Source organism: Aquimarina sp. MAR_2010_214 (assembly GCF_002846555.1).
Lineage (GTDB): Bacteria > Bacteroidota > Bacteroidia > Flavobacteriales > Flavobacteriaceae > Aquimarina.
Genome location: NZ_PJMS01000001.1, coordinates 4,608,529 through 4,666,199 on the forward strand (window position 1 = coordinate 4,608,529; position 57,671 = coordinate 4,666,199).

Annotated in this window: 50 protein-coding genes (2 of these 50 only partly in view); 14 read left to right on the forward strand and 36 right to left on the reverse strand. The window is 33.5% G+C overall.

Features of this window, described 5'->3' with window-relative positions; all coding sequences use genetic code 11:
• The 3 genes from ATE84_RS19625 to ATE84_RS19635 all read left to right on the forward strand — a co-directional run.
• On the forward strand, positions 1–60 hold the 3' portion of the coding sequence (locus ATE84_RS19625) for a rhodanese-like domain-containing protein (RefSeq protein ID WP_101449579.1). It extends 1,356 nt beyond the left edge of the window; only the last 60 of its 1,416 coding nucleotides appear in the window; the start codon falls outside the window, past its left edge; the stop codon is at positions 58–60.
• Positions 61–198: 138 nt separating this feature from the next.
• On the forward strand, positions 199–555 hold the full coding sequence (locus tag ATE84_RS19630; protein WP_101449580.1) for a rhodanese-like domain-containing protein: 357 nt from the start codon (positions 199–201) through the stop codon (positions 553–555).
• A gap of 126 nt (positions 556–681) precedes the next feature.
• Positions 682–1,944, forward strand: coding sequence for an FAD/NAD(P)-binding oxidoreductase (locus tag ATE84_RS19635; protein ID WP_101449581.1), 1,263 nt, complete (start codon positions 682–684; stop codon positions 1,942–1,944).
• Positions 1,945–1,954: 10 nt separating this feature from the next.
• Here the strand turns inward: ATE84_RS19635 and ATE84_RS19640 are convergent, their stop codons facing one another.
• Complete coding sequence (locus ATE84_RS19640; RefSeq protein ID WP_101449582.1) at positions 1,955–2,131, reverse strand: ion channel; 177 nt, start codon at positions 2,129–2,131, stop codon at positions 1,955–1,957.
• Between the two features lie 24 nt (positions 2,132–2,155).
• On the opposite strand from ATE84_RS19640, the gene ATE84_RS19645 reads away from it, so the two are divergent.
• The 4 genes from ATE84_RS19645 to ATE84_RS19660 all read left to right on the forward strand — a co-directional run bounded on the left by ATE84_RS19645 (position 2,156) and on the right by ATE84_RS19660 (position 5,198).
• The gene (locus tag ATE84_RS19645) at positions 2,156–2,521 is read left to right on the forward strand and encodes a hypothetical protein (protein WP_101449583.1); all 366 of its coding nucleotides are present in this window, start codon (positions 2,156–2,158) and stop codon (positions 2,519–2,521) included.
• A gap of 59 nt (positions 2,522–2,580) precedes the next feature.
• Positions 2,581–3,294 carry a hypothetical protein gene (locus ATE84_RS19650; protein ID WP_101449584.1) on the forward strand — a complete coding sequence of 238 codons (714 nt, stop codon included), beginning with the start codon at positions 2,581–2,583 and terminating at the stop codon, positions 3,292–3,294.
• A gap of 176 nt (positions 3,295–3,470) precedes the next feature.
• Entirely contained in the window at positions 3,471–4,229 is a 759-nt protein-coding gene (locus tag ATE84_RS19655; RefSeq protein WP_101449585.1) for an SDR family NAD(P)-dependent oxidoreductase, read from the forward strand.
• A 54-nt stretch (positions 4,230–4,283) separates the two neighbouring features.
• Entirely contained in the window at positions 4,284–5,198 is a 915-nt protein-coding gene (locus ATE84_RS19660; RefSeq protein ID WP_101449586.1) for an AraC family transcriptional regulator, read from the forward strand.
• 221 nt (positions 5,199–5,419) lie between these two features.
• Here the strand turns inward: ATE84_RS19660 and ATE84_RS19665 are convergent, their stop codons facing one another.
• The 6 genes from ATE84_RS19665 to ATE84_RS19690 all read right to left on the reverse strand — a co-directional run bounded on the left by ATE84_RS19665 (position 5,420) and on the right by ATE84_RS19690 (position 12,920).
• The gene (locus ATE84_RS19665) at positions 5,420–5,854 is read right to left on the reverse strand and encodes a hypothetical protein (protein ID WP_101449587.1); all 435 of its coding nucleotides are present in this window, start codon (positions 5,852–5,854) and stop codon (positions 5,420–5,422) included.
• A 151-nt stretch (positions 5,855–6,005) separates the two neighbouring features.
• Positions 6,006–7,763 (reverse strand): YfiR/HmsC family protein, encoded by a 1,758-nt coding sequence (locus tag ATE84_RS19670; RefSeq protein WP_158237306.1) that lies wholly within the window; start codon positions 7,761–7,763, stop codon positions 6,006–6,008.
• Positions 7,764–7,831: 68 nt separating this feature from the next.
• On the reverse strand, positions 7,832–10,540 hold the full coding sequence (locus tag ATE84_RS19675) for a TonB-dependent receptor domain-containing protein (protein WP_101449589.1): 2,709 nt from the start codon (positions 10,538–10,540) through the stop codon (positions 7,832–7,834).
• A gap of 133 nt (positions 10,541–10,673) precedes the next feature.
• Positions 10,674–11,108, reverse strand: a complete 435-nt coding sequence (locus ATE84_RS19680) for a response regulator (protein WP_101449590.1) — start codon at positions 11,106–11,108, stop codon at positions 10,674–10,676.
• 2 nt (positions 11,109–11,110) lie between these two features.
• Positions 11,111–11,503 (reverse strand): response regulator, encoded by a 393-nt coding sequence (locus ATE84_RS19685; protein WP_199176897.1) that lies wholly within the window; start codon positions 11,501–11,503, stop codon positions 11,111–11,113.
• A 280-nt stretch (positions 11,504–11,783) separates the two neighbouring features.
• Positions 11,784–12,920 (reverse strand): T9SS type A sorting domain-containing protein, encoded by a 1,137-nt coding sequence (locus ATE84_RS19690; RefSeq protein WP_101449592.1) that lies wholly within the window; start codon positions 12,918–12,920, stop codon positions 11,784–11,786.
• Positions 12,921–13,653: 733 nt separating this feature from the next.
• Between ATE84_RS19690 and ATE84_RS19695 the strand changes: the two genes are divergently transcribed.
• From ATE84_RS19695 to ATE84_RS19715, 5 genes are all read left to right on the forward strand, one after another.
• Positions 13,654–14,667: a metal-dependent hydrolase gene (locus ATE84_RS19695; protein ID WP_101449593.1), complete on the forward strand. Its 1,014-nt coding sequence runs from the start codon at positions 13,654–13,656 to the stop codon at positions 14,665–14,667.
• Between the two features lie 127 nt (positions 14,668–14,794).
• The gene (locus tag ATE84_RS19700) at positions 14,795–15,280 is read left to right on the forward strand and encodes an acetyl-CoA carboxylase biotin carboxyl carrier protein subunit (protein WP_101449594.1); all 486 of its coding nucleotides are present in this window, start codon (positions 14,795–14,797) and stop codon (positions 15,278–15,280) included.
• 47 nt (positions 15,281–15,327) lie between these two features.
• A complete protein-coding gene (gene accC, locus ATE84_RS19705; RefSeq protein WP_101449595.1) occupies positions 15,328–16,770 on the forward strand; it encodes an acetyl-CoA carboxylase biotin carboxylase subunit in 1,443 nt (480 codons plus the stop codon).
• Between the two features lie 5 nt (positions 16,771–16,775).
• Positions 16,776–18,317, forward strand: a complete 1,542-nt coding sequence (locus tag ATE84_RS19710; RefSeq protein WP_101449596.1) for an acyl-CoA carboxylase subunit beta — start codon at positions 16,776–16,778, stop codon at positions 18,315–18,317.
• Positions 18,318–18,454: 137 nt separating this feature from the next.
• On the forward strand, positions 18,455–18,811 hold the full coding sequence (locus tag ATE84_RS19715) for a hypothetical protein (protein ID WP_101449597.1): 357 nt from the start codon (positions 18,455–18,457) through the stop codon (positions 18,809–18,811).
• Positions 18,812–19,068: 257 nt separating this feature from the next.
• Here ATE84_RS19715 and argH read toward each other — a convergent pair whose 3' ends face one another.
• From argH to ATE84_RS19855, 29 genes are all read right to left on the reverse strand, one after another.
• On the reverse strand, positions 19,069–20,346 hold the full coding sequence (gene argH, locus ATE84_RS19720) for an argininosuccinate lyase (RefSeq protein ID WP_101449598.1): 1,278 nt from the start codon (positions 20,344–20,346) through the stop codon (positions 19,069–19,071).
• Positions 20,347–20,371: 25 nt separating this feature from the next.
• The gene (locus tag ATE84_RS19725) at positions 20,372–21,433 is read right to left on the reverse strand and encodes a M20 family metallo-hydrolase (protein WP_199176898.1); all 1,062 of its coding nucleotides are present in this window, start codon (positions 21,431–21,433) and stop codon (positions 20,372–20,374) included.
• Positions 21,434–21,439: 6 nt separating this feature from the next.
• On the reverse strand, positions 21,440–22,219 hold the full coding sequence (argB, locus tag ATE84_RS19730) for an acetylglutamate kinase (RefSeq protein ID WP_101449600.1): 780 nt from the start codon (positions 22,217–22,219) through the stop codon (positions 21,440–21,442).
• 4 nt (positions 22,220–22,223) lie between these two features.
• Positions 22,224–23,171 (reverse strand): N-acetylornithine carbamoyltransferase, encoded by a 948-nt coding sequence (locus ATE84_RS19735; protein WP_101451113.1) that lies wholly within the window; start codon positions 23,169–23,171, stop codon positions 22,224–22,226.
• A 9-nt stretch (positions 23,172–23,180) separates the two neighbouring features.
• Complete coding sequence (locus tag ATE84_RS19740; protein WP_101449601.1) at positions 23,181–24,323, reverse strand: aspartate aminotransferase family protein; 1,143 nt, start codon at positions 24,321–24,323, stop codon at positions 23,181–23,183.
• Positions 24,324–24,332: 9 nt separating this feature from the next.
• A complete protein-coding gene (proC, locus tag ATE84_RS19745) occupies positions 24,333–25,127 on the reverse strand; it encodes a pyrroline-5-carboxylate reductase (protein WP_101449602.1) in 795 nt (264 codons plus the stop codon).
• A 41-nt stretch (positions 25,128–25,168) separates the two neighbouring features.
• Positions 25,169–26,146: an N-acetyl-gamma-glutamyl-phosphate reductase gene (argC, locus tag ATE84_RS19750; protein ID WP_101449603.1), complete on the reverse strand. Its 978-nt coding sequence runs from the start codon at positions 26,144–26,146 to the stop codon at positions 25,169–25,171.
• Positions 26,143–27,333, reverse strand: a complete 1,191-nt coding sequence (locus tag ATE84_RS19755; protein WP_101449604.1) for an argininosuccinate synthase — start codon at positions 27,331–27,333, stop codon at positions 26,143–26,145. Before ATE84_RS19755 ends, argC begins: the two co-directional genes overlap by 4 nt.
• Positions 27,321–27,962 (reverse strand): GNAT family N-acetyltransferase, encoded by a 642-nt coding sequence (locus ATE84_RS19760; RefSeq protein ID WP_101449605.1) that lies wholly within the window; start codon positions 27,960–27,962, stop codon positions 27,321–27,323. Before ATE84_RS19760 ends, ATE84_RS19755 begins: the two co-directional genes overlap by 13 nt.
• Positions 27,963–28,850: 888 nt before the next feature.
• Positions 28,851–29,570: a hypothetical protein gene (locus ATE84_RS19765; protein WP_101449606.1), complete on the reverse strand. Its 720-nt coding sequence runs from the start codon at positions 29,568–29,570 to the stop codon at positions 28,851–28,853.
• Between the two features lie 266 nt (positions 29,571–29,836).
• The gene (locus tag ATE84_RS19770; RefSeq protein ID WP_101449607.1) at positions 29,837–30,403 is read right to left on the reverse strand and encodes an outer membrane beta-barrel protein; all 567 of its coding nucleotides are present in this window, start codon (positions 30,401–30,403) and stop codon (positions 29,837–29,839) included.
• Positions 30,404–30,584: 181 nt separating this feature from the next.
• The gene (gene ilvA / locus ATE84_RS19775) at positions 30,585–31,850 is read right to left on the reverse strand and encodes a threonine ammonia-lyase IlvA (RefSeq protein ID WP_101449608.1); all 1,266 of its coding nucleotides are present in this window, start codon (positions 31,848–31,850) and stop codon (positions 30,585–30,587) included.
• A gap of 139 nt (positions 31,851–31,989) precedes the next feature.
• Positions 31,990–33,465, reverse strand: coding sequence for a ketol-acid reductoisomerase (gene ilvC / locus ATE84_RS19780; protein WP_101449609.1), 1,476 nt, complete (start codon positions 33,463–33,465; stop codon positions 31,990–31,992).
• Between the two features lie 192 nt (positions 33,466–33,657).
• On the reverse strand, positions 33,658–34,191 hold the full coding sequence (gene ilvN, locus ATE84_RS19785; RefSeq protein ID WP_101449610.1) for an acetolactate synthase small subunit: 534 nt from the start codon (positions 34,189–34,191) through the stop codon (positions 33,658–33,660).
• A 58-nt stretch (positions 34,192–34,249) separates the two neighbouring features.
• Positions 34,250–35,983, reverse strand: a complete 1,734-nt coding sequence (gene ilvB / locus ATE84_RS19790; protein WP_199176899.1) for a biosynthetic-type acetolactate synthase large subunit — start codon at positions 35,981–35,983, stop codon at positions 34,250–34,252.
• A 172-nt stretch (positions 35,984–36,155) separates the two neighbouring features.
• Positions 36,156–37,832, reverse strand: coding sequence for a dihydroxy-acid dehydratase (ilvD, locus tag ATE84_RS19795; RefSeq protein WP_101449611.1), 1,677 nt, complete (start codon positions 37,830–37,832; stop codon positions 36,156–36,158).
• Between the two features lie 799 nt (positions 37,833–38,631).
• Positions 38,632–42,453 carry a GEVED domain-containing protein gene (locus ATE84_RS19800; protein WP_101449612.1) on the reverse strand — a complete coding sequence of 1,274 codons (3,822 nt, stop codon included), beginning with the start codon at positions 42,451–42,453 and terminating at the stop codon, positions 38,632–38,634.
• A gap of 343 nt (positions 42,454–42,796) precedes the next feature.
• Complete coding sequence (locus ATE84_RS26820) at positions 42,797–42,859, reverse strand: hypothetical protein (RefSeq protein WP_369828568.1); 63 nt, start codon at positions 42,857–42,859, stop codon at positions 42,797–42,799.
• 8 nt (positions 42,860–42,867) lie between these two features.
• Positions 42,868–43,119 carry a hypothetical protein gene (locus ATE84_RS19805; protein ID WP_143273674.1) on the reverse strand — a complete coding sequence of 84 codons (252 nt, stop codon included), beginning with the start codon at positions 43,117–43,119 and terminating at the stop codon, positions 42,868–42,870.
• A gap of 641 nt (positions 43,120–43,760) precedes the next feature.
• Positions 43,761–44,411, reverse strand: a complete 651-nt coding sequence (locus tag ATE84_RS19810; protein ID WP_101449614.1) for a response regulator transcription factor — start codon at positions 44,409–44,411, stop codon at positions 43,761–43,763.
• Between the two features lie 423 nt (positions 44,412–44,834).
• On the reverse strand, positions 44,835–45,605 hold the full coding sequence (locus ATE84_RS19815; protein WP_101449615.1) for a sensor histidine kinase: 771 nt from the start codon (positions 45,603–45,605) through the stop codon (positions 44,835–44,837).
• The gene (locus ATE84_RS19820; protein WP_101449616.1) at positions 45,578–46,273 is read right to left on the reverse strand and encodes a hypothetical protein; all 696 of its coding nucleotides are present in this window, start codon (positions 46,271–46,273) and stop codon (positions 45,578–45,580) included. The genes ATE84_RS19815 and ATE84_RS19820 overlap by 28 nt, the downstream gene beginning before the upstream one ends.
• Complete coding sequence (locus tag ATE84_RS19825; RefSeq protein ID WP_101449617.1) at positions 46,273–46,689, reverse strand: hypothetical protein; 417 nt, start codon at positions 46,687–46,689, stop codon at positions 46,273–46,275. The genes ATE84_RS19820 and ATE84_RS19825 overlap by 1 nt, the downstream gene beginning before the upstream one ends.
• 625 nt (positions 46,690–47,314) lie before the next feature.
• The gene (locus ATE84_RS19830; RefSeq protein ID WP_233195852.1) at positions 47,315–50,857 is read right to left on the reverse strand and encodes a CHAT domain-containing tetratricopeptide repeat protein; all 3,543 of its coding nucleotides are present in this window, start codon (positions 50,855–50,857) and stop codon (positions 47,315–47,317) included.
• 861 nt (positions 50,858–51,718) lie between these two features.
• Positions 51,719–52,576 carry a biotin-dependent carboxyltransferase family protein gene (locus ATE84_RS19835; protein ID WP_101449619.1) on the reverse strand — a complete coding sequence of 286 codons (858 nt, stop codon included), beginning with the start codon at positions 52,574–52,576 and terminating at the stop codon, positions 51,719–51,721.
• Positions 52,573–53,298 (reverse strand): 5-oxoprolinase subunit PxpB, encoded by a 726-nt coding sequence (gene pxpB / locus ATE84_RS19840; RefSeq protein ID WP_101449620.1) that lies wholly within the window; start codon positions 53,296–53,298, stop codon positions 52,573–52,575. Before pxpB ends, ATE84_RS19835 begins: the two co-directional genes overlap by 4 nt.
• A 10-nt stretch (positions 53,299–53,308) precedes the next feature.
• Entirely contained in the window at positions 53,309–54,034 is a 726-nt protein-coding gene (gene pxpA / locus ATE84_RS19845; RefSeq protein ID WP_101449621.1) for a 5-oxoprolinase subunit PxpA, read from the reverse strand.
• A gap of 26 nt (positions 54,035–54,060) precedes the next feature.
• Entirely contained in the window at positions 54,061–55,266 is a 1,206-nt protein-coding gene (locus tag ATE84_RS19850; protein ID WP_101449622.1) for an Nramp family divalent metal transporter, read from the reverse strand.
• Positions 55,267–56,397: a DUF2891 domain-containing protein gene (locus ATE84_RS19855; RefSeq protein WP_101449623.1), complete on the reverse strand. Its 1,131-nt coding sequence runs from the start codon at positions 56,395–56,397 to the stop codon at positions 55,267–55,269.
• Between the two features lie 435 nt (positions 56,398–56,832).
• On the opposite strand from ATE84_RS19855, the gene ATE84_RS19860 reads away from it, so the two are divergent.
• Both ATE84_RS19860 and ATE84_RS19865 read left to right on the forward strand, forming a co-directional pair.
• The gene (locus tag ATE84_RS19860) at positions 56,833–57,627 is read left to right on the forward strand and encodes a hypothetical protein (protein WP_101449624.1); all 795 of its coding nucleotides are present in this window, start codon (positions 56,833–56,835) and stop codon (positions 57,625–57,627) included.
• Position 57,628: 1 nt separating this feature from the next.
• A protein-coding gene (locus ATE84_RS19865) for a hypothetical protein (protein ID WP_101449625.1) crosses the window boundary here: on the forward strand, positions 57,629–57,671 show its beginning. The gene runs 425 nt beyond the window's last position; the window shows 43 of its 468 coding nt (coding positions 1–43); the start codon lies at positions 57,629–57,631; its stop codon lies off the right edge, out of view.

Sequence of the window (57,671 nt, forward strand, 5' to 3'; positions counted from 1 at the left end):
GAGATCGCAAAAACTGATATTCCAAAATCAGAGTATATCTGTCCAACTACAATGTTATAAATGTATAAAAACAAAAAAATACCTGAATTTCAAATAAATAGGTTCAGGTGTTTGTTTTTAATGTATTGTCAAAATTCAGGCTACTACGATTACATAAAACAATACTATTGTAGAATAATCCTTTAATATAATCTCGCTATGATATCAATTTTCAAGACTCTCTTTAAAACATCAAACCAATCAACAAATGCCATCATCAGAATTGATGCTCTCGCTTTCAAAGAAGCTATCTCAGGAAAAAAAGATCTGCAATTAGTAGACGTAAGAACTTCCAATGAATATACTAACGGACATATTGATGGTGCTTTTAATATCGATTACTTCAAGCAAATGGTATTTAAATCATCATTTAATGCATTTAATAAAGAAGAACCTATATATGTATACTGCAGAAGCGGTAATCGAAGTCAGAAAGCAGCTGCAATGTTAGCCGAAATGGGGTTTACAAATATTGTTGATTTAAAAGGTGGTTTTATCGCGTGGAAAAGGCTTTAAAAGTAAAACCATAAAACATTGATTTACAAATAAAAAACTATTTATTCTTTGTTCTATGTAACCTAAGTTACCATAACTATAAAATTTAAAAAGTACTTTTAAAATACAAACATAAAGAAGGCATAAATGAAATCACATTATCAAATTCTCATTATAGGAGGTGGTACTGCAGGAATAATGACAGCTGCTCGTTTACTCAAAAAAGATAATCGTTTAGATATTGCAATAATAGAACCTGCAGATACACATTACTACCAACCAGCTTGGACTTTGGTAGGTGCCGGAACCTATAGGTATAAAAAAACTGCAAAACCTATGGCATCTGTAATACCAAAAAAGGTAGATTGGATTAAAGATTTTGCTTCTGCATTTGATCCAGAAAACAATTCGGTATCTACACAATCTAATGGAAATATAACCTATGATTATTTGGTAGTTGCGCCTGGGTTAGTGATGGAGCCTTCGATGATAGAAGGTCTTCAGGAAGCCTTAGACAAGGGAGTAGTTTGCAGTAATTATACAAACCCAAAGCACACATGGGAAGTGATTAAAAACTTCAAAGGAGGTAATGCTATTTTTACACAACCAACAACTCCTATTAAATGTGGTGGAGCTCCTCAAAAAATTGCTTATCTAGCCGCAGATTATTTCAAGAAAAAAGGTATTGACACTACATCAAATGTAATTTTTGCTACTCCGGGTTCTGTTATTTTTGGTGTTAAAACCATTCGGGACACTTTGATGAAAGTTATCGGTCGATACGGTATTCACTTCAAGCCTTTCTATGCTCCTCATAAAATAGATGCTGAAAATAAGTTTATTTATTTTAGGCATGTAGCTCCCGAAGAGAATAAATGTGTTATTAATGAAGATGCAACAATTGGTGAAGTTTCTACAGAAGATAGTATTATTAAGCTTCCGTTTGATATGTTACACATTGCTCCACCTCAAGCTGCACCAAAATTTATAAGAACTTCATCTTTGGTTAATGACGCCGGATGGCTCGATGTAGATCATCATTCACTACAACATAATAAATACCTCAACATATTTGGATTAGGGGATGTCGCTGCACTTCCTACAGCAAAAACCGGTGCTGCTATACGAAAACAAGCACCGGTTGTTGTTGATAATATCTTAAGATTACTTAAACACCAGGAAGCCAGTAACAAAGAGTATAATGGATACTCTTCTTGCCCTCTGGTTACAGGGTATGGTAAAATGACACTCGCAGAATTTGATTACGATGGTAATTTTACTCCAGATCCAAAATTAAAACGAATGTTTGTCTTTAATAGTGCTAAGGAGCATTGGAGGTTATATATGTTCAAAAAGGTAATGTTACCTTATCTATATTGGAAGAAAATGCTAAAAGGAAAAGATGTGTAAGCTGTGTTAACTAGTTCTTTTTATGGTGTAACTGGTTGATATATTTCCCAACAACAATAGCAGTTAGAATCACTAAATAAAATTGGCCCATCATCCCGACCAAAATAGCTGCTTTTTGTGATAAAGAGGTTACTGGTATAATTTCTCCATAACCAATAGTCATTAGAGTAATATAACTATAATACATCAGTCGTTCTGTAAACAGTTGTGATTGATCTACCAGAAAGAAAGAAAAATTCCTTGGGCAAAAGAGTTGGATAGTTTTCCTGTCAAGAATTTCACTATTACAACACTAAACGAAAAAATTCAATCACGTTTAATGCTTAGCTATTCAAGTGAAAAAGATTTACAATCGATGGGCATTTGGTATAATGCAAAGAAAAATCAATTTTCTATCAATCATACTCCAAAAGAAAACATCAAAACCAAAGACGGAAAGTTAGTGGATAACTATTGGGTTTTTAATGGTAATAGTAATATTACTTTTACAATGGAACCTTTTTTACAAATGCCTGAGAGATATCAAAAATTTAAAAAGTCTTTAAAAAAATTATTAATTGAAAATCAAAAGGAATAAAGCCAACAGCTAAAATTTTACACATAAAACCATAGTGTTTCATTAAACATTGTACCCAGATGAAATTATCTTTAAATAGAGGCATTACCATTCTGTTTGCTATAGTACTAGTATTACTGTGTAACTCGATGAATAGCTTAACCGGACCTTCTACAATTGAATCCGAAATTAAACCGATCTCAATTAACAAAAAAGGAGAGGTACTTTGTAAAACTCGTTTTACAAAAAACGAAATGGGAGCTTATAGTCCAATTAAAATTGAATATGGGTTCTGTATTATTTCAAAAGATACGATCATAGAAATCAAAACTAAAACCATTGACCCTACTCCTGAATCATCATATTATGAGCAAAAAGATTATTGGGATTCTATATTTAGATCTGAAACAAGTCAACAACAATTGAATGACATAAAAGAAGTAATTCTAAAAAATAAATATAGTTTTCCCTCAACTAATATTAATTCCTATAAAGTTAATAAAATACTATCTGTTTCTGATTTTGAAACAACTAAAAACGTATCGCTCAAAAAAAATAAACAGAAGGGGTTATTTGGTGCTTCGAGTACAGAATATTATAATGAAAAAAAAGTTCACTTATTATATGACTTTGGAAGTATAATACTTTTTAATAACACCAATAACATTGATTATGAAGAACTTGAATTAGGTTCCGATTTCGATTATTACAACCCATGGATTGATGATATGGGTAAAGAAATCAATATAGGGTTTGAAGTCAATATAATCACTGGTATCTTGATTATTGAATAGCATATAAAATTACGAAAACACAATATTCTGTATACCAAAATAGCGCTCTCTTATTTTTTAATCCTGAAATGTAAAATGCACAAACTTAGATTAGGATAAGACAACCATAGATTTGGAAAAGTAAAGGTTGCCGTATAAACTCAACTTTGCATTGTAATTCAAAAAACAATAACATTATGAGTCAAAAAACAGCAATCATTACAGGAGCAAGTCGTGGTTTAGGAAAAGATATGGCACTCAATCTGGCTAAAGATGGTGTGAATATTATTTTTTCCTATCATAAAAATGTAAAAAAAGCAACAGAGGTTATTGAAGAAATAGAAACTCTTGGACAAAAAGCAGTTGCTTTTCCCTTTGATGCCAATAACTACAAGAGTGGGCAAGAGTTTATTACCAAAGCTATGGCGTATTTAAAACAAGAAAACGGTAATTCAAACTTTGATTTTTTAATTAATAATGCAGGTACAGGAATTTTTAGCCTTATACCTGATACAACTGAGGAGCAATTCAATGAAATGATGAATATTCATCTAAAAAGCGTGTATTTCTTAACACAAGCTGCATTACCATACATAAATAAATCCGGACGAATTATCAATATTTCCAGTGGTTTAGCTCGTTTTAGTTTACCTGGCATGTCAACCTATGCAATGATGAAAGGTGGTATAGAAATCTTTACCCGATATTTGGCAAAAGAATTGGGAGAGCGTAAAATTACAGCCAACGTCATTGCTCCTGGCGCCATAGCAACTGATTTTGGTGGAGGAATGAACCGTGACAATACAGAAAAAAGAACTACGATCTCCAGTATCACCGCATTAGGACGTGTTGGTGAAGCCGAGGATATTGGCGGTACCGTTGCCTTTTTGTGTTCTGACAAAGCGGGTTGGATAAATGGACAACGGATCGAAGTTTCTGGTGGAATGCTAGTATAAAATTTTAAGAACTGGGCTTAATTTAGCCCCGTTCTTTTTCTTAAATTTATCATGATGAAAGAAATGCAACGTTTTAAAAAGATTAGTGATTATCATAAATTTGCAAGTATAAATGCTCCAGAACATCCTCTAATTAGTTTAGTGGATTATACCAAGGTGCAGTATCCATCAAATATTGATGATTTGAAATGGGTACAAGACTATTATACCATTGGACTAAAACGTAACATTGCTTACAAATTTTTTTATGGTCAGCAAGAATATGATTTTGATGAAGGATTAATGACTTTTATTGCTCCAAATCAGGTAATGAGTTTGACAAGTAATCCCAATATTAAGCATAAACCCTCTGGTTGGTTGCTATTGATTCATCCCGATTTTTTATGGAATACACCTTTGACTAAGCTAATAAAACAATACGGTTTTTTTGAATATTCTATTAATGAAGCTCTTTTTCTTTCTGAAAAAGAGGAAAAAATGATGGTGGATATCCTGAAAAACATTCAGCATGAATATCAATCCAACATTGATCAGTTTAGTCAGAAAATCATTATTTCGCAGCTGGAATTATTACTCAATTATGCCGAACGTTTTTATGAACGACAATTTATCACTCGCAAGATTTCGAACCATCAAACATTAAACCAATTAGAAGCAGTTTTAACGGATTATTTTAAGGAAGAAAGTTTAACTGAAAAAGGGTTGCCAACAGTTAGATGGGTAGCCAATCATTTGAATCTTTCTCCAAATTACTTGAGTAGTATGCTCAAATCTCTAACCGGACAAAGCACCCAACAACATATTCACAATAAATTGATTGAAAAAGCCAAAGAACAACTTTCTACCTCTCCTCTCTCGGTAAGTGAAGTTGCATACAACTTAGGTTTTGAGCACCCTGCTTCATTCACTAAGCTTTTCAAAAATAAAACCGAAATGTCTCCGGTTGAATTTAGAAAGACATTTAATTGAATATACAATACTAATGATATATTTATAATTCATTATGCATTGGTGACTACCAATTAGAATTGTTTCTGCTCTTACACTGATTTGATTCCGTAACAGAATTATACATAAGCTGATGGAAACTGATTCATATTGATATCTAAATAAGCAGGCCTTATTCTACGCATAGAATAAGGCCTGCTAAACTCAACTCACTAACTAAACTAATAAAATAACTAAACTTGTTACTCCATCATTTTTTTGGACAGCTCTTGTAACTGTGCTGATTTTTTCTGCATATAATCGCTTAGTTTTTTTACATCATCTGCAGAAAGGTTTCCCATTACCTCCTGAGCTTTTTTTCCTAGTTCTGCACCTTGTTCTCCAAGAGAAGCAAAAGCTGTCATATCCTTGCTTTCTACTGCTTTCTTATACTCTTCGATATATGCTTCATAAGAATTTACATACTCCTGGACTTTTTTATCACTAAAATTAGGAACTCCATTAGCAGATTGTGAAGACGTCTTTTCTTCTGTCTTTTCTTCTGTCTTTTCTTCTGTCTTTTCTTCTGTCTTTTCTACTTTATCTTCAGAAACCGAAGTATCTGATTTTGTTTCACTCTTACATGATACTGCTAGTATTGCGACTACTAATGATAGATTTAAAATTACTTTTTTCATGATTTATTTATGTGTTAATTATTTATAGATTTTCTTATTCATATTGACACTACAAATTTGAAGTATTTGGTAAGGTTGCCAAACACCTTTTTCAGTGAAAAAAGAATACCCTGAAAACAGGGTATTAAAGTAACAGGTCTATATAGTTTTATTAGAAAGGAATAGTGAAGTAAAAAGTACTTCCTTTTTTTTCTTTGGATGTAAGCCAGATTTTACCTCCGTGAGCTTCTACAATTTTTTTACAATGAGCCAAACCAATACCTGTGCCTTCATACTCATCTCTTGAATGTAACCGTTGGAAAATTGCAAAGATTCGTTCCTGATGCTTTTCTGGTATCCCAATACCATTATCCTGTATAGAGAATTGCCAGAAACCTTTTGATGCATCTTTGGGATCATTTTTTTCAACACATGTAATATCGATTTTAGGAATAGTATCTGGGGTGCTAAATTTAATACCATTACTAATAAGGTTTTGAAACAATAATCGAAGTTCTATTTCAGATCCTTTAATTACAGGTAGATTCTTTATGTTAATTTTTGCCCCTGTTTTGTCGAGAATAACCTTTAAATCCTTTTTTAATTCTTGTATAATGATATTACAATCAACATTATCATACTCCTTACTTCTTCCTAATCTAGAATATTCTAATAGTGCATCGATTAGTTTTTTCATTCGTATGCTTGCTTCTTTAATGAAAGTCATACTCTCTTTTCCTGCCTCATCGAAGTTTTCTTCATAATCTTCGGCTAATAAGCCTATAAAACTTGATATTGTATTAAGAGGTTCTTGAAGATCGTGACTTGCTATGTATGCAAATTGTTCTAACTCTTTATTTTTTGACTCCAGCTCTAAAGACTGGTTATAAATCTCAAGGTTTTTATGCTTTAATTCTTTATTATATTTTTTCTTAACTAGATAATTTCTATAAATAAAGATGCTAACTACAAGAATAAGGAGTATCAGGGCAATGAGTAATAGATTTACTTTTTTATGAGCAATAAGTTCTGTGGCTTGCTGATTTAAAACACTTTCCTGTTCTTTTATCTTTTCTTTTTGCTCAATCAGAAAATCATTTTGCATACTAATTTTCTGATTACCTTGTATGATTTTTTCTTCCTGAATTTTTATAAAAGCAACTTGTTCCTGTATATTTTTCTCAAGTTCTCTTTCGATTACAACCTTTTCTTCATATTTTTTTTGCTGTATTTCACTCTCAGTATAAAGGCTTTCTATCTTTTTATTTCTTCGATTAATTTCTCCTTCTTTACTATCTATTTTTTCTAATTGATCTGTTATTTTTTCTTCTTGAGATTGTATTTGTTCTTCTTTATCTTTTAATATAGCTTCTTGCTTATCTTTATCTTCTTGTACCTTATTTAAGGTTCTTTCTGTTTTTCGATATAAACGTTTCCATTTTTCTGAAGAAGTGATGGCATATTTTCTTAACGTAGAAGCAATAGTAAACCCTTCTTCTTCTATCCGACTTTCATTAATCTCATATTCAAAAGAATCCCCTACATTAACCATATTAATCATAGAGGCATTGAAGTTATAATCCTCTCCAACCAGCATTATATTTTTTCCCGAAATCTTACTGAGTATATAATGCATATCATAGTTATATTTATGATTTACATATAGTAACTGAACATCTTTTACATTCTTAACAAACTGAAAACGAACAATTTCAACAGGTTTACCATGGATTTTACGCTTTAAAGACATTGCCTTTAGATCTAGTATTGTTCGATCGGGACCAAGTACCCCTATTTTGAAATTTTGGTGCTCTTCTATAGTTGGCCAAACTATCTGTTGTGCAAAATTAAAAACAAATATGGCGCGCTGTAACCTTTTAACTTCTTCATTACTTGTTTCCTGAGCTTTTATTTTTAATGAAAAACTCATAGTAATAATACATAAGAATATAGTAATAAAATTAGTACACACTGGCGATATATATTGACGCCCATACATCATAATCTAAGTAATAATCTTAAATAATAATTAGACCCATTAACACCAAATTGTTGTACTCGCCTGCTATACATAAAGTTGCCATCTTCTGTATTAACAGAATGCTTATGCCTATCAGGGTAGACATTAAAAACATTATTTCCTCCCAGAGTACACTTGATATAATCATTAATTTGATATGATACTGCAATATCTGTTACGAGTTTAGGAGAAAACACCTGATCTCTGGATTCTATATTTCCCGTAAAATCATTTACAACCCAATTTAGAGAATCTCCATCATTTGGGTGAATAAATTTAACCTTACCAAAAAAAGTATTCACTACCTGAAATTCAAACTGTTCAAAGTCATAAGAAAGTAGTGCATTCACTTTATAATTAGGCTGTGCAAACTCTACCCTAGCAATTTCTTCTCTATTAAACAATACTTCTTCTTGTCCAACCAATGTTTGTGAAACTTTAATTGGCCCCTTTACTTTAGTCTTAGTGAAATTACCTCCCAAAGAAGCATTAAACTCTCCTGTACCAAGAGTTGTTTTAAAAAACAATGATAGATCTATACCAGATGTTCTAGAATCTATTGCATTCGTAAAGAACTGAGCAGCTCCAACATCAAAAGGCTCTAGAATTTCCTCATATCCTTCTTCAAACCTTCCTGAAAGAACAATTCTATCCTCTATATTAATTAAATAATAATCAAAATTAAAAGTGATATTATCGTTTAATTTACCACTAAAACCTGTATTAAAATGGCTGGATAATTCGGGTTTTAATTTTCCGATATCAAAAGCTTCTTTGGCGACCGCACTTTCGTTATTAAAAGTACCTACTTGTACACTTTCTCCATTAATAAATTGCGTACTTATATTTTGGAAAAATACCTGATGAAGAGATGGTGCTCTGAACCCAGTAGAAAATCCTGCTCGTAAACTAATTTCATCTCTAACTCTATATCTACCAGATAACTTCCAAATCGCCTGCCCTCCAAAATCATTATATGCTTCGTATCTGGCTGCTCCTCTAATTAGAAGCTTGTCTGTTATGTTTGCCTCAATATCAAGATATCCAGAACTATTTGTTCTAAAACGATTTAATGCATTTTCTGGTTGAAAACCAGGAAAAACCTGTGCTCCAACAATTCTAGGCAACTCTACTCCCGAAGTATTGGTATATGTACTTCCTCCATCAACATAAGAAGCTTCTTCTCCTGCTACTATCTCATAGTTCTCTACTCGTAGCTCTGCTCCAAAGGCTACATTTATACCATTAAGCCAATCAAATGTTCTTGAAATATCAAGGTTTGTTGTATTTTGCCTGTAGATAAACCCTCCTGCATAAAAAGTTCTTGGGGATGCTACTCCTAAGGAGGCATTATTAGAATTATTTACCGTATAATCTAATCTATTAACTCCAATAGAGTGGCTAAAGTCGACATCCCATTCATTTTTAATTCCTCTTATTCCTCCTGTAATTGCATCATCCTGAATATCGGTAAGAATTTCTGGAGAAAAACCATTTGGAAACAACTCTAAAACTACCCTACTTTGATCTTTAGGGAAACGATAAAATCCTTTTGATGTTCCTTCTCTATAATTTCTTCCTCCATGCATATAAAATGTTGCATAGTCAGACATTATTATCTCTCCATTAAAAGATAATGAAAGATTCTGAGTTTCTGCACTTCCAATTTCCATTACTCGCTTATCAGAATACCCTGTCTGAGCAAAAAAATTATTTTCTTCAATTAATGTTTGATCCGTTGTAGTATCATTAGAATACACAGTACCTGTATAATCTCCAGACCTGTTAATAGATTTTCTATCTCGATATTCTGCCGTAACATTGATATATCCTTCTTTTCCTATTTTTAACCCAAAATTCGCAGAAGAATATACGTTTAACCCATCTCCCTTCGTGTTTACTGCTACTCTATTATCAAGTTGAATGATTTCTGTTTGTTTTTTTAGAATGATATTAATTACTCCTGCAATAGCATCAGAACCGTATTGAGAAGTTGCTCCATCTCGTAATATTTCGATACGCTCTATAGATGCTATTGGTATTGCATTAAAATCAGTACCTACCGATCCTCTACCCACAGTACCATTAACATTTAACAAAGAACTATTATGTCTGCGTTTCCCATTCACTAACACAAGCACCTGGTCTGGTCCTAACCCTCTAAGTGTTGCTGGATCTATATGATCTGTACCATCTGCTACCGTTTGATGTGTAGAATGAAAAGAAGGAATCAAATAATGAAGAATATGACTCAATTCTATCTGAGATGAATTTGTTAATTGTTGAGGTGAAATAATATCTACAGCTGCTGTATTCTTTAATATTGATTTTGGCTTGGCCCTTGATCCCAAAGAAACCGGTTGATCTATTGAGAATCCCGTTTCTAAGACAAAATCTACCTTTGCTGTATCTCCAACTTTAACCAGTACCGTTTTAGAAACAGAAGTATACATTACAAATTCTGAAGTAACTATATATTCTCCCTCATCAACATCAAAACTATAATTACCATTAACATCTGTTGTTGTATTTTTATCTGTTCCCTCTATAACCAATCGTGCCCCTGGTAGATTACCAAATTGATCAGAAACATTACCCGATATAACCGCCCTAGATTGAGAGAATGCTCCCGAAATAAAACAACAAAATAGTAAACCAGTAAGGTATAACCTATACTGAACTAACAAAATAGGTGGGCTTTTTTTAGTCCGCGTTTTAATATGCTTATTTATTTAGATTTTAAATAGATTGTTTTGTGTGCTTTCAAAACTATCATAAGTTCATTCAAAATACAAATATATATGGGGACAATATCTGAAGTTATACTATATTTTTATGTGATTCTGAGCAACAATCCAACTCCGGCAAACTAAAATACTTCATCACAATCTTGCAAACAATCTCTTTAGTTAACATTTTTTTTGCGTATTCCTTTATTTCCAAAATATGCGCTGCTTTTTCTTCATCTTCTTTACTCAGCTCTGTTCCCAACATCAGAATTATGACAGATCCTTTGTATTTATCATCTAATTTCTGATACTCGGCAATGAACTCCCAACCATCCATGACAGGCATATTAATATCCAAAAATATAATTTCAGGAATAATTTCAGATTGAATATAATCTAATGCTTGTTTTCCATTTTCAGCAATAAAAACCTCTTCTACACATTGTACTTTTTCTATAATTGTTTTATTAAAAAAGTTAGTTGCTCTACTATCATCAATGAGAAGAAAACGTTTTAATTTTTTCATAATCAAAAATGGTTTTTTAGCACATCATCTAATAAATTCATAGATAAAGGTTTATTGATGAAATCATCTACCGAATGATTCTTGGCAGATGCTCTCACATCATCTGGGTTAGAAGATGTTGATAACAAAATTACTTTAATACCAGCTGTTACTTTTTGATCCAGTTTAGAAAACTCGGTCAAAAACTCCCACCCGTTCATGGCAGGCATATTGATATCTAAAAAAATAAGGTCTGGTTTTGTTGCTGTGTTGTTTTCTACAGCATTAAGATAATCTAGAGCAGCCATACCACTTTGTACAGTATTAACCTGATAAAAGTCTTTGTGTTTGGTAACTACTCTTTCGTTAAAGAAATTTGTTGCCTTGTCATCATCTATTAACAAGACACAATTCACCAATCTATCCATTTAATTTCCCAATTACACTCAAAGGAAATAAACTTATTTGATATGACCATAACAAAACTAAATTTTATGAAATAGTTTTCGTTTAACAACACAAATTTAACGGTAAAATGTATTCTCTAAAATTAATTTTCTGAAATAAAGCAATTTATGCTTTAAAAAAACTAATACAAAAACGCGTAGTTTTAACTAAATTTTAGGTCAATAAAAACATAGTCACTTATTTGTAAGAAATAAGTGACTATGTTTAAACTTATGTTGTCTGTTTTTTTTATTCTATAATAAGCTTTTCGAACTGTGTTTTTCCTCCCGATTCAATTTGAACTAAATAAAACCCTGGTTTCAGATTATATGAATTGAATTCGAAAATATATTCTGTATTTCCCGATTTTATGTCTTCAAGTATTTTTCTCTTATCTACCAAATCAAAGATTTGTATTAATACAGGTAATGGCTTAGCAGAAGAAACATTAATATTAAATCTGCCATCTGGTGACGGGTTAGGATAAACTGAAGTTTCAAATAATTTTGATTCTTTATTTGATGACTTATTTAATAACTCTTGATTATCTATCAAAGTAATACTTTGATTCGATTTATTAATATCTGTGGTTTGAACAACAGTTATAGTTGCATCACCACTGTTTATTCTCTGTTCATAGATTTCATTTTTTGTGAATTTTTTGTAAAAAGATGGAGAACTTACGCTTACTAACTTTTCACTTATTCTTTTTTTACATCTAGAAGCTCTCCTACTTCTAGAAACGGATTTAAATTTTACCCCCACTAAACGTTTACTCTCACTATATTTCTGAGAAAAAGAATACGTTCTATTTATAAATCGTCCTGAATTATCAAACAAGAAATCCTCTGACCCATCCTCGAATATGGCTTTTATCGATTGTAGCCCCTCTATTGATCCACAAGAAGATGGACCTGAACCGATATTCCCACTCACGGTCAATTCGTAGTTCTGTGCAGTGTCTATGACTTGAACAACTGTTATGGTTGCATCACCACTGTTTATTCTCTGTTCATAGATTTCATTTTTTGTAAATTTTTTGTAAAAAGATGGAGAACTTACGTTTACTAACTTTTCACTTATTCTTTTTTTGCATCTAGAAACTCTCTTACTTCTAGAAACAGATTTAAATTTCACCCCCACTAAACGTTTACTCTCACTATATTTCTGAGAAAAAGAATACGTTCTATTTACAAATCGTCCTGAATTATCAAACAAGAAATCTTCTGACCCATCATCGAATATGGCTTTTATCGATTGTAACCCCTCTATTGATCCACAAGAAGATGGACCTGAACCGATATTCCCACTTACAGTCAATTGGTAGTCCTGTGCAAATGTGGTAAATGTGATGGATAACATCACTAATAATAAAAATTTTCTCATGATTTTAAGTTTTAAAAGTTATACTAAATTGATTTGTTTACTCTTTAGATTAAATATTTATATTTTGATGATGAGGGTGATGGGCATATATTACTATTAAATATCAATTTTCTAACTTGACTAACAAAACAAAGTATATTTCTGCAAGGCTATTTTATATTATAGTTGAATTTATACATCTCATTTCCATCTCCTGATTTTCAATTATTTTTCATACACTATTAATTACTCTTGTAGTCTTAGTATTACACAACTCAAGATATGTTTATAATGTAATCTCATACTCTTCAGAAGTTTTAAAAATACTCTGAAATCATCAAGAAAACCTCACTGTTTTCAGGGGTTTTTTATATCTAGAGAAAAAAAAACATAACAATTTGATTATAAATAAATTGTCCGTTTTTTCTTTTCTAAAATGAAATAACAAACTAAATCGCCTATACTAAAAGCAGAGGGATTTCATCGTAATCTAAAATCAATAGAATTGTATATAACTTAAAAATCTTATTTTCCTATTCAATATCAGTTTTGACATACTTTTAATAAAGACTATAAAAAATAAATGTAAATTTGAAATGTATTCAGGCAATGGTTTTAGATATCTAACCTTTGGGAATAAATCATATGCAAGACGTACCAACATAATTCTAAATAGGCATTTAAAACCTTTTATCGAATTGATTTCACTTGGAGAACATGAAATCAGAAACTTTTTTAAACTTCAATCAAATTAATGGATTCATTAACCCAAATTATATTAGGGGCTGCAGTAGGAGAAGCGACCTTAGGTAAAAAAGCAGGTAACAAAGCTATGCTGTGGGGAGCTATTGCAGGGACTATTCCTGATTTAGATGTACTATCCAAGCTTTTTGTTGATCCTGTTACAGCAAACGAATTGCATCGTGGATTTTCTCACTCTATACTGTTTAGCGTGCTTGCCGCTCCAATATTTGGTTGGATAATCTCTAAAATCTATCGCAATAATGAAGCAAACTGGAAAGATTGGTCAAGGCTTATGTTTCTAGGGCTTTTTACTCACCCTATATTAGATGCATTTACCACATGGGGGACTCAGCTGTTCTGGCCTTTTGATTATAAAGTTTCATTCAAAAACATTTTTGTTGTAGATCCTTTGTATACCATACCATTTTTAATGTTTTTGATCTTAGCCATGTTTTATAAACGAACACATCCTAAAAGAAGAAAGTTTAACACTCTTGGATTATACATCAGTAGTATTTATATGCTTATAACACTAGGGTTAAAATGGTATACTTATGGGGTGTTTCAGACAAATCTTGAAAATCAACATATTCGATATAAAGAGATTCAAACAAAACCAACTCCTCTCAATAGTATTTTATGGACTGCAAATGTAGAAACCGAAGATTCTTTTTTGATAGCATATTATTCTCTATTAGAAAAAGAAGATATTATTACTTTTTCAGAATTTCCAAAGAACCATCATTTGTTGGGTAAGATGGAAGATGATCCACTGATCCCAAGATTAATTAAATTATCAGAAGGTTGGTATACTATCGAAAAAACTAATGATAAATTATTTTTTAATGATTTGAGATTTGGTCAAATGGGGGTGGGCGAAAAAGCAAATAGATTTGTATTTAGTTATGAACTATTTTATGATGATAATGGCATTCTAACAGCCAAAGAAAGAGAAAAAGACATGGATGATGCCTCTCCTTTACTCAAGAAATTATTTAGCAGAGTATTAGGAAATAAATCATAAAAAAAACTTGTAAAAACATCCTCTACCTTATTATATAACCATCTATAAATAATATGAGAATATATGAATATAAAATTCTCATAAATATAATATCTATTTTTATCTTGCAAGTCAAATATTCACATTTATGAGTAGCGTATATAAAGTTAAAGTAAACAAGGTTTTTGATTTTGAACTTACCGAAGAAGACATCTCAAAAATTGATATGGTAAGTAATTCAAAATCAACCCACCACATTCTTCAAAACAATACATCTTTTCATACAGAAATTGTACAATCAGATTTCAATTCTAAAAAATATACGGTAAAGGTTAACAACAACAGTTATCAGGTTAATATTACCAATGAATTAGATACCCGGATTGCAGCAATGGGATTCTCTATTGGGTCTTCTAAACAGGTAAATGCCATTAAAGCCCCCATGCCCGGATTGCTTCTAGATGTTCAGGTTGAAATAGGTCAGGAAGTAAAGGAAGATGATCCTTTACTTATTTTGGAAGCTATGAAAATGGAAAATCTTATTCTATCTCCCAGAGATGGAGTAATAAAATCCATTACAGCCACTACAGGAGATGCTGTAGACAAAGGGCAATTATTAATTGAATTCGTTTAGCATATAATAGGCATTAAACAGAACAATGCGTTCTAATATAGTTTAATATGAAAAAAATACTAGTAGCAAATAGAGGTGAGATTGCAATTCGAGTGATGACGACAGCTCGTAAAATGGGAATCAAAACCGTTGCCATATACTCTACCGTAGACAGAAACGCTCCACACGTAAAATTCGCAGATGAAGCTGTTTGTATTGGAGAAGCTCCTTCTAACCAATCCTACTTGTTAGGATCTAAAATCATTGAAGTAGCTAAGCAGCTACATGTAGATGCCATACATCCCGGATACGGATTCCTTAGTGAAAATGCAGATTTTGCAGAAGAAGTAGAGAAAAACAATATTATTTTTATTGGTCCGAAATCCAAAGCTATAAAGGTTATGGGAAGCAAATTAGCAGCCAAAGATGCTGTTAAAGCCTATGATATTCCTATGGTTCCTGGTATAGATGAAGCCATTACAGATGTTGATAAAGCTAAAAAAATCGCAAGTGAAATAGGTTTTCCTATTTTGATCAAAGCTTCTGCTGGTGGTGGTGGAAAAGGGATGCGGGTAGTAGAAGAAGAAAAAGATCTCGAATCACAAATGAATCGTGCCATTAGTGAAGCTACCTCAGCTTTTGGAGATGGCTCTGTATTTATCGAAAAATATGTTGCTTCACCACGACATATCGAAATACAAATCATGGCAGATAGCCACGGCAATGTAGTACACTTATTCGAAAGAGAATGTAGTGTACAACGACGACATCAAAAAGTAGTAGAAGAAGCTCCTTCTGCTGTACTCTCTCCAGAGCTACGTTCTGAAATGGGAAAAGCAGCCGTTAAAGTAGCCAAAGCCTGTGACTACCTTGGTGCCGGGACTGTAGAATTTCTTTTAGATGAAAACCAAAATTTCTACTTCCTCGAAATGAACACTCGACTACAAGTAGAGCATCCGGTTACCGAATTGATAACAGGAACAGACCTTGTAGCATTACAAATAAAAGTAGCCAGAGGCGAAAAACTACCAATACAACAAGAAGATCTAAAAATAAAAGGGCATGCTCTGGAGCTACGCGTATATGCAGAAGATCCACTAAATGATTTCTTACCTAGTGTGGGGCATTTAGAAACCTACCAAATACCAGTTGGTAAAGGGATTCGCGTCGATAATGGTTTTGAAGAAGGAATGGATATTCCTATTTACTACGACCCCATGCTTTCAAAACTAATCACCTACGGAAAAACTCGTGATGAAGCCATACTATTAATGCTAAAAGCAATCGATAATTATAACATCAAAGGAGTACAAACTACATTACCGTTTGGTAAATTTGTGTTTGAACATGAAGCCTTTAGATCTGGTAATTTCGACACGCATTTTGTGAAGAAATATTTCACTACAGATACAATACAGTCAGCAATGGAAGAAGAGGCTAAAATTGCTGCCTTAATTGCCATGAAACAATACATCGAAGATCAAAAAACGTTACGCATACCAACACGCTAAATATTATGGATTCAAAAATAAAAATAGTACAAGATAAAATTGCTCAGGCAAAATTGGGTGGTGGTGAGCAACGTATTGAAAAACAACATCAAAAGAAAAAATTAACTGCCCGTGAGCGTGTAGCATATTTGCTTGATGAAGGTTCTTTTGAAGAAATTGGTATTTTGGTGACACACCGTACTACTGATTTTGGGATGGATAAAGAGATCTATTATGGAGATGGTGTCGTTACCGGATACGGAACTGTAAACGGACGATTAATCTATATTTTTGCTCAGGATTTCACCGTTTTTGGCGGTGCCTTATCAGAGACTCATGCCGAGAAAATCTGTAAAGTTATGGATATGGCTGTAAAAATGAGGGCACCAATTATTGGACTTAATGATTCTGGTGGTGCACGAATCCAGGAAGGAGTTCGCTCTCTTGGTGGATATGCAGATATTTTTCATAAAAACGTACAAGCCTCTGGGGTGATCCCTCAGATTTCAGCTATTATGGGACCCTGCGCTGGTGGTGCTGTATATTCTCCGGCAATGACAGATTTTACCATGATGGTAGAAGATACCAGCTATATGTTTGTTACAGGACCTAATGTAGTGAAAACAGTAACCAACGAAGAAGTAACATCAGAAGAATTAGGAGGTGCCAGTACCCATTCTACAAAATCGGGAGTAGCACATATTACTTCTGCCAATGATATAGAATGCCTGGAAGATGTAAAAAAACTACTAAGTTATCTGCCACAAAGTAATAAAGAACAACCCAAAAAATTAGAATACACTTTAACCGATGAGGTAAGAGACAACCTCTCTTCTATTGTTCCTGATAACCCTAACAAACCTTATGATATGCATGAGGTAATCAGTGGGATTATCGATACAGACTCCTTCTATGAAATTCATAAAGATTATGCCGAAAATATCATTGTAGGTTTTGCCCGTCTGGGCGGAAGAAGTATTGGGATTGTAGCCAATCAACCTCAATTCCTGGCTGGAGTTTTGGATGTGAATAGCTCTAAAAAAGCAGCACGATTCACACGTTTCTGTGATTGCTTTAATATTCCTTTATTAGTATTGGTTGATGTTCCCGGATTCTTACCAGGAACCGATCAGGAATGGAACGGTATCATTGTACACGGAGCTAAATTGTTATATGCTTTAAGCGAAGCTACCGTACCTAAAGTAACAGTGATTACACGTAAAGCCTATGGTGGTGCCTATGATGTGATGAATTCTAAACATATTGGTGCTGATCTTAACTTTGCCTGGCCTTCTGCAGAAATTGCAGTAATGGGTGCCAAAGGTGCCAGTGAGATTATTTTTAGAAGAGAGATCAATGCAGCAGATGATCCAGCTGCAAAGCTTGCCGAAAAAGAAGCTGAGTATGCAGAGAAATTTGCTAATCCATATCGAGCTGCACAACGTGGTTTTGTAGATGAGGTTATCTTACCAAAAAATACCCGAAGAAAACTAATTAAAGGATTTAGCATGCTCGAAAATAAAATAGTTGAGCGTCCTGATCGAAAACATGGGAATATTCCTTTGTAGATACATATACACAAAGCCCTCACAAATTTTAAAGACCTTGTGAGGGTTCTGCTTTCCATAATTTATTTTGAATATCAAATTTTAGATTTTACCTTGGTCAACAGAATTAATTTTTTAAATAGAATAGTTGCCCTACTATGAGTAATCGAAAAACTACCAAATATGCTATCTACGCAGTAGCCGTTTTATCCGCTGCCTTAATCAATGAGTATATCTTAAAATATGTAAAGAAACATATCGATCAACAGGGGTATCTTCTGGTATTAATAGATATGCTCGTTATCGTTTTAATTTTTGCACCCGCTTTTGCCTTGGTTACTAATTATGCAAAAAAAATATCCAAGGTATATCTTAAGACTTCTAAAAAGATTTCAAGCAGAAATAATGGAATCTTGTTAGGGTTTATAGTTGCCATACTTATTTTGTTCATCCTCTATGCAAATCTTAGACATAATATCAATGTAATTCATGATTTAAAATCTTTAATTCCTTAGTAAAAACTACTTTTTACAACATAACCTTATACATAAATACCCCCAGTGGTTAACAACTCCTCTGGGGGCCTAGGCTGAAGCGAAAAAATCAAACTAACTCAACTTACACTCAATTAAATATACTTCAGCTTCTCTTCATATTATTAAGATAAATCTTTTTATTAACTTTTTCAATATTTTATTTAAGAATTCTAAACTAACTCTATAGAGTGACTTATATTCCAATTTTACTGGCCTGTTTTGCAAACATTGTTCCTTTACACCTCTTCTAATTTCTTTTTTATTTTATTAAGACATAAATTATTAATACTACCACTATGACTATGTTTTGTATTCTTTTCAGGCTCATAACATCCATTCTCTATATCCACTCCAATTTTCACATAAGCATCTCTAAACGACATACCTTGCATCACTAGTTCATTTAATGTATCTACGCTAAACAGGTAATCATATTTATCGTCATCCAAAATATTTTTGTTCACCTTTATATTTTTAAGTGCATAAATAGTCATCTCCAGAGATGCTTTTAAATCCTGAATAGCAGGTACAATTCCTTCTTTAAGCAATTGTAAATCCCTGTGATATCCACTTGGCAAATTATTGGTTAACAAATTTAATTCGTAAGGCAATGCCTGAATTTTATTACATTTCCCTCTTATTAATTCAAAGACGTCTGGATTTTTCTTATGTGGCATAATACTAGACCCTGTAGTAAATTCTGAAGGAATACTCATAAAATCAAAATTCTGACTCATATACAAGCATACATCCATTGCTAATTTAGATAAAGTTGCAGCCACACTACTCATAGCAAAAGCTGTAGATTTTTCAGATTTCCCTCTACTCATTTGTGCTGCTACTACATTATATTTTAGGGTTTCAAAACCTAATTCTTTTGTTGTAAATTCTCTATCTATGGGAAATGAACTACCATACCCTGCAGCACTTCCTAGTGGGTTTTGATCAACAACTTTTAGTGCCGCATTTACAAAATATAAATCATCTACAAAACTTTCTGCGTAAGCAGAAAACCAAAGTCCAAAAGAAGAAGGCATAGCAATCTGCATATGTGTATATCCAGGAAGTAATACATCCTTATACGTATCTGCACTGATTAGTAAATTCTGAGATAATTCATTAACAAGAGATTTAATTTGAAGTAATTCATCCTTCATATATAGATGCATTGCTACCAACACCTGATCATTACGTGATCTAGCGGTATGGATACGCTTGCCTGCATCCCCTATTCGTTGAGTTAATTCATACTCAATTTTAGAATGTATATCCTCAAATTGGTCTTCTATCACAAAAATTCCCTTTTCTATTTCCTCCTCCAATATATTCAATTCTTTTTCAATTTCAGAAATTTCTTGATCAGAAAGTAAATCAATCTTATGCAACATCCTAGCATGAACCAATGTTGCTTGTACATCATACTTGGCAATTACCATATCCAATTGCCTGTCATTACCGACTGTAAACCTATCTATCTTTTGATCTGTTGGTAATCCTTTATCCCAAAGTTTCATTAGTTCTTTTTTTTATTAAAGTGAGTTAAACTATGCCTTCTAAAATTTTTATATATAATTTGATTCCTTCTTTGATCTCATCTATATAAATAAACTCATTTGCAGAATGTGATCTGGTTGAATCTCCCGGTCCGAGTTTTAATGAAGGACAACTCAACACCGATTGATCAGATAATGTCGGTGATCCATATGTACTCCTTCCTAATGCAATTCCGGATTGTACAATAGGATGATCTACAGCAATTGATGAAGATCCTAAATCCAGGGATCTGGGTGTTACCTCTGCACACTGAGGCATTTGTTTTTTTATAATTCCAAGAATTTCTTCATTTTCATATTTATCATTCACTCGTATATCCACTACCAGATCACAGCTTGCTGGTACCACATTGTGCTGTTTCCCAGCATTGATCTGTGTAACTGTAGTTTTTACTTTACCCAAGGTCTCTGATGTTTTTTCAAATTCATATGTTTTAAACCATTGTATCACTTGCAAGGCATTATAAATTGCATTATCCTCATTAGGATGAGCAGCATGGCTAGCTGTTCCTTTTGCCGATACATCTAATACCAACAAGCCTTTTTCTGCAACGGCCAATTGCATTAATGTTGGCTCTCCGACAATACCAAATGCTACATTCTTAAGGTATTGTAATACGCTTTTTAATCCCAAAGGACCACTACTCTCTTCTTCTGCAGAAGCGACAATAACAAAATTGTATTTTAATTCTTCTGTAGCATAGAAATAAGTAAATGTAGCTAACAAGGAAACCAGGCAACCACCTGCATCATTACTTCCTAAACCAAATAGTTTTCCATCTTCTACAAAAGCTTTAAATGGATCATTCGTATAGTTTCCATTTGGTTTTACCGTATCATGATGAGAGTTTAATAAAATAGTGCGTTTCGACTCGTCAAAATGTTTATTATAGGCCCATATGTTATTGTTCTCCCTCTCAAAAGGAATATTATTTTGGAGGAACCAATTCTCGATCAATTGAGCTGTTTTTTCCTCTTCTGAAGAGAAAGATGGTGTTTCTATTAGATGATGTAAAAGCTCAATCGCTTGACGTGTTAGTTTTTCCATTGTTATTTATAGACTTAAAGTCGTATGTTTAGTTGTATTATCCTTTATAAAATCTGCATTAGCGATATGTACTTTACTTACTTTATTTTGTAAAGCATCAAAGCAATTTTGAAGTTTTGGAAGCATTCCTTCCGTGATTATTTGTGTATCCCTTAACTCTTCATATTTTTCTAAATTAATATGCTCGATCACAGAATCTTTATCTTCTATATTTTCAAGAACACCTTTTAATTCAAAACAATAAAATAATGACACTTCATAATCAGTACTCATTTCAGAAGCTATTTCTGAAGCTATAGTATCTGCATTTGTATTAAACAATTGCCCATGACTATTATGGGTAACGGCACAAAAAACAGGTGTAATCTCTTGATCCAAAAATGTTTTTATGATGTTACCATTTACCTTAACTACATCACCTACATATCCATAATCAACAAATTGAACAGGTCTTTTCTTTGCAAGAATCACATTTGCATCTGCTCCTGTCAACCCCAAAGCATTACAACTGCGATGCTGCAAACCAGCAACGATGGTCTTATTTAATAATCCGGCATAAGTCATCACAACAATATCCAGATTCTCTACAGAAGTAATTCTTCGACCATCGATCATTTCGGTCTTTACTCCCAATTGAGCTGCAAGCCGAGTAGCAGATTTTCCTCCACCGTGAACCAAAATCTTTGGACCTTCTATTTTAGAAAAACCTTCTAAGAAAGAAGTCAATGCTGCTGGATCTTCTATTATATTTCCGCCAATCTTGGCTACCAATAATCTTTTTTTCATCGCGTTACGATTTTTCAAGTATTTTCTTTAAGACCAACTGGGCTGCATATGTTCTATTATTTGCTTGTTCGATAACAATAGAATTTATGCTATCTAGTACTACATCATCTACAACAACATTTCTCCTTACCGGTAAGCAGTGCATAAATTTAGCGTCATTGGTTAATTTCATTTTTTTGTTTGTGATTTTCCAGGAAGGATCATCATTTATGACTTTACCGTACTCTTTATAAGCACTCCAGTTTTTCACATACACAAAATCGGCATCTTTTAGTGCATTTTCCTGGTTGTAATCAATGGGCACCTGTTTAGTAATCTGACTGGCTAACTCAAATCCCACAGGATGGGTAATTACAAAATCTGCGTCCATACGTTGTATCATCTCTACAAAAGAATTAGCAACTGCCTGTGGTAAGGCTTTTGGATGCGGTGCCCATGATAGTACAACCTTTGGTTTGTTTGTTTTTTTATATTCGATTATCGTTATGGCATCTGTTAATGCTTGTAATGGATGTCTCGTAGCACTTTCCATATTGATAACTGGTATTGAAGCATAACTCATAAAACCATGAAGTACTTTTTCGCTGTAGTCATCATCTCTATCTTCCAGCTTTGCAAAAGCTCGTACTCCCAGTATATCGCAATATTGAGAAACTACCTGAGCTGCTTCTTTTACATGTTCAGAATTTCCCTGATCCATTATGGTTCCGTCTCCATACTCAAGTGACCAGCCTTCTCCTGTAAAATTCATGACCATGACATTCATTCCCAGGTTTAATGCGGCTTTCTGGGTACTCAAACGTGTACGAAGACTTGGATTAAAGAACAACAAGCCTATCGTCTTATCTTTACCCAAAGTCTTATTGGATAAAGGATTTTTCTTTATCGCTATAGCTTCTTCTACCCAACCGGGTAAAGAATCTATATCTTGTATTGAAAAGTAATTATTCATTTTTACCATTTAAATTATTGGCTTTTCTACCAATACACTTTGTAATGCTTTTATAAATTGATCTATCTGCTTTTTACCAATGGTTAATGGAGGAAGAATTCTCAATAGCTTTTTATTCATTGCTCCTCCTGTAAAAATATGTTCCTCATAGATCAGTCTTTTTCTAAGTTCGCTAACTTCAAAATCAAACTCTAATCCTAACATTAGGCCTTTTCCTTTCACCTTTTGCACTCCAGGAAGTTGGTGTGCTTTCGACTCAAAATATGCTCCGGTTATTCTTGCATTATCAATAAGGTTTTCGGTTTCAATTACTTCAAGAACCGATAATGCTGCAACGCAAGCCAGGTGATTACCTCCAAAAGTGGTTCCCAGCATCCCATAATCGGGTTTTATATGTGGGGCAATTAATATACCCCCTATCGGAAAACCATTACCCATACCTTTTGCTATAGAAATAATATCTGGTGTTATCCCATGATATTGATGTGCAAAAAAATTACCACTCCTGCCATAACCAGACTGTACTTCATCAACAATTAAAACAGCACCAAACTCATGACATAGGGTTTCTAAAGTTGTAAAAAAAGCAGTAGTCCCTTCGTCTAGTCCTCCTACTCCTTGTATAGGCTCTATAATCACAGCACACACGTCACCTTTCTCTAATTCAGCTCTTACGAGTTCAATTTGGTTTAACGGCAAAAAAGTGACGTTTTGCTGAGTATTTAATGGTGAATTGATCTTAGCATTATCTGTTGCAGCTACAGCTGCGGATGTTCGCCCGTGAAAACCGTTATGAAATGCTATCACTCTTGATTTTCCTGTATAAAAAGAAGCTAATTTCAGTGCATTTTCATTGGCTTCGGCACCAGAATTACATAAAAACAGCTGATAATCATCATACCCTGATAATGCTCCAAGTTTTTCTGCCAATTTAGTTTGCAAGCTGTTTTGAACAGCATTAGAATAAAAGCCTATTTTCTCTATCTGTTCTTTTATTTTTTTTACATAATGAGGATGAGAATGTCCTATTGAAATCACAGCATGTCCTCCGTACATATCCAAATATTCTGTTCCATTTTTATCCACAACGGTAGCGTCATAAGCTTTTACAGGCTCTACATCATATAAAGGGTATACATCAAATAGTTTCATACTAATCAATTATTTAATTGTATTTATTTTTTCATAAGAAGCCATCACTCCTTTTATTACCGATGAGCTTAAACCTTGATGCTCCATCTCATTAAGGCCTTCTATAGTACATCCCTGAGGTGTTGTCACTTTATCGATTTCACGTTCGGGATGAGTTCCATTCTCTGCGACTAATGTTGCGGCTCCTATTGCGGTTTGCACAGCGATGATTTGGGCCTCATGAGGGTGAAACCCCATTTGAATCCCTCCTTGTATCATAGCTCTTAAAAACCTAAGAAAAAAGGCTATTCCACTTGCTCCTAAAACCGTAGCGGCCTGCATTAGACGTTCTTCTATAACAAGCGTTTTACCAATAGTATCAAACATTTTTTGCACTGTAGTTAATTCTTCTTTTACATCTTCATTAGCAGCAATACAGGTCATTGATAGTTTTTTGGCAGCCCCTGTATTTGGCATTACTCGTACTACTTTATTATTTGGAATTACTTCGTTGATTTCGGCAATTGACGTACCGGTTACAGTAGAAATCAATATTTGATCTGTTGTTACTTCATTTTTTATTCCCTGTAAAACAACATCCAACTGTCTTGGTTGTACACAAAGAATTATCCATTTTACATTTTTTATGGATGCTACGATATTTTGCGATGTAGATACACCTAGTTTTTCTTCAACCTCTTTCAGGTTATATTTTGACTTATCTACTACTGTAATATCAGCAGCTTCAAACAAATCACTATTAACCAATCCAGAAATTATTGATTTGCCTAAGTTTCCTCCTCCTATAATTGTTATTGTGTTCATATTATTTTTTTATACTTTTATTTCAATATGAAATCCTTTTACTAAAACGCACTTGCCTTTAATTCTAATCCTGTTTTCTCTTTTAATCCCAACATTAAATTCATATTATGAATGGCTTGTCCAGATGCTCCTTTAATCAAGTTATCGATTACTGACGTGATAAGTAACATCCCATTTTTCTTACTAATGTGTAGTATACATTTATTCGTGTTTACTACTTGTTTCAAATGAATTTCTTCATCAGAAATCACAGTAAACTCAGCCTTTTTATAATACGATCTATACAGTTCTTTTGCTTCTTCTTCGCTGCCTTTATATTCTGTATACATAGTAGCATAAATTCCTTTACTAAAATTTCCTCTATTAGGAATAAAGAAAACCGGAACTTCAAAATCATTTTGTTCTTGTTTAAGACTTTGTTTAATCTCTCCCAAGTGCTGATGCGAGAATACTTTATAACTAGAAAAATTATTATCTCTCCAGCTAAAATGAGTGGTTCCTCCTGGTATCACGCCTGCTCCTGTGCTTCCTGTAGTAGCATTAATATGTATTGTATCCTTAAGTTTACCTGCAAAAGCCAATGGTAATAACCCTAACTGAATGGCAGTAGCAAAACATCCTGGATTTGCAATGTTCTTTGCTGATCTAATCTTCTCTTTTTCTAATTCTGGCAAACCGTATACAAAATCTCTTCCCAGAAATTTCTGGTCATCATTCAATCTAAAATCATTTCCCAAATCAATTACTTTAGTCATTTTTGAAAACGTATTGGTTTCTAAAAATGATCTTGATCTACCATGCCCCAGACACAAAAACAATACATCGACATTTGGATTTATAGTATCTGTGAACTTAAGATCTATTTCTCCTATCAAATCAGGATGTTGTTTATGAATCAATACACCTGCATTTGTTGTGCTATAGACAAAATCCAGCTTTACTTCTGGGTGATGAACTAACAGCCTTAACAGTTCTCCAGCTGTATATCCTGATCCTCCTATTATTCCTACTTGTATCATGATTCACTTGGGTTTACATTATGATATATCTTATTGGCATTACCATAGATTTTTATAAAACCTTTAGCATCATCAGATGTCCAGAAATTATTCATCTCCCCATACTGCCCAAAATCAGATTTCATCATATCAAAATCTGATTCGATTCCTTCTAGGGTAAAATGATAAGGTTTCAATTTCACTTTTACCTCTCCTGTTACTGATTTTTGAGAGTCTTCCATAAACACTTCAATATTTCTCATTACAGGATCCAGGTAATTCCCTTCATGTAACAACATACCGTACCAGTTGGCTAATTGTTCTTTCCAATACTGCTGCCACTTAGTTAAAACATGCTTCTCTAAAAGATGGTGAGCTTTAATGATTATCATTGGTGCTGCCGCTTCAAATCCTACTCTTCCTTTAATCCCAATAATTGTATCTCCGACATGGGTATCCCTGCCAATAGCAAAAGCACTGGCTAGTTCTTCCAATTTTTGGATGTTATTCACTGGGATATCCATCACTCCATCTAACCCTACGAGTTCTCCTTTTTCGAAATTTAATGTGATTGTTTCTTCTTTTTCTTTTTGAAGTTGACTAGGGTATGCTGTTTCTGGTAATGCGTTTTGTGAAGTGAGTGTTTCTTTTCCTCCTACACTAGTTCCCCAAATACCTTTATTGATAGAATACTGTGCTTTTTCCCAACTATAGTGAACACCATGTTTTTCTAAATATTCTACTTCTGCCTGACGAGATAGTTTTAAATCTCTAATCGGTGTAATAATTTCGATCTCTGGAGCTAATGTTTGGAAAATCACATCAAATCTTATCTGATCATTTCCTGCCCCAGTACTACCATGAGCAATATACTTTGCTCCTACTTTTTTGGCATATTTAATAACCTCTATAGCCTGAAAAATTCGTTCGGCACTTACTGAAAGTGGATACGTATTATTTTTTAATACATTACCATAAATCAAATACTTAATCGCTTTTTCATAAAACTCGTTTAGAATAGTTTTATTTACATGAGATGAGCTTCCCAACTCATATGCTCTTTTTTCTGTCTCCTTTAGTTCTTTTTCAGAAAAACCACCTGTGTTTACCAAAATGGTATGTACAGCCAAGTTTTTTTCATGAATTAGATATTTTACGCAATATGAGGTATCCAGTCCCCCGCTATATGCTAATACTACTTTTTCCATAACAACAATTGTTTATTGCTTGCAAGCATCGTTTGTTTAATGTTTTTTAATCTTTTTAGTACCTTTTTATCGTACCATTTTTCTTTTTTCTTTACTTTCTGCAAAGGGTCATATAGCATACCGGTACACAAACACATTTTATGTTCTTTAGATGTTAGAATATCATAATTTGTACATGTTTTACACCCTGCCCAAAACTTAGGATCATTTGTTAATTCTGAAAACGTAACGGGTTTATATCCTAAATCAGAATTGATTTTCATTACAGCCAGTCCTGTTGTGATGCCAAATACTTTAGCCATTGGAAATTTTTTCAAAGAATAATTGAATGTGAATTCTTTGATTTTTTTTGCCAGGCCTTGATTTCTAAAATCGGGATGTACTATTAGACCAGAATGTGCTACATGTTTTTCATTACCCCAGATTTCGATATAACAGAATCCTGCAAATTGATTGCCTGACATAGCAATAATTGCATTTCTATTCTGAATCTTAGTTTGTATATATTCTGGGGTACGTTTAGCAATACCGGTTCCTCTTACTTTGGCAGAGTCGGATATCACCTCGCATATTTCTTTTGCATAGCGAAAATGATTTTTGTTGGCGATTATTATTTTTACCTTTTCCATAAACGAATTCCGCTTATTAAAGAAGCTTCATATCATTTACACTTTGAATTCACCATAATAAAATGGTCTTTTTAGTTTCTACTTCATCATAAAAACAAACCGTAGCTAATGCTATGCTTAATTTTTCTTTTTCGCATAAACAAAAAATAGTTGATTTTGCTTTATAGCGAATTCAAAGTGTAAATGATATTACTATTAAAATTAGTGTTGATTTTTCTGAATCCAAGCTGATGTGCGAATCATATCTCGCTATTTGGCGTGATAAGAATTACTACCAAATACTTTAAATATGTTGTTTGAACAACAAAATTTAAAAATTCAGTTTTTCTAAAAATGGATTCGATGTCTCTAGGGGAAGTAGGACGCACCTACTTCAAAAGAATATTAGACCCCCAAGGGGCGACGAAAGCGGCGTGCTGGAATAGTTGTATTTCCTAAACTGTTCAAATATTGAACTTTACTCTCTGTAGATATGTAATTTGCCGTTTTCATAATAGTAACTCTAAATCGTCGGCCGTAGCCCCTTTCGTTAACTAGATGATACAATATTACATAAAAAATTAATACTCGGACACATAAACTGCAAAATCCAGTAAATTTTTAAGGTTTTTTTAAAATTATGCTACTTTTATTATTAATATGAAACTTTAGAAATACATAAATGGCTTAAATTTTTAATTCTTACCCAGGGACTGTTCTCTTAAGTCTAATAAAAAACAACATCTTTACTATCTGAAAGTATATTAAGAATATACTTCTTTATACTGAAGTTCTAAATTATTTATAAAAATAAATGAGGCTGTTAGAAAAATAAAGTTTCAATGTCAAACTGACAATTATGTCTTAGATTTCCCTTTTCAGCCCCATTATACTATTTAAGCAACTTATTTAAAAGTTTAGCCTACCGACATCATTACCATTACAGTAGTAATCCCATCCACTACTCGTACTATTATCTAACCAAACATTTGGAGTTGATATAATTCTAGAATATCCGCTTGAAGAAATTGATTGAATAGATGAATATACTTGTGCATAAAAATGCGTTACAAACCATCCATCTTTACCTTGTAAAGCAAGACAGGCTCGATCTACTTCTACCCAACTTACAGCTTGACCCGGGTATGCAGTCCTTAGGATATAAAAATCCCAATCTCCTTTTTCTCTGTCATCACCAGGGTTATTCAAATCCTTCCAACCTGCATTTAAGTTGCCTTTGTTTGTTTTAAACTGGACTCTGACCCGTACTTTTGCATCGGTATCATTATTGGTTTGAGTACCTGTATGAGTTACTATTCTATAAAACCATTCTGTACTAACTCCTTTGTTCTTTTTTTTGTATTCTTTCATAAATACCCCTGCGTCTTTAGCAAATCTCGCATTAACTTCTTTCTCAGTTAAATCGCCCCTATATTTCATATGAAAAATAGGTTTTTCATCACTTAGGTTCTCTAATTTAGAGTCACTATTTTCCGTTAGACTTTTAAATCCTTCTTCTTGTTCTATAACTGGAGTTTCAACATTTAGTTCAGATTTTTCACATGACCCAATACATAATGCTAAACCTATTAGCACTAAATACATTTTTAAATTGTTTAAGGTTTTCATAATTAATAGTTTTAAAAGTTTTTGTTTTAATGATTATGCTTTTTCCGGAAATACATATCGTGAACAAAACTATTAAGAATGTGATGATCAATCATTAGGCAAAAAACGGTTTATTAAAGGGGGGTATAGCTATTTATAATGTAGTTGTTTATTGTTTCTTGTTATGGTAATCCCATAAAATTTAACATTCTAAATATTAGGTTACTAACAAAAAAAGACGATCTGAGAAGATCGTCTTTTTAAATTTTTATTTTTGAGCTGTTATTTTACTTTCCTCCAAAAGTAAACAAAAGCCCTACATTAAATGAAAAATCACTTACTGTATTCTTTTCATCACCTTCTCCTATTTTTCCTGCATTTAAATAAGCGGCATTAATATTCAATATTCCATATTTAAAACCTAAAGATGGACGAACAACAAAATTCGTCTCAGTATCAAAACCTCCCAGTGCATTACCATCTCCTAAAGCATAGTTCGCCTGACTAACCGATGCCAATCCCATACCAAAACCAACATATGGTCTAAAGCCATCATCATTTAAAAAATATCTGCCATTTGCTATAAAAGAACTTATAAAAACATTGCCTATCTCATAGCCAATATTATTTAAGTCTTCGCCTAATAAAAGATCACCTTGATAAAGAAGAGAAACATCAATATTTTCTGTTATTCCATATCCTAGTTCAAGATAGCCAGAAAAACCTCCATCTGTGATATCAGCGACATCACCAGAAGGAACAGCATAACCAACACCAAAACCAAATTTAACTTGAGCATGTGTAGCGGTTAGACCTAATAATGCAACTGCAGTAAAAAGTAAAATTTTTTTCATAATAGATTTAGTTTTTATCGTTTAAGTGTGTAAATATATCGACAAAGTGCTAAATATTATATTTTTTTGTTAAAAAAAATATAAAAAACACCATAACCTATTGAATACAAACCTGTTGAGATCCATAAAAAAAACTTTATAATAAAGTAGGTAGATTAAACAGAATACTACTTCTATCAAATCATATCAAAAACTGAAACAGATCAGGTTTATCATTTAGATAATCCCCAAAGAAATTAAGGGCCTTCATTCTGGACACCAAAGGCTCAAGATCTTTCTTATCTTTTAATTCAATCCCAACTACTGCCGGGCCATTTTCTCTACTTGATTTTTTTGAATATTCGAAATGAGTGATATCATCATTCGGCCCTAGTACTTCTCCAACAAATTGTTTTAATGCTCCTGCTCTCTGCGGGAAACGAACTATGAAATAATGTTTTAGGTCTGCATATAACAATGCTCTTTCTTTAATTTCTGCAGTACGGGTAATATCATTATTACTACCACTCACAATGCAAACTACATTTTTACCTTTGATTTTATCTTTATAAAATTCTAGAGCAGCCAAGGTTAGCGCACCTGCGGGTTCTACCACAATAGCATCTCTATTATATAAATCTAAAATAGTCTGGCACACCAATCCCTCTGGAACAGTATACATATCAGACAGGTAATCTTTACAAATATCAAAATTAAGATCTCCTACTTTCTGAACTGCTGCACCATCAATAAATTTATCAATATTAAAAATCTCTGTATTCTTATTATTCTGGATAGATGATAACATAGAAGGTGCTCCTTCTGGTTCAATACCAATAATTTTTGTTTTTGGGGACAAGGCTTTCATTGCTCCACATAATCCTGAAGCCAATCCTCCTCCTCCAATAGCAACAAAAATATAATCAATAGGTACATCTGTTTGTTTAAAAATTTCGAGCCCTATTGTTCCTTGGCCTTCTATAGTTTTTGGATCTTCGAAAGGGTGAACAAACGTCTTTCCTTCAGAAGTACAGGTTGCCATTGCTGCTTTATACGAATCATCAAATGTATCGCCTTCCAAAACAATCTTTACATAATCACCTCCAAACATTTTTGTTTGTGCTATCTTTTGTTTTGGTGTTACCGAAGGCATATAAACTGTACCTTCTATTCCCAAATGATGGCAAGCAAATGCTACTCCTTGTGCATGATTTCCTGCACTGGCACAAACAACTCCTTTTGCTAATTCTTCTTTGGTAAGTGAACTTATTTTATTAAAAGCACCTCTAATTTTATAGGAACGAACACGCTGAAGATCTTCTCGTTTCAATAAAATATTAGCATCATATCTGCGAGAATACCGAATACTATTCATAAGAGGAGTAACCATAGCCACTTCTTTTATTGTTGAAGCTGCCTTCTGGATATCCTCTAATTCAGGAAAATATGTCGTGGTTATGGTACTCATAATTTAAGTTTACGCTCTTTTTTTATATTATACCGATTTCAAAGTTAAACCGGTATATTTTTGCTGGCTCAGACCCATCAAAGATTACACAATACACATCTCAAAACTTCAACAGATCTGGCCTACAAAATTTAATATATTATACTATCGGTTTCATTGCTGTCATCGATGCTCTTAAGCGAGCTCCAACAACTTCTATAGGATGATTTCTTAATTTTTCATTCACTTCTATCAATTTAGCATTATCCACTCCCTTATCTTTTCCTTCATCGTATGCTTTTCCGATAACATCGGTATCTATTTTTTTCATAAAATCTGCTAGTAAAGGCTTACATGCATGATCAAATAAATAACAACCATATTCTGCAGTATCAGAGATCACTCGATTCATCTCAAACAATTTCTTACGTGCAATCGTATTAGCTATAAGCGGAGTTTCATGCAACGATTCATAATATGCTGATTCTTCAATGATTCCAGAATCTGTCATCGCCTCAAAAGCTAGTTCAACTCCTGCTCTTACCATAGCTACCATTAATACTCCATTATCATAGAATTCTTGTTCAGAAATTTCCACATCTCCTGCCGGAGTTTTCTCGAATGCGGTCTCCCCTGTTGCTGCCCTCCAGGATAATAAGTTTTTATCATCATTTGCCCAGTCTTCCATCATCGTTTTTGAAAAATGCCCTTGCATAATGTCATCCATATGTTTACGAAATAACGGACGCATGATTTCCTTTAATTCTTCAGAAAGTTCAAATGCTTTTATTTTTGATCGGTTTGATAATCGATCCATCATATTTGTGATTCCGCCATACTTCATTCCCTCAGTAATAGTTTCCCAACCATATTGAATTAGTTTTGAAGCATATCCTGGATCTATTCCTTTTTCTATCATTTTGTCAAAACATAAAATAGATCCGGTTTGCAGTAATCCACATAGAATCGTCTGTTCCCCCATAAGATCAGATTTTACTTCAGCTACAAAAGAAGATTCTAACACTCCTGCTCGATGTCCCCCTGTTCCTGCTGCATATGCTTTTGCCTGAACCAAACCATGCCCTTGAGGATCATTTTCTGGATGTACCGCTATTAATGTCGGTACTCCAAACCCTCTTTTATATTCTTCTCTCACTTCTGATCCGGGGCATTTTGGAGCTACCATGATCACTGTAAGATCATCTCTCACTTCCATACCTTCTTCTACAATATTAAACCCATGTGAGTATGACAACGTTGCTCCTTTTTTCATTAATGGCATTACTGTATTTACCACTTGAGTATGTTGTTTATCTGGTGTCAGGTTAATAACAACATCAGCATTAGGAATCAATTCTTCATAAGTCCCTACATTGAATCCGTTATCAGATGCATTTTTGAAAGATTGTCTTTTTTCTTTGATTGCTGCTTCACGAAGTGCATACGAAATATCCAAACCAGAGTCTCTCATATTTAACCCTTGGTTAAGTCCCTGGGCTCCACACCCAACGATAACCATTTTTTTCCCTTTTAGTGGATCTACTCCTGCCGTAAACTCTTCGGCATCCATAAATCTACATTTTCCTAGTTGTGTTAGTTGATCTCTTAATGATAGCGTATTAAAGTAATTTGCCATTTCTTTCTTAATTTGTTGTGATTTCCGTTAGGAAATTTGATTTAATTTTATTTTTAGTTGTTTTGATTTTTATGGTGTATCCCTGAACCAAATTCAGGGTCGGGCTATTCGTTATATCTTTTTGGTTATCATCCTAAGTTATATACTGATTTTATCGAAGGATTCAACCAAAAAGGATACCACTGCTATCCCTTACACGGTTTCCATTCCAAAATTTTCTAATATATTAGAAATATGCATCTTTTCTTTTGTTATTGAAATCCTACCCGAACGCACAAATTGCATTAAACCATAAGGTTCTAATTGATCATACAATGCTTCAACATCTCTGCGTCGTCCTGTTTTTTCTAATACAAAAAATTCTGGAGTTACAGTAACGATATTAGCATTACTGTCTTTTATTACATTCTGGATTTTACGTTCTTCAAATAATAATTTTGAAGCAATCTTAAACAAAGCCGTTTCCTGGTAAATCGTCTCATCGTCTTTATGATAAAAAGCTTTAATCACTTCTATCTGCTTTTCTATCTGTCCGATAATCTTTTTCACCTGTTCTTCGGTTATACATGCCACGATAGTAAAACGAAATACATCTTTAATCTCGGATACCGAAGCAGTAAAGCTTTCAAGGTTGATATGACGTCTTAAAAATATTGCCGAAATCCTGTTCAACAATCCTATATTATTTTCGGTATACACCGATATGGTATAATTTTCTTTTTTCATTATTAATGCATTGTATCATTTTATAAATCCAGCATATACTGGAACAGTAAAAACCCTATTATTCTAATCTTACATCTGAAACTGATGCCCCTGTAGGAATCATCGGAAACACATTATTTTCTTTCTCTACACATACTTCTAAAAAATATGATTCTGTTGAAGCTATCATCTCTGTAATGGCTTTTTGTAAATGCTCTCTTTTGGTAACTCTGGTAGATTTAATATGATATCCTTCTGCTATTTTTACAAAATCTGGATTTACCATCTCTGTAGAAGCATATCGTTTATCAAAAAATAGTTGTTGCCATTGACGTACCATTCCTAGAAAACTATTATTTAAGACAACAACCTTTACAGGTACTTTGGTCTGAAAAATTGTACCCAACTCCTGTATTGTCATCTGGTAGCCACCATCTCCAATAATCGCTACTACTTCTCTATCTGGAGCTCCCATTTTTGCACCAATCGCTGCAGGTAATGCAAATCCCATTGTTCCTAAACCTCCTGAAGTAATATTACTCTTAGATTTAGTAAACTCGGCATATCGACAGGCCATCATTTGATGTTGTCCTACATCAGATACAATCACTGCATCTCCTTTGGTTTCTTCATTAATTCCTCTAAGTACTTCACCCATAGACAAGCCTTCACTACTAGGATACAACTCTTCTTTGATTACTTTATCATACTCAATTGTATCATAATCTTTATATTGTTGTACCCATGAATCATGAGACTTTGATTCTACCATCGGAAGTATCTGTGATAATGTATTCTTAACATTACCCATTACTGCAATATCAGCTTTCACATTTTTATTTACCTCTGCAGGATCAATCTCAAAATGTATAACTTTTGCTTGTTTGGCATAGGTTTCTAAATTGCCAGTCACTCTATCATCAAAACGCATTCCGATTGCCAATAACAAATCACATTCATTCGTTAGTTTATTAGGACCATAATTACCATGCATACCTACCATCCCTACATTAAGGAGGTGTTTTGTTGGCAATGCAGAAAGCCCCAAAATGGTCCATGCTGATGGGATTCCTGATTTCTCTATAAAGTTTTTCAACTCTTCTTCTGCTTCTCCAAGGATTACTCCCTGACCAAATACAATCATTGGTTTTTTTGCCTCATTGATCAGTTTAGCTGCTTCTTCAAGGCTTTTTGGATCTGTTTCTGGTACTGGCTTATAACTACGTACACCTTTACATTTTTCATATGTAAAATCTAACTCGCCAAACTGCGCGTCTTTTGTAATATCAATTAATACAGGACCTGGTCGACCAGAGCGAGCAACATAAAAAGCTTTTGCTAATACCGCAGGAATATCTTCGGCTTTGGTAATCTGATGGTTCCATTTGGTGATTGGAGTAGAGATCCCTATGATATCGGTTTCCTGAAATGCATCTGACCCCAGTAAGTGAGATCCTACCTGACCAGTAATACACACCATAGGTGTAGAATCTATTTGTGCATCTGCAATTCCGGTCACAAAATTAGTTGCTCCGGGTCCCGAAGTAGCAATTGCCACTCCAACTTTACCACTCGCCCTTGCATATCCCTGTGCCGCATGGGTTGCTCCTTGTTCGTGCCTGGTTAATACATGATGCAATTGATCTTGGAATTTATATAACTCATCATAGACCGGCATTATGGCTCCACCGGGATATCCATAAATTAAATCTACTCCTTCTTCCAATAAACATCGAATCACCGCCTCTGCTCCTGTCATACTCACTGTTGATGTTTTGGTTTCTTTTTTTAACGTTTGCGTTTGTGTTTCCATACACTCCTATTTTAGAGGCTAGACTTTTAGAAACTAGAGTCTAGACTTTTTTAGTTCTGGTCTACGCCAGATAACATTTTATTAATTCTCAGCATTACATGCTGTTTTTTTATTTTCGGCCTTCATTAGAATGACAATTCATTCGAAACCAATGCTATACATTGGAGTATTTTTAGAACTCATCAGTTACACATCCCTCTGATGCAGAGGATACTGTATGCGCATATTTGTACAATACTCCTTTATTAAATTTTAATGCTGGTTGTACCCAAGAAGCTCTTCTTTTTTCAATTTCAGCAGTATCAATAGCCACTGTGATTGAGTTTGTCTCTGCATCAATAGTAATGATATCTCCATCTTTTACTAAAGCGATCAGGCCTCCTTCTTGTGCTTCGGGGGTAATATGTCCAACAACAAAACCATGCGTTCCTCCCGAAAATCTTCCATCTGTAATTAAGGCTACATCTTTACCCAAACCAGCTCCCATAATCGCAGCGGTAGGCTTCAACATTTCTGGCATTCCCGGTCCTCCTTTTGGACCTTCGTATCGTATGACGACCACATCGCCTTTTTCTACTTTTCCATCTCTGATTCCATCATTAGCATCATATTCTCCATCAAAAACTTTGGCTTTTCCTTGAAACCGCAATCCTTCTTTACCTGTAATTTTTGCAACACATCCATCTTCAGCGAGATTACCAAACATGATTCTAAGGTGTCCTGTTGGTTTAATTGGATTCTCTATTGGCTTGATAACATCCTGCCCTTCTGCAAGATCAGGAACATCTAATAAGTTTTCTGCAATTGTTTTTCCGGTAACGGTTAAGCAATCTCCATGTAGTAAACCTTTCTTTAAAAGATATTTTAACACGGCTGGAATTCCTCCAACTTCATGCACATCTTCCATAAGGTATTTCCCACTTGGCTTAAGATCTGCCAAAAACGGAGTTTCATCACTAATTCTCTGAAAATCTGCTAATGTAAAATCTACATCAGCAGCCCTGGCAATTGCCAAGAAGTGCAACACTGCATTCGTAGAACCACCAAGTATGGTTACTAAGCGTATTGCATTTTCGAGTGATTTCCTGGTTACTATATCTTTGGGTTTGATATCTTTTTCTAGTAGTATTCGCATGGCACGACCAGCCTGGATACTTTCTTCTTCTTTATTTTTACTTATTGCAGGATTCGAAGAATTATACGGTAAAGACATTCCTAACGCTTCAATTGCAGAGGCCATTGTATTTGCGGTATACATGCCTCCACAAGCTCCTGCGCCCGGGCATGCTTTCTCTATAACACTTTTGTACTCTGTTTGTGTTATTGTTCCTGCTACTTTTTCTCCCCAGGCTTCAAAAGCAGAAACTACATCCAGTTTTTTACCTTCATGACGTCCAGATGCTATGGTTCCTCCGTAAACTAAAATCGAAGGGCGGTCTAATCTTAGCATTGCCATTAATGCACCCGGCATATTTTTATCACAGCCAACAACGGTTACCATTCCATCATAAGACATTGCCTGTACTACCGTCTCCATAGAATCTGCAATTACATCACGAGATGGTAATGAAAAACGCATTCCTGGTGTTCCCATAGAGATCCCATCACTTACTCCGATAGTATTAAATATAAGTCCAACGACATCCTCTTCTAGAGTTCCTTGCTTTACCAATTTAGCAAGATCATTAAGGTGCATGTTACAAGGGTTCCCTTCATAACCTGTACTGGCAATTCCAACCAGTGGTTTATTAAAATCTTCATCAGTTAAACCAATTGCATGAAGCATGGCTTGTGCGGCTGGTTGTGTGTCATCTTGAGTGACTTGTTTACTATATTTATTGATGCTCATTTCGTTATTTAAATGTCAGTTTTTACGAATTATTTAAAATTTTAACTTTTATATTGTGATATCTGTATCAGATTAAATAAACCACAGTATAAAATTATTTTGTTACAGCTAAACACATATACATTATTCAATACCCTTACAATATCCAATAGTAGATTTACGAGCATTATTACCTGATTTACAATAACTTATATTTTGAAAATTTACAATCACTATTTGATAATTTTATTTGAGTATTCATTATATATATAAAAAAACTCCCTTCATTTTCTGAAGGGAGTCTGTATTTATTTTTATACAATAATGTCCCTTCATCATGGTGAAATAATCACAATAATGACAATGACATCACTAATTATATTGCTAAATATTCTCATTTCTACTTTTTAGAATTAATTTTAGATTCTAATCTTAATACCTTTTATACAAAAAAAAATCCCTTTACTCAAGTAAAGGGATTTTAATATCATATATAGTATTAATATATCCCTTATCGAAGTGAAATAATCACTTCAATACTAATGACTGTATTAATATTTATGTTTCTAGTATTCATTTATGTGTTCAAATATAGGAAAATATTTTTGTGAAATACAAATACTAAATTATTTTTTTATAATGAACTCTTCTTGCTTTTTTTGATTCAACCTAAAAAAGATGGCTATCTTCAAAGCATTTTTAGAAAAAATCAAAAAATCTATTTGTGAAGATTTAGTTTAAAAACAAGACCCTTCATCAACAATTAAAGGCCTTATTTTTTCAAATCCCGAGTTTTGACTACTTAGGATTTAGCTTTATACTAAAACTTAATAAGCCTTAAGGTTTCTGTATGTTTATTAGCTTGTATTTTTACAAAATAATTTCCAGATGATTTTATTTTATCTCCTAATAGTATTGTACCTGGATTTTTGCTATACTCTTCATTGATCAATTCTTTTCCTAATAAATTATATACGGTTATTGTAAATGTATCGCTTTCTAATCTTGATACATCTATGGTAACGGTTTCTTCAAATGGATTAGGGTATATACTAACCCTATTTTCTGAGGTTCTCTCTTTTTGCCTAGTTGGTCTTTTTGTAAGTAAACCTTGATCTGCTGTAGTATTATATGCATAATCTTTAATAATGTATGACAATCCATCATTAGCTACTGTAGCATAAAACCATCCATAATGTGTGTTTCCTCCTATTTTAAATGTAAATCCTATATAACCAGATTTACCTCTCCAATCTGTGTACGAAGATGAACTTACCATAAAACTATTAGAATTGGCTACAAAATTACTAGCTGCACCAACCTCTACTCCTTCTTCAATAAACGTAGCGTTACTAGTTGTTCCTTCACAAACAACATTTTTTCCATAATTCACTAATCGAAGTGAATTATTAGTGAACCACGCTCCAAAACCATTATCATCACCAACTTCTATTCTAAAGAAATTCCAGGTACTTGAAGAGTTTGTTGTTTCATCACTCATATCCACATAAACCACAGTTCCATTAGTAGCACAAGGACTGCAAGATCCTCCGCAGTCTACACCTGTCTCGTTTCCATTTTGTATACCATCTGTGCATGTAGGGCTTGTAGACCCTCCTACTGTTACAGTATAATCTTCAACCTCTCCAAGATAAGTATCAGTACCGCAAGGTGTTATTTTTGCTTCAGACCCATATCCTGCTCGTACTCTCATACGTAATGAAGTCCCAGAAACTGCACTTGCCGGTGGAGTAATAGTACTTGTATATGGACCTGCAGCAAATCGAGAGTATACCTTTTCGCCCGAATCGGTAAAATCTCCATTATTATTCCAGTCAATCCATACGCCTACCGCATTATATGTCCAGGTATTATTATTCATGGTTATCGTTAATGCAGTTGCTTGCCCGTTAGTAAGATTTGTAGACTGATTTGTAAAATCATTATATGCAGCATTTGTGGAACTATTATTTATAGATCCTAAGCTAACATTGGTAATGTGTAAGGTAGCATTTTGAGTGGTCGAAGCTGCACAGTAGGTTACATTTGTATTACAAGGGTTACAATCAGGCCCACCACAATCTACACCAGTTTCATTACCATTCTGAATGCCATCGTTGCATGTTGGGTCTACTGTACAAGGGTCACAATCAGGCCCACCACAATCAACTCCGGTTTCATTACCGTTCTGAATACCATCATTACAGGTTGGATTGGAACTTCCACCTTTAATAAATAGAAAATAATCTTCTACTTCATCACCATTAGTTCTTGCTGTTCCACAAGGCTCAGGGGCAGTATGTATTTTATAACGTACTCTTAATCTGGTCGCGCCACTTTTTGCGGTATGAGGAACTACAACAGTTGTTGTTACACCACCGGCACCATTGGTTGTTAATAAAACTTCTTCACCTGCATCTTCAAAATCTCCATCTTTATTCCAATCAATCCAAGCTCCAAAATAATTAGGATCCCAGAAATCGATTCCTGGATTAATGGTTAAAGCAACAGACTCGCCTTTAGTAATGTTGGTTCCCAGGTTCGTAAAATCAGAATACGCACCATTTTCACTTTTATTATTGATAGCACCAAAGATAACTTCGTCTATATAATTATTCCCTTGATAACCCGCAGCACAATAATTTGTAGGCATAGGATCCAAATTTCCATTGGTAATACTAAAATTAGCATTTGTAATATCAAAAAAGATATTATTCGTACCTCTTACCATAATTCTATTTACACCTCCTTCATTGTCTGGTATTATAATTTGTTGAGAACCATCGTTAGGTACCGCAGAAGCCAATGTTATTGGGTATGTGTTTCCACCATCTGTAGATAATAAAATATCTACTGTAGCTGCATTTACCCCATTTCCTGTGGTTCCTGCTACATTCCAGGTTACTGTTTGCGTAGAACCTACTGGCGCATCAAATCTAGTGTTTTGAGAAGTGATCATAAAAGGACCGGCATTTCCACTTACCGTAATAACTGCATCCTTAGAATCGGTATTACCTCCTCCCGGATGATTATCTCTTACGGTAAATCTAAAATTCATCATTCTGGAAACAGAAGGTGTTACCTCCCATTCTGAAGAAGCATTTCCAGCCTTTATGGTAGAAAGGTCAGGCATATATCTCTTTGGAGATGTTGTAGGTGGTTGATAACGGAATAAAGGACCGTTAGTTGACGTTGCACGAGGAGGCATAGGAGCTATTTCCTTATCCATTTGGTTCCAGCTATACGTTAGTTGATCGGCTGAATTAGCATCAGTAGCAGACCCTTCTAATATAAATGGAGTAGATCTTGGAATCGTATAATTACCTCCTACACTAGCTGCTGGCGCACTATTACCTATTGATTTTGTTGTACCGCAACCTGCTGTACTTACAATATGATTCCACATTTCATCTATTTGTTTCGCATGAAAAAATAGATATTGCGTATTTGCTGTATTAGGAGCACAACCTGTATATGCCATGATCGTATTACCCCCTCCTGGTTCAACGGCACCTTCGTCCAAACGATTACCTCCACATGAGTTGTTAAACGAATGGTTAGCACCGAATTGATGACCTATTTCATGAACGAATGTGACAAAGAAATAATCATTGACAGATGTGAAAGGATGTGCACCAGTAGCTCCTTCAGCTTTTTTACTATCAACACATACAGCTCTTAAAGCTCCACGTCCAGTCCCATCTGAATCCAAAACATGACCAATATCATAGTTAGCGTTACCAATTTTAGCATCAAGAATAGCTTGAACCTCATTTACTGATGCTGAAGTATTACCATGCGTAAAACCGTCAGTTACTGGGTCAAGAAAAATGGAATTGTCCATATTAGGTACTAACTCAAACGTAGTTCCAAGATCTCGTTCGTAAATCGCATTCACTCTTGTTATGAGTACATTCAACTCGGCAAGTACTGCGGCTTTCCTTTGTTGAGTTGAACCATTTGTAACGTTTGCCTTATCAGTATAAATTTTAGACAACTCTCCCGTTACTGCTATAGCCATTCGGTAGACTCTAACACGACCATCATTAGCATCTTTTCTTGCTTTGTTTGATTTTTCAGCTTGCTTTGTACTTTTTTCTAAAAAAGGTCTGACTGCGTGATCAATTGCTTGACAGTTAATTGATGCTGATCCCTCCGTTTTTGAAGTAACCACATACGTTTTACTATTACTAGTAGAAGGTTTGATATTCGTTATTGTAGCATCAGGCTTCATAATCATAGCCCTAAAGTTATTATACCCCAAACTAAAATGGACTACTCCACCTTCTCCACTAACAGATGTAGCGACATAAGATTTAATGTCTGGAAACTTCTTAGCTAAATCCGGATGTAAAACACTTGATTCCTTTACGCGGTATTCTTTAAATTCTCCACGTTCGGTAGGAAGTGTGATAATGACATTTGATTGGCCAAATGAATTGAATCTTTGAGGACAATGAGATAAAACTTCCTTCAATTTTTCAACACTAAGGTGGTAAGTGTTTTGGTTTGAAATCTTCTTAGTTGAAGAAATGTTTTTGTTTTCAATAGGGCTACTATTTTTTTTCCAAAAATTTTTGGTTTGTGAAAATCCAAATTGGAAAACAAATAAGCCTACAAATAAGACAAGTTGATTTTTCATGATTTAATTTTTAATAGTTAATGAAGTTGTTGATAAATGGGAATCAACACCTTTTGCAGAAGCAAGCAATGAATTGGAAAACTCATTGTAACTTTTAGCAACAATACTTTCGTTGAATAGCGCACATACTGTCATTCTTTTTTTGAATACATCCTAAGGTGTATTCTTTACTAGTGATTTTTGTATATTCATAACTTAAGTTTAATGGTGATTAAAAAAATTGAAGAATTTACACACCCCCTCTTGATTTGATTTCAGAGGGATTGTATTAGATTAAAACCACTCGTTATGTTCTACACCTTACTGCTAAGGTCAAAAATAAATAGTCTATTTCAATTAAAGATTATTCGACTATAACTCTTACCGAATTTGTTCGTTTTCCTAACTTAACAGTTACCAAATACAATCCTGCACTTAATTGATTTGCATTAAACTGAACAGTTTTGGTTTGCTCTGCTGCTTTGCCGGGGTTCTGTTTTTTAATAAGGTTTGTTTTTGAAGTATTTTTTCAAATTCTTTAGCTTTTTCAAAAGCCTCCGGGTTATCTTCGTAGTATTCTTGCTGAGTTTCCTCGAATGAGCAACTCTTTTCTTTTTGGTGTTGACCCATAATTGGCCAAATTATCAACCCCATTAGGATCGATAAAAACGTGTTTGTAGTTTTCATTAGATAGTTAAGTTTTGTGTTAGTGCACAAAATTAACTCTATTCTAAGTCCCTGAAATATACTATACTAGCAACACTTAATACTATTTTACCCAGAGTATCATTTTTATAATAATTTAACACTTAAAACATGATAACAACCAATAAAAATCATGATTTAAAACATATTTACTATTTAAAATGTTAATTTATTTGACAATTACCGAAAAAACAACGAGCAATACTCAGGAAGGCAGATTATTTTCTTACAAAAACCCTTACATTGAAATCAGGTATACACTAGGATGGGTTTAACTTGCTATTTTGAATGCGCTTTACAAGTACATGACAAAAATTCACACAATATAGAGATGAGTTGATATGTCATTCCGTTGAATAACGGAATCCACATTATTAATAGCACTATGCCAAAATGGATTCCAGCCTACATTGGAATGACAAAAAAATAACGAACACACATATAATTCACTAAAAACAAACAACTTATACTGTGGTATAGATTTTTCATAATGTAATTAGATACACTTTGCAGGCTTTTCAAAACAAAGACACCCTCTTCTCCACAAATGGATCCCACTCTATAGTGGGATTGGTTCAGCCAACCATTTTGAATGTGCTTTACACCCTTTTCAAAACAGGGTTTCACTCAATCTTGAAAAGCTTATTTTTCATACAATAAATCACTAAGCCTACTCTAGTTTTTACTTCTAACTTTTTAAACACCGTTTCTCTATAATTCTCTATTGTTTTAGGGCTTAACCCCATTTCTCCAGCGATACCTCTATAGGTAAGTTCTGAGCATGCAAATTTTAAAAATACTCGTTCTTTATCTGTTAATTTCTCCTGTAGGTTTTTACTACCTCCAGCTTCTTCAGAATTACGTAGTGCTGTTTCAATCTTACCCGAATAATAGAACCCTTGTTCTATGACCATCTTCATAGCAAACTCAAAATTTTCGGGATGTATATCTTTCAGTAAATATCCTTTGGCTCCTGCTCTAAGCATTCTAATAATGGTTTCTTCATCATCTTCCATTGTTAATGCCAGTACTTTTTGATCTGGTCGATTTTCTTTAAGCCATTGCATCGTTTGCACACCATCCATCACAGGCATTTTTACATCCAAAAGAATAAGATCTGGTGTCTTTCTTTTATGTAAGTAGTATTGAGTGAGCTCTTTTCCATTTTTTAGAATTGCTAAAACCTCATACTTCTCAAGTTTAGATATTAAACTTTCTAGTGATTGTGCAAATAAAAGATGATCATCGACAATAACTATAGTCTTTTTCTTCATCTGTTTTTTTTTATTGTTTATTAATTTCAGATAGAATTCGCCATACTTATATTTTGGATGGTTAATATCGGTTAAGAACAGCTCGCTTTATCTGGATTATTTGTGTACTTATATTATTTAATTACCTATTTTTCAAACATTTAATGCTTACATTAAAGAATTATTCGTTTTAATGCAAATTTATAAAGTACATAACAAAAAACAGTATATTTTAGAAATAAGTTGGCTTGTCATTACATTGAAGAACAGAATCCACTATTTAGAGTACTATCTAAAATGAATCCAATCCTGTTATCCTAAGGGATGACAGGTTGCACGGACGACAAAAACAATAAAGAAAACAGATATACTTAAAACAATAATTTAAATCAATATTCGCTTTTTGCCTTTTCCAGAAGTAAATGTATTAAATCAATCTTTAAGTTATATAGGATATGATAAGGTAAGTAAAACTCCTTTTCCTGGTGAAGATTTATAATCTAGTTTTGCATTTACCAAAGATGCACGGCTTTTCATGTTTAATAAACCAGAATTTGCCTGAACTGATTTTGGATCAAAACCAACACCATCATCCTGAACTCTAATATTAAGCGCTTCTGAAGTATACTCTAAGGCTACTTCCAGGTTTGAAGCTTCTGCATGTTTTATGGTATTAGAGAAAAATTCCTGAATGATACGATATAGGATAATCTCATCTTTAGGATCAACATATACTTCTTCTCCTTTTACCGTTAGTGAAGGCGTTAAAAAATTGAGTTTTTCAAAACGCTTAAGTTCCACATTAATAGACTTTTCTAATCCTACATTTTGAATCACCTCATGATTTAAGGTTTTGGATAAGGTTCGTATTTCTTGTAGACTGTCCCCTACTAATTTCCTAACATCTTGCAGTGATTCTGATGTTTTATCATCTATAGTAGCCCCCATGATATTTATTTGCATCACCGCAGTCGATAGCAATTGCCCGATATTATCATGCAGCTCCCAACTTACATTTTTAAGTGCCTGTTCCTTGATCTCTATACGAGACTTAAAGATCTCATCCTCAAAACGCTGTTCTGCTTTTAGTTTATCAAGAAGTAGTTTGTTTTTTCGGCGTTGAAAAGCCACAAAAAATATAATACCAAATACTATAAAAAATAAAATAATAATGGTAAAATAAATAATTAATAAGATTTGTTCTTTCGCGAGCATAAAACAAGGCCAATAGTAAAGCAAGTATACATAAAAATAATAGCGCTATATAATATTATTTGACGAATTTCTACAAAATAAGAACTAATTGAATTCTTGTAGTAGCTTGAATATATAAAAAGAGGAGTAACACATAAATGAAATACCGAAGCCCCTATCGCAACATAAAAGACTAAATCTTTGCTAAATTCTAGAATTTTTTCACTTCTTAGCATTTCAAAAAAATAAAAAAATACGCTTATTAATATTATGAAAGTACCTATAATCATTAGAAATGAAGTATGCACCACAAAAAAGACATCGGTAAATAAAAAATCTAAAACGGAAGAGACGAAAAACAAAATTGCCAGTATACCTAGAATTTTGCGAAATTTATCACTCTTCAAATAACCTCTAAAATACAACACAAAAAATAATATACTTATTACAGTATAAGTATTGTATAGCCATGCGTTTTTAGCCAAAAATGTGTCTTTCAAAAATGATAAATCCTCAAACTTAAGAATCAGTTTAGGTAAGTTCCCTACTATATCAACTATAAAACTTAAACATAAATAGTATACAAAATACCGTGTTAATATATCAACACGGTATTTTATTATGCAAATTACACCGACAAGTGCAGCAATAAATTCAGCAACCTGAAAGCTTATCTCAAGAAATTTCATTAATAAATAATTGGAGGATTTCCACTATTACCATGGTTATAAGGCTCAATATCATAATTATTAGGTGCACCATCACCGCCTTTACCCATTTCTCCTGCGGGTGCTCCTGTTGGTGATAAAAAGACAGTTGAATACCCCTTCTTGTTTTTACATTTAGACTCAGGATAAGCGCCAAAATAAATTCGAATCCCTGGATTATCGATCCCTTGTTTTCTAGATTTCTTCTTTACATATTTAAGATATTTTTGTAATTCCTCAACACTCCAATGAAATTCTCGAGTATCTTCAAATCCAATACACTTATCAATTTCTGGTGTTCTGGTGCAGCACCATACATGTTGAAGCTCTTTTGCTTCTTCTGGAGTTATACATTTTTCCGGTCTCTTTTTCTTTCTTTTAGGTAAACCTTTTCCCATAACGTTATATTATTTTTAGATTAAATTAGGTTAGATTGATGCTAATATATCCAAAAAACATACAGCAAAGCAAATACACCCTACCATACATTCAAAAATCACACAACACTCAAACAGCATCAAACTCCTGTCTACCAATAAATTAAAGCACTTAAAAAAAATTCAAGAAATATTGCAAGGGGTATTTACCCCCTGCTCCAAATAGGGTGTTTTCCCCCTGTTAGTACAACTCATTGTATATTTTTTCATTTTTTGATCCAAAATTAGTCAATTCGAGAAAGTAGATAAATTTTTATCCATTGAAAGGAAACAACGTAAGATAACCCGAAACCTTCATGTCTGGTCGAGTGATTTTTCGCAATATCCTCTCGACTACGCTCGAGATGACATGGAAAAAATTGCACTTCGACAAGCTCAGCAGAGCTATCGAAACCCAATTGTAGTAATAAGCTTTATTGCATCTCGATACAATTTTATCAACCGCTATTGCTATTGATAAAATCACTCGATGAGACGTAAGGATATATAAAGTCAACAAATTAGAGAATACATCAACGGTAGTACTTCTTTCTAACCCTTTCCTAAGTTTACCAAAAGACTCTGGGTGACAGACGTTGTACAATTATCAAACATTTTTCTTTTTTCTCTGATACCAGAACACACCTATACAGAGTAATGTTAATGCTCCTAGTCCTATAACCCAATACAACATTGTACTATCTTTAAAAGAAATCGGGGACGGATCTCCAACCAAATAGAACCCACCCCAATAAAAGGGATCTGTTCGATTAATATTTGCTGTATTGAGGTATTGTAGCTTAGCTTGCTGTAATGCTTTGGCTTTATGCATTCCCGCTTTGAGGTTCTTATAAAATAATTTCATTAGCTCAGGGGTGGTTTGATCCGATATTTCCCAACTACTCAATAACAAACTTTTGGTTCCAGCATACTGAAAAGCATTACCTAGACTCATAATCCCCTCTCCCTTGGCTATTTTTCCTGATCCGGTATTACAGGCACTAAGCACAGTGAGCTCTGCAGGGATATTCATTGCAAACAATTCATGACTATACAGATAACTATCTTCTATAGTATCGTTACCTTTGGTAAATAAAAGCTTAGAATTTTCGGGATGTTCATTATCTACATCACCATGCAATGCCAAATGCAGGATATTATATTGACCGGCTTTTTTCTTAAAATTAGCCTCTATCGCTTGTGATCCGAAATAATATTGCCCGTCGATAATATCTGAGATGGCTTTGATCTCTTTACGGGTTCCCGGCAAATCATAATTAGCAGCTCTTAGTGCAGCCAGACTCATTGTTTTTGCACCTGCAATCTCACCATCAGAAAAAGAAAACGCAAGGCACTCTTGCCGTTTTTTAGATTGTAAACCACTTTGAAAAGGAGCAAATAACAGATTTGCAGAACTGGCATAACTTATAGCATATTCTTTAAGAAGGTATGACAATACCTTAGGATCGTATGATACATCATCTCGAATCAATAATAATTCAAAATTAAGATGCCATAACGAACCATCAGGAACGATAATAAGTTGACCTCCCTTAATCTGATCTTTTATAGGGTTAATTAATTGATTGTACAACTTATAAGAAATCGTCTTAAAAAATATTGTATTTTTAGTAACAATAGCAGCCCTCAAATCTTCAATATTCTTGTTGAGATCTGGTGTGTGTAGTGTGGTTACTTGTATCACTTTTTTAGAAATCGTAAATGCATAGGTACTACTATCCGATACAAAAAACTCCAACAGTGTCGTATTCTCATTTAATTCCCCCTGGATACCAGCAACAGATATGATCTTGTTTTGATGTTTTAACTGGTAGTATTTCGGATAGTTTTTTTCTATAACCTGTGTTAGCGAATCTTGTTTTCTATCAAGATCAAATAGTTTATTTTCATAGGTTATGATTTTAGCTGTATCCTGAACCTCTTTGGATCGTTCTTTAATAACCTCTGAAATACAGAAAGAGCGTTCTGATTTTAGATGCTGTTCCTGATCGAGGATTGTTTTTGGCAAGCCCAAAAAACTCTTTACATTAGATTCTGCAAGTAACTCTTTTAAGGTATTGGCTTTACTTTTTTCTGCATAATAAAAAGCTTGTTGCAACGACTCTTGCTTTTGATTAATTTGATGAAGTAGCAATTGCACTTGTATAGCTCCTGCATATATTTTCTGAGCTTGCTTCGCAAAAGTGAGCTTATCCTGATAGGTATGCAATGATTCTCGTATATCCTGCATTAAATTATCTGCTTTTTGATAGACAACTATACTTTCCTTAAGGTCACTTGGATTATTATTAACATTAAATCGCTCTTGCAATACTCTGGCTTTACCATAAAAAGTGTTTAGCAGAATATTTAGATCCATATAACCTACTGAATTCAAACCACCTGCACCGCCACTTTTTTTATCAAGATTGGTGTTGGCAGCAATAGCTTTTTCATAATACTGTATTGCTTTTTTGTGTTTTTTCGTTTGATGATACACCTCTGCGATCTGGTTATACGATTTTGCTGTTCTGGGATGATGATCACCATCGGTACGAAGTCTTATGGTTATGCTTTTTTGTAGATACTCCAGAGCCATATCATATTTCTCTTGCTCTGTATAAAGGTTTGCAATTGTATTATAAATATCACTTACATAATAATTCATTTCTCCAAACAAACTTATCTGAATTCTTAAGGTTTTCAGATAATACATCAAAGCAATATCATATTCTTTTTTTAAAACATAAAGATCTCCCATATCAAAGTAGGAATGCGAAGTATCAGAATGGTATTCTCCTTGAGTATTTATTCGTATTGTTAGTGCTTTTTGATAGTAACTTAATGCTAACCCATATTCTTCCTTAGCTTTATAAGTGTTTGCTATATTATTATATGCACGTGCAACAGCTGAATGATTTCTCCCTAAAGAATGAATAAAATTAATAACTGCTTTTTTATAATACAACAAAGCCTTTTCATACTCTCCTCTATATTGATACACACTACCAATATTATTATAATCAGCTCCAAGATAAGAGTGCTGTCTTGGATATACTTTCAATTCAATTGTTAAAGATTTTTGATAGTATTCTAATGATTGATTGTACTTTCCTTTTTTAAAATTTATGTTACCTATCTCGGTATATATATTTGTTAGTCTAGCACGCGTTTTTCCTAATTTCTGAACAAGAATAGTTAAGGCTTTATTATCATACAACAAGGCTGCATCATGTTTTCCCAAAAGCCGATACACAGTCCCAAGGCTTTCATAACATAATGCAACATTAAGATGGGTCCTTCCAAAAACATCTACCATGATTGCTAACGCCTTTTCCTGATACTCTAACGCATCATCATATCTATCGAAACGATCTAAAATATTCCCTATATGATTATAACAGAATGCTACTTCGGGGCTATTAGCTCCAAAAACAGGAGCTCTTATTTCTAAAGCTTTTTGGTAATTCTCTAAAGCTAGATTGTATTTTCCCAAATGGTAATAGGTCGTTCCTATATCTATATAACTATCCGCTATTTTTTGGTGTTTGTTACCAAAAGTATTTATTCTAATCGACAAGGCTTTTTCGTACTGTTCCATGGCCTGATCATATTGTGCTAATACATGATGAATGGTGCCAATATTATGATAACAGTCGGCCACATGATGATCTTTATCTCCATAAGCATTCAACTGAATTGTTAAAGCTTTTTGATAATACTCCATCGCCTCTTCGTATTGATCCTGTTCCTTAAGAATATACCCAATACTATTGTAAGATTTGGCGACATCAGAGTGGTGATCGCCATACATTTTTAATCTAATATCTAATGCTTTTTTAGCATACACCATCGCTTGATCAAAATTGTAATTGGCCTTGTAGGCTTCAGCAATTTTATCGTAGCAATCTACCACTCGTTGTTGAGCATTTGATTGCCTATATACCGTTAATGCTTTCTTGAAATATACCAATGCACTATCCTGCTTTCTATCGGCTAACAACTCTTCTCCTTTCGAGAAATATTGAGAAGCAATGATGGTATCTTGTGTGGATTGTCCCTGGATAGCATAACAAGAGATCAAACAAAGAATCAGGAATACAATTTTGACAGGAAATAGAAATTTTAAGGGGCTCATAAGGGTATTCATGTTCAAGTCATTACAAAACAGAATTATATATAACATAATTCACGTCAGTCAAAGTGATTTTCGATAGAAATTTGTATTTCGACAAGCTTGTCCTGAGTTTACCGAAGGGCTCAACAGAACTATCAAAAAACCTAATTTCGATACAATTTTTCTCCGTGTCACTATGAAAAATCACTCAATTTGACGGTTTTTTGAAATTAAACTCTTACATCGAATCCAGATTACAAAGATCGCAAAAATGTTGTTTATGATAAACATCTATTCTAAACATTAAATCAACGAGTGTTAATAATTGTTCTTTGATAGATAATCGTGAAGTTGTAAATTCCGAACTAAGTCAGGAATCCATTTTGAAGTCCTGCTTTTCAATTTGATTTTACAACTACATCAAAATATCTTCTTTTTCTTTTTTTCATTGCCAACCCTTCGACTCAGCTCAGGGTGACTAAACAAAAAACGCTAGTCCTAAGAAAGTTCAACTAAAAATATCGTTATCTTCACAAAATTAAATGAAACATTTCTGCTAACCTTACCTTTATTAACTATCAATATCATATAGCACCATTTTAACCATTTCGATTCTGAAAAATTTAATTTTACGTTCCATTCACTTCATTTTTTACGTTGAATTTTCTTAGGACATCAAAAAAACATGGAGGAAAAATTTAGACTGAAATAACAATTATACTTCAACAGGCCTGCCCAGAGTTTATCGAAGAGCTCAAACAATACCTTTTAACTAACCCAAAAGATATTTGAGTGTCACATTAAGCTTGTCGAAATGCAATTAAAACTGCCAATTTTGTTGGTCTTCGACAGGCTTGTCCTTAGTTTACCGAAGGGCTCAGGGCAAGTATTAACTCAAAACTCAATTAGCTTAAAAGCACATTTTTCTTTCATTCGTTTTTGTGCAATGTGGTTGATTGCAGTTTCGGTTAATTGTAAAATTCGTGGGTATCCTCCCGTAGTTTGACAATCTCTCATTAACACAATTAAATTTCCTGATGGAGTTAATTGTATTGTACCTGGTAAAACAGGTGATGTTATAATCGAAGGCAAAGTGTTTGATATCTTCTCTTCTAACTGAATTGCCATTCTATTTATAGTGTTAGAAATTGTGAAAATAGATTCTAATACTTTAGATTTTTGCTCCTCATTTAACATATCAAATTCGGGTCCTTTATACACCTCTAATGCATTTGAATTTTCTAAAAATAAAGGTGGAGAAATTGTAGAAAAATGACCTTTATAATTAGCGCTACTTTGGTATGGAATTTTGTCATTCTTACCCAATCGAAATTGAGGTGTAATTGATTTATAAAAAGACCTACTACGCAACACTTCTTTTGAAAGGAATCCATTTTTAATTCCTACATATCCATACATTCCTTTCTTACAAGAATTTAATTTAAGAATATCATTTTTTAGGACTTTAATCTCACGGTACATTTCTATTTTTTGATCATTCAAAAAAGCATCGGTTTCGCCACCGGTCAAAACAATGGTTGTTGCTTCACTGAATTTTAAAACAGGAGGCTGGATCGTCCATTCGATGCACGCATCATTTTTAGCATTACCCAATATTAAATTTGCAAATCCAAATGCCACTTGATCCATTGCTCCACTTTTTGGAACTCCATATTTTGAAAAACCAAAACGCCCCTCATCCTGAATTGTAGTAAAAAGTCCAGGCTTAACTATTTCTACATCTGCAATCATAAACAAACAAATTCTGGTATATAAGCACCCTCCAAAACTGAAGCACTTATATCGTTATATTTTTTTTCTTCTACCGATATAAACTGAATTTTATCTCCTGACGATATAAAACAACAATCTTCTATTTTGGGGTTAAAAAAATCCAGAGGACACATCCCAATTACATGCCATCCTCCTGGACTACTCATAGGATATATCCCTGTCTGATTTCCACCAATTGCCACGGCACCTTTTTTCACATGTAAAGAGGGTGTCATTTTTCTAGCATTATGCAATTGATCATCAAGACCACCCAAATACAAAAAGCCAGGTAAAAAGCCAATAAAATATGTAGTATACAATGGAGTAGTATGTAACCTAATTATTTCTTCTACAGTGAGAGATTTACTTTCTGCAAATGTTTTTAAATCCTGAGCGAGAGAAGTAGTGTAGCACACAGGGATTTTCCACAGTCTACTTTCAGGCCTTGTTTCATCAAACCCTTTAGAATATAATGATTTTAGCATCAAAACCTCACTATAGAAATCCTCTATAGTAGACACATAATAAATTAATAACGAGTTATATGCAGGAATTACCTCAATAATTGGTTTATTACAAGAAGAAAGTATGGATTTTTTAAAAGAAAGCAAGTTTTGAAGGATATTTTCTTCAATTTCTGAAGGCCATTCTATTAAAATTGCTCTTTCAGAATATCTTTTATATTGTAATTTATATTTCATGAGCTTCTCATTATAATAAATTTAAATTCGAAAACTCTGTATACAAATACTTTAAAATCTGAACAGATTTTGGGTTATCTCCATGCACACAAATCGTATCAAAAAAAATCGGAACCTCTACTCCTTTTTTAGTTTTTACTTTCCCTTCAGAAACCATTCTTTTTACATGATCAAAAATTTCTTTTGGATCTGTAAGCAAGGCTTCTTTTTCTTTTCTTGAAACCAATGTCAAATCATCATTATAATTTCTATCTGCAAAAGCTTCGTGTCTGACCTCAAAATCTCCTCCGGAAAGATACGATAATTTAGCATTTTTCAAAGTAACTATAGATAAACTTTTATCGATGTTTTTTACAGACTCAATAATTGCACGAGCAACTTCTTCATTTTTCACTGCTTCGTTATAAAGTGCCCCATGTGGTTTTACATGATGTAGTTTCCCTCCTGTTTTTTCGGTATAAGATTTTACCAATTGTATTTGTTCGGTTATTGTTTTTACTAAATCATCATATGTCATTTCAACTTTGGTTCTTCCAAAATTTTTGCGATCAGGGTATGATGGATGTGCGCCAATTTTCACATTATGCTTCAGTGCTAATTCAATCGTTCTTTGGATTACTTCAGCATCTCCTGCATGGCTTCCACATGCAATATTACACCAAGAGATATAGGGCATAATTTCGGTATCAAAACCTGCCTCTTCCCCCACATCTGCATTAAGAATAATTCTTTTCATATTCCTACATTTACTATTGTAAATTCTTACACACTTTCAATTACTTTCCAAATACCTCTAAATCCTAAAAAGCAAGTAATGACAAGAATGAAAAAACCAATCAGATTTTGTTTCCATGAATTGGTATATTTTCCTAATATTTTTTGTTGGTTCATTACCCATAAAAGGAAGATTGCTATCACTGGTAAAAGGAGTCCATTTGCGATCTGTGCAAATCGAATAATCACTATTGATTTTATACCCAGGGAAGAAAACAGAACTCCCAAAAAAAGGATAAACATCCATACCGCTCTAAAGGATTTACTTTTGAGTCCTTTTTGCCAACCCATACATCCTTTTACTACATAAGCTGCTGCAAGAGGTGCAGTAATTGCAGAAGTGATTCCGGCTGCAAATAACCCAATAGATAGTACATATTTTGCCATTGAACCAAAAACCGGTTCTAACCCTTTTGCCAGGTCGGCTGCATTATTCACTTCTGCTTCTTGTATAGCTGCTCCAGCAATAATAATTGCCATTGACACTAATCCACCCAGCACTATTGCAACTACAGTATCCTTTTTTGCTTCTGGAAGGTCTTCGGTAGATTTCCACTTTTCACTAACAATAGATGCATGTAGAAAGAGATTGTATGGCACTACTGTTGTCCCAATCAAACCAACAATGGTTAGTACATTATCACTAGAGAAGTTAGGAACAAACCCTCTAAAGATCATAGAAATGTCTGGTTTGGTCACTATTGCTGTTACTATAAAAGCTACACTCATTAACAAAACCAGCACGATTAGACTTCGTTCTAAGACCTTATAATTACCTATGTATAATAATATAAAAGCAATCACGCCAATCACAATACTCAAATAATTCTCTGAAATCCCAATTGATGATTCTAAGATTGTAGACAACCCGAGTACTCCCCCACTAATATTGCCGGCTTCGTATGCTGCATTTCCAATAAAAATTGCTGACAAGATTAATGTAATAAGAGCTCCTCTTACAATTTTGTTATCAAATTGAGATTTTAGCACTTCGCTTAATCCCTTTTGGGTGACTACACCTAATCTTGCTGCCATTTCCTGTAAAACAACACAAGCTACAATAGATAACACCAATGCCCATAGTAATGAAAACCCAAACTGTACTCCTGCCAATGTACATACAGTTACTGTACCTGGACCAATAAAAGCTGCAGTCACCCATGTTCCTGGGCCTATATTAAAAAATTTCTTCATTTATTTTGTATTAACATCAAGTGTATAGATAGCAAATGATCCTAACCAATGCCCTCCTTCATAACTATCCCCAACCAGGTTAGGCAAAGAATAGTTCACATGTGTATTTGCTACCGAAAAAAGATGTGCATACTCTTTATACTGTTTGGCAAGCCCATATAACACCCATGCTCTACTAAAATTAAGTCCATCTAAATGAACCAATTTTCCATCGGTACGATCAGACACTTCTCCTACATTAATGGTAAAGTTTTTGGCTTTAAGTTGAGGCATAAAAGTAGAAACCCAACTATCAAATTGTTCTTTGTTTAGTACTCTTCTCATTACATCCATTTCTTCAAAACAAGGAGAAAGAAAATCATAACCACTGGGCTCCCAACCAATAGGGCAACCTTGATCATTGGCATAAAATTCTCTTGCTCTGGTTTCGATAAGGTCTTTTAGTTTTTGATCCTCTAAGGTATTTGCATAATCCCAGGCAAAGGATAATCCGAATGCAGTATTTGTATGCTCTCCTACTCTAATTGGGTATTTTAGTTTTGGAAGAAAATCAATATACCGTTGCACGATGAGTGCTGTTAGAGGTTGTAGGTTTTGTTCTAATTCTCTTGCTAACGGGTCATCCCAGGTATGTAGTTCTTCGGCCAGTTTGAGCAACCAGGCCCAACCGTATGTTCTCTCGTATGATTTGTTATGTTTTCCTTCAAAATATTTGATTTCTTCTTCAATATTCTTCTTAGACATATTTTGAAGTAATTTGGTTTTCGCTTCTTCCTTTTTTTCCAGATCGGGAAATGTTTTTAATAATTTCACTAATGACCAATGCCCATGGACTGAAGAATGCCAGTCAAAACAACCATAGAAAGTAGGATGTAATACGTGAGGTTCTCCGATATTTTCTTTCCCTCCTAGCGTTTGTCCCAGTTTATTAGGGTATTCTACTTGCAAGCAAGCTAATGGTAATTCTACCAATGTATTGGCTTGCTCGAATGTGAGTTGTAAAGGTTGTTCTATCGGGTTCTCTTTTGGTTCTTCAGTTTTCACATCTTTAGAAGGTTGTTTTTGTGTATCAACATTGGTGTTACAACCTAACAGAACAAGTATAGAAATCAGAAAAAATATTCGGTACATAATCAATATTTATAAGGTTAAAGTATCTACTTTCTTAAAAATATCAATTTCCGGAATTATGCGTATGCGATTGTTGATAAGAACAGGAAATAGTTTATAAATTTATCAATACATTATAGTTAGAACGAGTATCTATAGATTTTACAGACCATACAGTACTATTATTTCTAACTATTCAGAAATAATAAGATCGTATGCATCCAGCATTTGTTTAATAGAAGCTTACCCTAAAAAGATGCTGGTATAGGGTTTCATCAACATCAATATAAGGCTCAAGTACTAACATATAAAAAACATAAAATCAGTTTTTACATTAAAAAAACAATAGGTAAAATTTATAAATCTTAAGCATACCTCGTTGCAAAAGACTTTGATTATACTATATTTCAATCATTTTTATATATGTTTACTCCACATTTTAGCAATATAATTTAAATGAAAAAAAACAACCTTTTATCCTTAACTGTTTGCTTACTTTTTTGTTTTAATTCTTTCTCTTTTGATAAGAGTACAAAAAAACTAAATAAGGCTTTGTATGAGTTTTTTTTAAACCTGGAATTGACAAAAAGAAATAATGAAATATTAGGAATCTATGATTACATACCAAATTTAAAATCAAGAAAAAAAATTGAAACTATAGTGTTTGATGCCTGTCTCAATGGTAGTTTTCGAGAAAAGGTGTTATTTAATTATCAAAATAATATTTTATCGAAAATAGAATATAGAATAAAAAGAAGTGACGTTGATGATTATATAAATTTTAATTATAAATTGAGTTATATAGAAGAGAAGCTAAGTGGTGTGTATATTAAAAATAGGTTATTATATAAATTTAACTACAATTCTTTAGGCTCTTTAAAAGAAGTAAAGTATTTCTTAAAAAACAATATTGTTAAAGTCTACAATATAAAATATGATTATGAAAGATCAAAAATCAAATTTAGTTTAGATGTTATTAAAAACCTGAATGTTTACTTTGACATCAACAAATCTAAAGACTTTTTAATTTGGGATAAAAATCACAATTTAAAAAAGTTTTCATTTGATATTTTTAGTTATGAGGATATTGAATATTCTAATTTGAATGATATAAAAAGTATTAAATATTCCACAATTTCAGATAAAAACAAACTATTTACATGGTCGTATATTAAGTTTGATGAAAGAAAAAATTGGACACAAAGAGAGTCAAAGGAATATAGAGTTAATAGAATAATTAATTATAAATAAAATGAAAGTAAGTGTCTTAAAATTAGTTTGCGGTATTATTTTTT

Excerpts from the sequence above, each read along its gene's own strand:
- ATE84_RS19630 (WP_101449580.1), top strand. The coding sequence starts at position 199 with ATGATATCAATTTTCAAGACTCTCTTTAAAACATCAAACCAATCAACA.
- ATE84_RS19635 (WP_101449581.1), top strand. The coding sequence starts at position 682 with ATGAAATCACATTATCAAATTCTCATTATAGGAGGTGGTACTGCAGGA.
- ATE84_RS19640 (WP_101449582.1), bottom strand. The coding sequence starts at position 2,131 with ATGTATTATAGTTATATTACTCTAATGACTATTGGTTATGGAGAAATT.
- ATE84_RS19650 (WP_101449584.1), top strand. The coding sequence starts at position 2,581 with ATGAAATTATCTTTAAATAGAGGCATTACCATTCTGTTTGCTATAGTA.
- ATE84_RS19655 (WP_101449585.1), top strand. The coding sequence starts at position 3,471 with ATGAGTCAAAAAACAGCAATCATTACAGGAGCAAGTCGTGGTTTAGGA.
- ATE84_RS19660 (WP_101449586.1), top strand. The coding sequence starts at position 4,284 with ATGAAAGAAATGCAACGTTTTAAAAAGATTAGTGATTATCATAAATTT.
- ATE84_RS19665 (WP_101449587.1), bottom strand. The coding sequence starts at position 5,854 with ATGAAAAAAGTAATTTTAAATCTATCATTAGTAGTCGCAATACTAGCA.
- ATE84_RS19670 (WP_158237306.1), bottom strand. The coding sequence starts at position 7,763 with ATGAGTTTTTCATTAAAAATAAAAGCTCAGGAAACAAGTAATGAAGAA.
- ATE84_RS19680 (WP_101449590.1), bottom strand. The coding sequence starts at position 11,108 with ATGAAAAAATTAAAACGTTTTCTTCTCATTGATGATAGTAGAGCAACT.
- ATE84_RS19690 (WP_101449592.1), bottom strand. The coding sequence starts at position 12,920 with ATGAGAAAATTTTTATTATTAGTGATGTTATCCATCACATTTACCACA.
- ATE84_RS19695 (WP_101449593.1), top strand. The coding sequence starts at position 13,654 with ATGGATTCATTAACCCAAATTATATTAGGGGCTGCAGTAGGAGAAGCG.
- ATE84_RS19700 (WP_101449594.1), top strand. The coding sequence starts at position 14,795 with ATGAGTAGCGTATATAAAGTTAAAGTAAACAAGGTTTTTGATTTTGAA.
- accC (WP_101449595.1), top strand. The coding sequence starts at position 15,328 with ATGAAAAAAATACTAGTAGCAAATAGAGGTGAGATTGCAATTCGAGTG.
- ATE84_RS19710 (WP_101449596.1), top strand. The coding sequence starts at position 16,776 with ATGGATTCAAAAATAAAAATAGTACAAGATAAAATTGCTCAGGCAAAA.
- ATE84_RS19715 (WP_101449597.1), top strand. The coding sequence starts at position 18,455 with ATGAGTAATCGAAAAACTACCAAATATGCTATCTACGCAGTAGCCGTT.
- argH (WP_101449598.1), bottom strand. The coding sequence starts at position 20,346 with ATGAAACTTTGGGATAAAGGATTACCAACAGATCAAAAGATAGATAGG.
- ATE84_RS19725 (WP_199176898.1), bottom strand. The coding sequence starts at position 21,433 with ATGGAAAAACTAACACGTCAAGCGATTGAGCTTTTACATCATCTAATA.
- argB (WP_101449600.1), bottom strand. The coding sequence starts at position 22,219 with ATGAAAAAAAGATTATTGGTAGCCAAGATTGGCGGAAATATAATAGAA.
- ATE84_RS19735 (WP_101451113.1), bottom strand. The coding sequence starts at position 23,171 with ATGAATAATTACTTTTCAATACAAGATATAGATTCTTTACCCGGTTGG.
- ATE84_RS19740 (WP_101449601.1), bottom strand. The coding sequence starts at position 24,323 with ATGAAACTATTTGATGTATACCCTTTATATGATGTAGAGCCTGTAAAA.
- proC (WP_101449602.1), bottom strand. The coding sequence starts at position 25,127 with ATGAACACAATAACAATTATAGGAGGAGGAAACTTAGGCAAATCAATA.
- argC (WP_101449603.1), bottom strand. The coding sequence starts at position 26,146 with ATGATACAAGTAGGAATAATAGGAGGATCAGGATATACAGCTGGAGAA.
- ATE84_RS19755 (WP_101449604.1), bottom strand. The coding sequence starts at position 27,333 with ATGGAAAAAGTAGTATTAGCATATAGCGGGGGACTGGATACCTCATAT.
- ATE84_RS19760 (WP_101449605.1), bottom strand. The coding sequence starts at position 27,962 with ATGGAAAAGGTAAAAATAATAATCGCCAACAAAAATCATTTTCGCTAT.
- ATE84_RS19765 (WP_101449606.1), bottom strand. The coding sequence starts at position 29,570 with ATGAAAACCTTAAACAATTTAAAAATGTATTTAGTGCTAATAGGTTTA.
- ATE84_RS19770 (WP_101449607.1), bottom strand. The coding sequence starts at position 30,403 with ATGAAAAAAATTTTACTTTTTACTGCAGTTGCATTATTAGGTCTAACC.
- ilvA (WP_101449608.1), bottom strand. The coding sequence starts at position 31,850 with ATGAGTACCATAACCACGACATATTTTCCTGAATTAGAGGATATCCAG.
- ilvC (WP_101449609.1), bottom strand. The coding sequence starts at position 33,465 with ATGGCAAATTACTTTAATACGCTATCATTAAGAGATCAACTAACACAA.
- ilvN (WP_101449610.1), bottom strand. The coding sequence starts at position 34,191 with ATGAAAAAAGAAAATTATACCATATCGGTGTATACCGAAAATAATATA.
- ilvB (WP_199176899.1), bottom strand. The coding sequence starts at position 35,983 with ATGGAAACACAAACGCAAACGTTAAAAAAAGAAACCAAAACATCAACA.
- ilvD (WP_101449611.1), bottom strand. The coding sequence starts at position 37,832 with ATGAGCATCAATAAATATAGTAAACAAGTCACTCAAGATGACACACAA.
- ATE84_RS19800 (WP_101449612.1), bottom strand. The coding sequence starts at position 42,453 with ATGAAAAATCAACTTGTCTTATTTGTAGGCTTATTTGTTTTCCAATTT.
- ATE84_RS19805 (WP_143273674.1), bottom strand. The coding sequence starts at position 43,119 with ATGAAAACTACAAACACGTTTTTATCGATCCTAATGGGGTTGATAATT.
- ATE84_RS19810 (WP_101449614.1), bottom strand. The coding sequence starts at position 44,411 with ATGAAGAAAAAGACTATAGTTATTGTCGATGATCATCTTTTATTTGCA.
- ATE84_RS19815 (WP_101449615.1), bottom strand. The coding sequence starts at position 45,605 with ATGCTCGCGAAAGAACAAATCTTATTAATTATTTATTTTACCATTATT.
- ATE84_RS19820 (WP_101449616.1), bottom strand. The coding sequence starts at position 46,273 with ATGAAATTTCTTGAGATAAGCTTTCAGGTTGCTGAATTTATTGCTGCA.
- ATE84_RS19825 (WP_101449617.1), bottom strand. The coding sequence starts at position 46,689 with ATGGGAAAAGGTTTACCTAAAAGAAAGAAAAAGAGACCGGAAAAATGT.
- ATE84_RS19830 (WP_233195852.1), bottom strand. The coding sequence starts at position 50,857 with ATGAATACCCTTATGAGCCCCTTAAAATTTCTATTTCCTGTCAAAATT.
- ATE84_RS19835 (WP_101449619.1), bottom strand. The coding sequence starts at position 52,576 with ATGATTGCAGATGTAGAAATAGTTAAGCCTGGACTTTTTACTACAATT.
- pxpB (WP_101449620.1), bottom strand. The coding sequence starts at position 53,298 with ATGAAATATAAATTACAATATAAAAGATATTCTGAAAGAGCAATTTTA.
- pxpA (WP_101449621.1), bottom strand. The coding sequence starts at position 54,034 with ATGAAAAGAATTATTCTTAATGCAGATGTGGGGGAAGAGGCAGGTTTT.
- ATE84_RS19850 (WP_101449622.1), bottom strand. The coding sequence starts at position 55,266 with ATGAAGAAATTTTTTAATATAGGCCCAGGAACATGGGTGACTGCAGCT.
- ATE84_RS19855 (WP_101449623.1), bottom strand. The coding sequence starts at position 56,397 with ATGTACCGAATATTTTTTCTGATTTCTATACTTGTTCTGTTAGGTTGT.
- ATE84_RS19860 (WP_101449624.1), top strand. The coding sequence starts at position 56,833 with ATGAAAAAAAACAACCTTTTATCCTTAACTGTTTGCTTACTTTTTTGT.